General features: G+C 39.0%; 53 protein-coding genes (1 of these 53 cut by a window edge). 2 read left to right on the forward strand and 51 right to left on the reverse strand.

Annotation, left to right across the window (positions count from 1 at the left end; translation table 11 throughout):
• Nucleotides 1-98: 98 nt before the first annotated feature.
• The 11 genes from P5G61_RS22080 to P5G61_RS22130 form a co-directional block, all read right to left on the reverse strand.
• On the reverse strand, nt 99-380 hold the full coding sequence (locus P5G61_RS22080) for a hypothetical protein (RefSeq protein WP_024630932.1): 282 nt from the start codon (nt 378-380) through the stop codon (nt 99-101).
• A gap of 134 nt (nt 381-514) precedes the next feature.
• A complete protein-coding gene (locus tag P5G61_RS22085; RefSeq protein WP_024630933.1) occupies nt 515-1,780 on the reverse strand; it encodes a P-loop NTPase fold protein in 1,266 nt (421 codons plus the stop codon).
• A gap of 64 nt (nt 1,781-1,844) precedes the next feature.
• Nucleotides 1,845-2,843 carry a hypothetical protein gene (locus P5G61_RS22090; protein WP_301248459.1) on the reverse strand — a complete coding sequence of 333 codons (999 nt, stop codon included), beginning with the start codon at nt 2,841-2,843 and terminating at the stop codon, nt 1,845-1,847.
• Between the two features lie 220 nt (nt 2,844-3,063).
• Nucleotides 3,064-3,750 (reverse strand): hypothetical protein, encoded by a 687-nt coding sequence (locus P5G61_RS22095; protein WP_301248460.1) that lies wholly within the window; start codon nt 3,748-3,750, stop codon nt 3,064-3,066.
• A 40-nt stretch (nt 3,751-3,790) separates the two neighbouring features.
• Complete coding sequence (locus tag P5G61_RS22100) at nt 3,791-4,765, reverse strand: hypothetical protein (RefSeq protein WP_024634193.1); 975 nt, start codon at nt 4,763-4,765, stop codon at nt 3,791-3,793.
• Between the two features lie 75 nt (nt 4,766-4,840).
• Entirely contained in the window at nt 4,841-6,196 is a 1,356-nt protein-coding gene (locus P5G61_RS22105) for a hypothetical protein (protein WP_024634192.1), read from the reverse strand.
• Between the two features lie 123 nt (nt 6,197-6,319).
• Nucleotides 6,320-6,694, reverse strand: coding sequence for a hypothetical protein (locus P5G61_RS22110; protein WP_024634191.1), 375 nt, complete (start codon nt 6,692-6,694; stop codon nt 6,320-6,322).
• A 312-nt stretch (nt 6,695-7,006) separates the two neighbouring features.
• The gene (locus P5G61_RS22115; protein WP_024634190.1) at nt 7,007-7,420 is read right to left on the reverse strand and encodes a hypothetical protein; all 414 of its coding nucleotides are present in this window, start codon (nt 7,418-7,420) and stop codon (nt 7,007-7,009) included.
• A gap of 371 nt (nt 7,421-7,791) precedes the next feature.
• On the reverse strand, nt 7,792-8,385 hold the full coding sequence (locus P5G61_RS22120; RefSeq protein WP_024634189.1) for a helix-turn-helix domain-containing protein: 594 nt from the start codon (nt 8,383-8,385) through the stop codon (nt 7,792-7,794).
• 224 nt (nt 8,386-8,609) lie between these two features.
• Entirely contained in the window at nt 8,610-8,786 is a 177-nt protein-coding gene (locus P5G61_RS22125) for a hypothetical protein (protein WP_161634272.1), read from the reverse strand.
• 167 nt (nt 8,787-8,953) lie between these two features.
• A complete protein-coding gene (locus P5G61_RS22130) occupies nt 8,954-10,279 on the reverse strand; it encodes a hypothetical protein (RefSeq protein WP_024634188.1) in 1,326 nt (441 codons plus the stop codon).
• 358 nt (nt 10,280-10,637) lie between these two features.
• Between P5G61_RS22130 and P5G61_RS22135 the strand changes: the two genes are divergently transcribed.
• Both P5G61_RS22135 and P5G61_RS22140 read left to right on the forward strand, forming a co-directional pair.
• The gene (locus P5G61_RS22135) at nt 10,638-11,306 is read left to right on the forward strand and encodes an SOS response-associated peptidase (RefSeq protein ID WP_024634187.1); all 669 of its coding nucleotides are present in this window, start codon (nt 10,638-10,640) and stop codon (nt 11,304-11,306) included.
• A gap of 131 nt (nt 11,307-11,437) precedes the next feature.
• On the forward strand, nt 11,438-11,788 hold the full coding sequence (locus P5G61_RS22140) for a zinc ribbon domain-containing protein (RefSeq protein ID WP_024634186.1): 351 nt from the start codon (nt 11,438-11,440) through the stop codon (nt 11,786-11,788).
• A gap of 555 nt (nt 11,789-12,343) precedes the next feature.
• On the opposite strand, the gene P5G61_RS22145 is transcribed toward P5G61_RS22140, so the two are convergent.
• The 40 genes from P5G61_RS22145 to P5G61_RS22335 form a co-directional block, all read right to left on the reverse strand.
• Nucleotides 12,344-13,677, reverse strand: a protein-coding gene (locus P5G61_RS22145) for an IS3 family transposase (RefSeq protein ID WP_236642277.1) whose coding sequence is annotated in 2 segments (ribosomal slippage) — nt 12,344-13,273 and nt 13,276-13,677 — 1,332 coding nt in all. Because the reading frame shifts where the segments join, the coding sequence is not laid out codon by codon here.
• 185 nt (nt 13,678-13,862) lie between these two features.
• Nucleotides 13,863-15,008, reverse strand: coding sequence for a WG repeat-containing protein (locus P5G61_RS22150; protein ID WP_024634183.1), 1,146 nt, complete (start codon nt 15,006-15,008; stop codon nt 13,863-13,865).
• Nucleotides 15,009-15,166: 158 nt separating this feature from the next.
• Nucleotides 15,167-15,871: a hypothetical protein gene (locus P5G61_RS22155; protein WP_024634182.1), complete on the reverse strand. Its 705-nt coding sequence runs from the start codon at nt 15,869-15,871 to the stop codon at nt 15,167-15,169.
• Nucleotides 15,872-15,913: 42 nt separating this feature from the next.
• Nucleotides 15,914-16,711 carry a hypothetical protein gene (locus P5G61_RS22160; RefSeq protein ID WP_024634181.1) on the reverse strand — a complete coding sequence of 266 codons (798 nt, stop codon included), beginning with the start codon at nt 16,709-16,711 and terminating at the stop codon, nt 15,914-15,916.
• A gap of 177 nt (nt 16,712-16,888) precedes the next feature.
• On the reverse strand, nt 16,889-18,112 hold the full coding sequence (locus P5G61_RS22165; RefSeq protein WP_024634180.1) for an S-layer homology domain-containing protein: 1,224 nt from the start codon (nt 18,110-18,112) through the stop codon (nt 16,889-16,891).
• Between the two features lie 225 nt (nt 18,113-18,337).
• Entirely contained in the window at nt 18,338-19,558 is a 1,221-nt protein-coding gene (locus P5G61_RS22170; protein WP_024634179.1) for an S-layer homology domain-containing protein, read from the reverse strand.
• 435 nt (nt 19,559-19,993) lie between these two features.
• The gene (locus P5G61_RS22175) at nt 19,994-20,530 is read right to left on the reverse strand and encodes a putative metallopeptidase (protein ID WP_024634178.1); all 537 of its coding nucleotides are present in this window, start codon (nt 20,528-20,530) and stop codon (nt 19,994-19,996) included.
• A 170-nt stretch (nt 20,531-20,700) separates the two neighbouring features.
• A complete protein-coding gene (locus P5G61_RS22180; RefSeq protein WP_029881484.1) occupies nt 20,701-20,892 on the reverse strand; it encodes a hypothetical protein in 192 nt (63 codons plus the stop codon).
• Between the two features lie 13 nt (nt 20,893-20,905).
• Entirely contained in the window at nt 20,906-21,802 is an 897-nt protein-coding gene (locus P5G61_RS22185; protein ID WP_052016863.1) for a transglutaminase domain-containing protein, read from the reverse strand.
• 458 nt (nt 21,803-22,260) lie between these two features.
• Entirely contained in the window at nt 22,261-22,656 is a 396-nt protein-coding gene (locus tag P5G61_RS22190; RefSeq protein WP_024634177.1) for a hypothetical protein, read from the reverse strand.
• Between the two features lie 31 nt (nt 22,657-22,687).
• A complete protein-coding gene (locus P5G61_RS22195) occupies nt 22,688-23,698 on the reverse strand; it encodes a replication-relaxation family protein (RefSeq protein WP_024634176.1) in 1,011 nt (336 codons plus the stop codon).
• A gap of 381 nt (nt 23,699-24,079) precedes the next feature.
• Nucleotides 24,080-24,568, reverse strand: a complete 489-nt coding sequence (locus P5G61_RS22200; RefSeq protein ID WP_024634175.1) for a RusA family crossover junction endodeoxyribonuclease — start codon at nt 24,566-24,568, stop codon at nt 24,080-24,082.
• A gap of 107 nt (nt 24,569-24,675) precedes the next feature.
• Nucleotides 24,676-25,911, reverse strand: coding sequence for an FtsZ/tubulin family protein (locus tag P5G61_RS22205; RefSeq protein WP_024634174.1), 1,236 nt, complete (start codon nt 25,909-25,911; stop codon nt 24,676-24,678).
• 1 nt (nt 25,912) lies between these two features.
• Nucleotides 25,913-26,242 (reverse strand): hypothetical protein, encoded by a 330-nt coding sequence (locus P5G61_RS22210; protein ID WP_024634173.1) that lies wholly within the window; start codon nt 26,240-26,242, stop codon nt 25,913-25,915.
• A gap of 172 nt (nt 26,243-26,414) precedes the next feature.
• Nucleotides 26,415-26,732: a hypothetical protein gene (locus P5G61_RS22215; RefSeq protein ID WP_024634172.1), complete on the reverse strand. Its 318-nt coding sequence runs from the start codon at nt 26,730-26,732 to the stop codon at nt 26,415-26,417.
• A 31-nt stretch (nt 26,733-26,763) separates the two neighbouring features.
• Nucleotides 26,764-27,657, reverse strand: coding sequence for an AAA family ATPase (locus P5G61_RS22220; RefSeq protein WP_024634171.1), 894 nt, complete (start codon nt 27,655-27,657; stop codon nt 26,764-26,766).
• Between the two features lie 18 nt (nt 27,658-27,675).
• Nucleotides 27,676-27,987 (reverse strand): helix-turn-helix transcriptional regulator, encoded by a 312-nt coding sequence (locus tag P5G61_RS22225; protein ID WP_024634170.1) that lies wholly within the window; start codon nt 27,985-27,987, stop codon nt 27,676-27,678.
• Nucleotides 27,988-28,224: 237 nt separating this feature from the next.
• Nucleotides 28,225-28,617 (reverse strand): hypothetical protein, encoded by a 393-nt coding sequence (locus P5G61_RS22230; RefSeq protein ID WP_024634169.1) that lies wholly within the window; start codon nt 28,615-28,617, stop codon nt 28,225-28,227.
• Between the two features lie 89 nt (nt 28,618-28,706).
• Entirely contained in the window at nt 28,707-29,426 is a 720-nt protein-coding gene (locus tag P5G61_RS22235; protein WP_152532783.1) for a type II secretion system F family protein, read from the reverse strand.
• Between the two features lie 173 nt (nt 29,427-29,599).
• The gene (locus tag P5G61_RS22240; RefSeq protein WP_024634167.1) at nt 29,600-30,529 is read right to left on the reverse strand and encodes a type II secretion system F family protein; all 930 of its coding nucleotides are present in this window, start codon (nt 30,527-30,529) and stop codon (nt 29,600-29,602) included.
• 16 nt (nt 30,530-30,545) lie between these two features.
• Complete coding sequence (locus tag P5G61_RS22245; protein ID WP_024634166.1) at nt 30,546-32,081, reverse strand: TadA family conjugal transfer-associated ATPase; 1,536 nt, start codon at nt 32,079-32,081, stop codon at nt 30,546-30,548.
• A 104-nt stretch (nt 32,082-32,185) separates the two neighbouring features.
• Complete coding sequence (locus tag P5G61_RS22250; RefSeq protein ID WP_024634165.1) at nt 32,186-33,076, reverse strand: CpaE/TadZ family protein; 891 nt, start codon at nt 33,074-33,076, stop codon at nt 32,186-32,188.
• Nucleotides 33,076-33,990, reverse strand: a complete 915-nt coding sequence (locus P5G61_RS22255; RefSeq protein WP_024634164.1) for an SAF domain-containing protein — start codon at nt 33,988-33,990, stop codon at nt 33,076-33,078. The genes P5G61_RS22250 and P5G61_RS22255 overlap by 1 nt, the downstream gene beginning before the upstream one ends.
• 28 nt (nt 33,991-34,018) lie before the next feature.
• Nucleotides 34,019-34,444 (reverse strand): hypothetical protein, encoded by a 426-nt coding sequence (locus P5G61_RS22260; RefSeq protein WP_024634163.1) that lies wholly within the window; start codon nt 34,442-34,444, stop codon nt 34,019-34,021.
• A gap of 20 nt (nt 34,445-34,464) precedes the next feature.
• On the reverse strand, nt 34,465-35,043 hold the full coding sequence (locus tag P5G61_RS22265) for a hypothetical protein (RefSeq protein ID WP_024634162.1): 579 nt from the start codon (nt 35,041-35,043) through the stop codon (nt 34,465-34,467).
• Between the two features lie 94 nt (nt 35,044-35,137).
• Entirely contained in the window at nt 35,138-38,050 is a 2,913-nt protein-coding gene (locus tag P5G61_RS22270) for a hypothetical protein (protein ID WP_152532929.1), read from the reverse strand.
• Between the two features lie 71 nt (nt 38,051-38,121).
• The gene (locus P5G61_RS22275; RefSeq protein ID WP_024634160.1) at nt 38,122-39,126 is read right to left on the reverse strand and encodes an S-layer homology domain-containing protein; all 1,005 of its coding nucleotides are present in this window, start codon (nt 39,124-39,126) and stop codon (nt 38,122-38,124) included.
• A 1,190-nt stretch (nt 39,127-40,316) separates the two neighbouring features.
• Nucleotides 40,317-42,170, reverse strand: coding sequence for a P-loop NTPase fold protein (locus P5G61_RS22280; protein ID WP_024634159.1), 1,854 nt, complete (start codon nt 42,168-42,170; stop codon nt 40,317-40,319).
• Nucleotides 42,163-43,383, reverse strand: coding sequence for a hypothetical protein (locus P5G61_RS22285; RefSeq protein WP_024634606.1), 1,221 nt, complete (start codon nt 43,381-43,383; stop codon nt 42,163-42,165). Before P5G61_RS22285 ends, P5G61_RS22280 begins: the two co-directional genes overlap by 8 nt.
• A gap of 1,321 nt (nt 43,384-44,704) precedes the next feature.
• On the reverse strand, nt 44,705-45,019 hold the full coding sequence (locus P5G61_RS22290; RefSeq protein ID WP_024633682.1) for a hypothetical protein: 315 nt from the start codon (nt 45,017-45,019) through the stop codon (nt 44,705-44,707).
• 597 nt (nt 45,020-45,616) lie between these two features.
• Nucleotides 45,617-46,396: a stalk domain-containing protein gene (locus tag P5G61_RS22295; RefSeq protein ID WP_024633681.1), complete on the reverse strand. Its 780-nt coding sequence runs from the start codon at nt 46,394-46,396 to the stop codon at nt 45,617-45,619.
• 51 nt (nt 46,397-46,447) lie between these two features.
• The gene (locus P5G61_RS22300; RefSeq protein WP_024633680.1) at nt 46,448-48,319 is read right to left on the reverse strand and encodes a hypothetical protein; all 1,872 of its coding nucleotides are present in this window, start codon (nt 48,317-48,319) and stop codon (nt 46,448-46,450) included.
• A gap of 91 nt (nt 48,320-48,410) precedes the next feature.
• Complete coding sequence (locus tag P5G61_RS22305; RefSeq protein ID WP_024633679.1) at nt 48,411-48,821, reverse strand: hypothetical protein; 411 nt, start codon at nt 48,819-48,821, stop codon at nt 48,411-48,413.
• A gap of 67 nt (nt 48,822-48,888) precedes the next feature.
• Nucleotides 48,889-50,679 carry a peptidoglycan DD-metalloendopeptidase family protein gene (locus P5G61_RS22310; protein ID WP_024633678.1) on the reverse strand — a complete coding sequence of 597 codons (1,791 nt, stop codon included), beginning with the start codon at nt 50,677-50,679 and terminating at the stop codon, nt 48,889-48,891.
• 76 nt (nt 50,680-50,755) lie between these two features.
• Nucleotides 50,756-53,047 carry a mediator complex subunit 15 domain-containing protein gene (locus P5G61_RS22315; RefSeq protein WP_024633677.1) on the reverse strand — a complete coding sequence of 764 codons (2,292 nt, stop codon included), beginning with the start codon at nt 53,045-53,047 and terminating at the stop codon, nt 50,756-50,758.
• A gap of 8 nt (nt 53,048-53,055) precedes the next feature.
• Entirely contained in the window at nt 53,056-54,966 is a 1,911-nt protein-coding gene (locus P5G61_RS22320) for a VirB4 family type IV secretion system protein (protein ID WP_024633676.1), read from the reverse strand.
• Complete coding sequence (locus P5G61_RS22325) at nt 54,959-55,756, reverse strand: hypothetical protein (RefSeq protein ID WP_024633675.1); 798 nt, start codon at nt 55,754-55,756, stop codon at nt 54,959-54,961. The genes P5G61_RS22320 and P5G61_RS22325 overlap by 8 nt, the downstream gene beginning before the upstream one ends.
• Nucleotides 55,757-56,302: 546 nt before the next feature.
• Nucleotides 56,303-56,665 (reverse strand): hypothetical protein, encoded by a 363-nt coding sequence (locus P5G61_RS22330; protein ID WP_024633673.1) that lies wholly within the window; start codon nt 56,663-56,665, stop codon nt 56,303-56,305.
• A gap of 190 nt (nt 56,666-56,855) precedes the next feature.
• Entirely contained in the window at nt 56,856-57,353 is a 498-nt protein-coding gene (locus P5G61_RS31960; protein ID WP_363325759.1) for a metal-dependent hydrolase, read from the reverse strand.
• A gap of 33 nt (nt 57,354-57,386) precedes the next feature.
• Nucleotides 57,387-57,671 carry the 3' portion of a thioredoxin domain-containing protein gene (locus P5G61_RS22335; protein WP_024633671.1) on the reverse strand. The gene runs 174 nt beyond the window's last position, so the window shows 285 of its 459 coding nt (coding positions 175-459); its start codon lies off the right edge, out of view — the gene reads right to left on this strand; its stop codon occupies nt 57,387-57,389.

Genomic DNA, 57,671 nt, shown 5'->3' on the forward strand with positions numbered 1-57,671 from the left:
CCCTAAGTCTTTAGGGTGTTCATACCAATTACTTCATAATACCGAAGGTATCGCTTTCAAAATGATATTTGTATGTTCTTTACCTGATTGATTAGCTATCAGTAACGGTTTTTACGATTTTCATCAAAAAGTATATTTAATCGATGCATCAGCATTCTATCACCAGTTTTATCCGCCAAAGAATAAATAGTAGATTTAAACTGGTTATAGAAGTCTTCTATGTTCCAGTATCTCTCTATCCGAGTTATTAATCCATAAACAAGGTTGCACCAATTCCAATGTTCTTCAGTTATCTTACCTGTAGGTAAAGGAAAGAAGTACTGCTTTTGTTTTATGAATTCTGAGATTTCTATCTTGATCAATTCATCCGTATTAGACATAACAGCATCTTGCAGGCCATTGAGACTTTCAATATTATTGTATTCACAACTGTTAAATTGGAGGTTTACATTAGAAGCCGTCTTTCTAATATACTCAGATCTATACCTATCCTTAATTTTTGAAATTATTTTCCTTACGTCTTCACTCTTGATATATTACCGTTAACACCAAATAAAATATTTGGTTGAATTAATTCAATTATTTCATTTTCGCTGATACCAAAATTAACTGATAAAACCTCACACCACGAGAGTGCTGATGTCAGATTTGCAATAATATCAGTAATTTTTTCATTTCCCTTTAGGTTACGAATATAGGAACGGGTATTATCAATCATCACCTCTACCTGTGACTCTGAAGAATAGAAGTTATGTGGTTCCTCTTGATGATTATTTATATTAGTTATTAAGCTTGTTATATCTTCTTTAGAATAAGAACCTGTCTCGAACCAATTTTTTATATGAGGGAAAACTCCTCTACACATATCATTTTCAAGTGAATCCTTTAAGATATGGTGAGATAGATAAAGTATATCCCCGTTATCTATACTATACATTGTATTAAAAAGTTCATTCTTGGGATTAGAATCTAAAAGCACCATTTCCCCTTTGTGCTCAACTCTAAAGAATACAATGGCAAAGCACATACGATAAAGATCAGCCCTCGTAAATTTATCTGTGAACTGTTCTTCTCCAAGTATCTGAGTTACCTCATCTATAAAATTGCGTATTTTCTCAAAAGTCCTTAAATTTCTAAATTTAAGATTTCTAGAAATATTCTCAACAACTTTCCATACCTCATCTCCCAATATTGCCTTAGGTGCATCTTTAGCATATTCATCAATGGTATACTCTCTATCGATTGCTTTTTCCTTGAAATTATCAAAATCACCTTTATGATCATTACTAATATGGTTCGTAGCAGCTACTATGACTATCTTTATGTTTTCAATTTTAGAAAGACTATCAATTAATCCGAAAATCTCTTTAATATCTAGAGCATCGTGTCTCCGCTCCAGATCATCAAATACAATGATGAAAGTCTCTCTTTGTGTTAACTCCTTACTCAGAGCTTTCAGCATGTTTTGTATGACTGGTACCGACAATGATACTCCGGAAATGGAGATGTCGAGACTATTCATTTTTTGCCTGACCAAACTAAAGCTCTTTTTAAATTTTCCTTTAGGAGCACGATCTAAGATCTGAAAATAGATTTCTTGAATAACTGTATCCACATCTTTTTTTCCAAAGAGAGATACATAGCAAGTATTAGAATAATCGTTAATGAAGTCACTTATATATTTAGTCTTCCCAATTCCCCATTCTCCATTAATCAGGACTTTTTTATAGTTCGAATCCATGAATTGCTGAAGGTATTCTACAATTTCATTTGCTCTCAATTAATTTAGCCTCCCACTCCTGTTAGTTAAATCCCCAAATACCCTTCAGTCTATAATAGATCAACTACTGAAAAAAATGCATATAGTCTTCAGTGGAATTATGATCTACACCATGAACTATTGTTAGATATGTCGTAATCAAATCATTTCCTAGTTCTTCATACTGGGCCATATTCAGGGGTTGAATATCATAGTACTTGATAAATAGGCTTCTCATTGCAGCAATAAAAGCTTTTTCATCTTCTTTATCGGTTTCTAGATATACTAACTCACCCGAAGATACGTCTGCATGTGCACTTCTAGTCGCTATGGCATAGTCAAGAAGATAAAGTAATTGAATAGGAGTGTACCCCCATTCTTGACCCTTAAAACAGTTATCCATGTTCATTGCTATACCCTCTATTTTTATTTGCACATGTGTATCAAATGTATGAAAACGCTCTGATATTTTTCTGCATGCTGAATATTCGCTAAGTATTTGCCATGCTAAATTAGTCACATTATTCGCTCTTATTGATTCATATTCTTTATATCCATATTTCAAATATATACTTACACCATCTTTGGCATGTTCTAATTCATGAGCAAAAACTTCACGAAACTTACTATTCTGTTCTTCTTCATAATCTTGAATGTACCCTTCTCGGCCAATTCCCAGTATGAGTGATTGAATTCTTATTGTTATAAATAATTTTTTATCTACAACCTTGACTCCACAATCACCTGAACCATCAAGGCCACATACTATTTCAATTCTATCTATTTTTTCTCCAATACCAGATCGAGCTAATTCTTCTTCTATAGTCTGAAAATACTTATCTTTATGAAAATAGATGATTTCCCCACTGTCTACATCTTCAAATTGTTCCGGAAAAGAACGTTCTATATTGTTTTCCATAAAATATATTTTATTTTCTAATTCTGGGTACTTAATTACCTTTACTTCAGGTTGTATCTCTTCTTCTAAATAAGACTCTCTAATTTTCGTGTTACTAGTATAATTATCTACTACATCACTACCACTAATGGAGGTTTTAGCTTTCTTTCTGAACCAACTAAACATTATTATCTCTCTCCTTCTTTAGATAACTACGATGCTTGAAAATCCCTCTCTTGATAAAAATTATAATTTGACGTACTTTTTATGGAAGAATTGGCCCAACTCATATTCTCTCTTTTAAAAACATACATTTCTTTCAATCCAATCTTTATTCAATTTATATCGGTGAAATAGCTGCAAAAAAAAAGATCGAACAATAAAGTCCGATCTTTTAAGTGTGAAATTATTTGTTTTCAGATTCTTCTTCAGGGAGAATTCTTCTAAGTGTAAAGTACTGAGTACTGATGAATAGGATGATGAATGCAATGAAAACGTACAGTGAGGTAATTAGGTACTTACCAATCGATGTTGGGATACTACTTGCGTTCGTATCAATTGCAAAATAGGCAAATGTATCTCCCCTATCATCCTTCAGAGGATATAAAATCGTCGTCCAGGTTCCAAAAATGTCATTATAGAAACTGGTATATGTAATCTTACCTGTGTCTAACATTTTCTGGATTCCATTAGCAACCTCTACAGGCTGTTCATACATGGATCCCACTGTCATCCCCATTTCATTAAACGTCTTCGTCAGATTGGTGGGCATTGCAGCGATTGAAGTATCTCTACCATTCTCCAGCTCTACTCCGAATATATAGGCTTGAGCAATATTTGAATTGTTATAACCCACTTGGTCCAGGAATGAACGTAGTTCGCTCTGTAAGTGGGCATTAAAGCTTTTCTCTTTCATGGCCTCTTGTACATCTGAAATCACCAATTTTGAGGCCCACTCTTGACTGTTAATCCGTAGTTGGTCATGCAATTGGTTAACCAGTGTGCTTTTTTGGATGAGATAACCCAAAACAATGATTAGCACCCCAAAAAGCATAATATTTGCAGTGATCACGATAAGAGATTTTGTAAGCATGGAGTACTTTCCAATTAGACGATTCAATATATACACCTCATTAATGCTTCTTCTTGAAAATCACCGTACGAAAAATCCCCTCACCTGCATCGATGCGTTCAAAATGTCGAACAGCAAAACTACCTGAGCCAATTGCGCCTTCGATCTTGCTCAGTGTAGAAAGTTCTGTGGGGTAAATAATCGTTCTAAAGAGTTGATAGTATAAGAAGCTAAGTTTTGTCAAAACCTTATTCTGCTGGCTTCCATCGATAATTACCACTCCACCGGGAGACAGCTTATTATATGCAATTTCAAAGAAGGTATCTACCTTTTTACTGTTGTGCCAAAGAGCACCTTTCTTATCTAAAATAATGTCGACCTGTCCGATTTGTATCTCATCTAGGATAGCCGGCAAATTAAACGCATCTCGATCACCATCTAGATAGATAAAACGGGAGTCTTGATCGACTTCATCAATCTGATCTTTGGCATTGTTTGCATCCATACAGATCAACTTAACGTTATAATTTCCCTTGAGTCTGTGGAATAGAGAAAGCTCGTGCTGCGCTCGATTAGCACTTACGCTAACGATCACAGATGGATTCGCCTCATCTGTGCTCAACTTTAAAGCCCCAGATTCCTGAACCTTCTTAAATACGGTACTGTCCCAATCTTTAGATTGCAGATACTTGTAGGATTTATCTGACCAATTGTTTTGAAGGTAGCCTACCCTATAATCGTTTACTTCTCCCTCGGTTAGTTTATCCATCTTCAATGCTGCCACAAGATTAAGAACGGCAACTGGAAGCACCACCGTTAAGAATGCAAACAAGATATGATGAATATTCCTCGTGGTCAACTCAATTATTGTGAATAGTGAGAGTCCAGCAATGACACGAACAAAATTATTACGAAAGAATAATATCCCTTTGCTTATTTTTTGATTGTTCTTCTCCCTAAAAAAACTAAAAAATAAAATACCGTATAAGAAAATCCCCAGTGTCAAAAATAGAGTACCGCTTTCGAGTAACGACATCATTTTTCCTCCATATCATCATTTAATGTTTATCGGCCAAAGTAGTTTAATTAATTAAATACGAATAAGACCACCTTAGTGGTGGTCTCTATTCAGAGTTAATCCATATATGGTTTTTCCCTTGAAAAAGTCTGCTTCCCCATTTTCAATCGCTGTGTATAGCGACGAATCTGAGGCCACAGCCACGACGAGTTCTTGTTTCGGTTTAAACCCCTTCCCTTTCATGGGATACCATACATTACCTATGAGAGATTTCTTTCCAGAACCTGAACATTCATAGATTCTTGCCATGGTAACTGCATCTTCAAAATCTTGTTTGTCGTACATCTCTTCAATATTGGCTAAAATATAGTTTCCCACATCCTGTAGTTCCCGTACACATTGACTTCGGATTTCACTATTAGGAAAACAATGAGCTGCTAGCTCATTAGGATCGCTATGATTTATTGCGTAACCGAAACCGTTAAAAATTTCGACGTTATAAATCGGGTAAGTGGTAGGTCCAAGTATAAATTTCTGGATTGGTACCTCTCTTAGCCCTCGATCTATCACAGTTCCTCCGCATCCACGTTCCTGGAGTGCGTAAAGCACAGCTTTCGCCACACGTTCCTCGCCATCCATTGGCAGAATGAATCTCATTAAGGCACTATTTCCTAGCGCTTTAGGGTAAAGCTCAATAGTTCCAGCGTCATACTCTAAGAGCATTGAGATGCTGTCTGGATTTATAATAATGGTTGGATGTGTTATAAAGGTTACGTTATTAGAGGGAAACTTGTCTGCTTGTTCTTTTACCGCGTGATACCATTCATTTAATTTAGTGGGATCACCTTCTAAAAGAAAAGGTTCAATACAATCAAAGGTAGGCAAAGTTGTAAAACAACTTAGCAACGCCTCATACGAAATCTCGTTCAAATCCACGTTATCTATAAACTGAATTTTACTATCTCTTTTAAACACTTCAAGGGCTGCTTTCTCTCCCATCAAGAACTTCTTCTTTATTGGGCTTGAAGATTGGATGCGGGGCATAATCATTTCTTTCTTAGTAAACACCTCGATCCGCACCTTAGCTTCTTCAACGGTCACTGTCTCCATAGGAAAGCCTAAGTCAATCAATGCTGAACTTGTCGCATCCAAGCTTACATCGAAATAGAAACCATCCTCAGAGTTCATTGGATGTTCAGTAAATCCAAAATGAACAATGGCATGCGATCGTTTATAGAGGGGATCGTATACACCACAAACAATCGTGCTATCGTAGATTTCCTCGTACAAACCCTCAAGCTCCCAATTCGTTCCTAGCAGCTTGTTAATTGATTCTATGATTCGCTTTACACCAATCTCTAAATAGCTGGCCACAAGAGCCAAGCGTTCGTCATAAGCACTTTGTAGTTGTTCCAGGGAAACGTTAAGAATATCAATCTTTGAGTTCATATTGTTATTTCTCCTTTATATATGGGATTGGGGATATTGTATTAAGACAAATAATCTCTTATCATGAGAAATTTGATGATTATTACGTTTGTGCTGGATAACAACACCTGCAGCAACCGCTTTTTACTTTTCACGAACAGCTTGCGTCATGAATGAAAAATAACCGCTATAAATGTGATATTGCATATCAAACAGTGTACAGTCCGTATGCTGGATTTCTTCGATTGTCGTTAAAGTTCGTCCGGACAACACAATGTCACGGCTGATCAGGAAGTCTAAAACGTGCTTAAACTCTTCCCGGGACCATTTCGTAAGCCCTCTCTCATCGAAGTTCTTACGCTGTGCTCTTGGAGAAATCTGAAAGCCTCCCAAAGCATAACGTTGCGGATGCTGCCTCATGTTGACCGGAAAAGGAATCTCCTTTGCCGCCAATTCTTTGATTCGCTTAAACTCCTCTTTTGTAAAACCTTTCCGTGAGATAACTCTTCCTTTTGTCATGTACAACCTCTCCCTTATCCGTTTGTTGAAATAAAAAAAAACGAATTCCTCAAGATAAGAGAAATTCGTTAAGTTTATGGAAATTGCTTTAGTTACTATAAATTATTAATCAAAATCCGATATGTCATGATTTGTTTCTAATTCTGTACTAATGTTATTAGTACTCTCTTTAATTGCGGAGCCAAGAACCATTTCAATGTTTTATAGTAAAAGTACAGACTTGTGATCAGCTGTACTGCACTACTATATTAGATATCAGCTTCATTAATTTGGGTTGCTCGGTGGATAAGTTATCTTACACATTATCTTCCATCAGGTTTTAGTGTGCTGTTTGAGATACGAGGCCCCTTTATCCGTAAGCTCCAGCAATCCCTCAGCGATGGATCTAGTTAGATCGTATTCTTCAAATTTTCGTATGGCACTTTGAACTACGCTTAATTTGGCTCCAGATAATATAGAAAGGTTATTGGGGGTTAAAAACATAGTCCCCTCTTTTTCGATGCATTGAAGAATCTTCATTCGCATGGGATTCATCGACCTTTTGGGAATGTTGAACACAAAATCAACATCCTTCATTTCGAATGCATCTATAGAGTGGTCGAAAAAACGCACATGAACTGGATAAGAACACCCTATAGAAACATCAACAACGCTGCCTCGGCAGCTTAGATATGACGTTTTGGAACGACTGATTCCATTTACTTCGACATTATCTCCTATCTTCATATTATTCATCTCCCCTCTTTATCTGGTTTAATGAAAAAAAGCGAATTCCACTATTAAAAGGAATTCGCTATTCGTATGTAAACCAGTGATTATTTGTTTTTTTAGAATTAGCAGGCTACTTTTTGAATCAAAACCCATAAATATGAGTTTAGATCCTTGCGTCTTTACACGAAACTTGTGTATACACGCCTACCTCATTAATCCATGAAAAAAAGTCATGTCCATAAATCTGTCGGTAAAATATCTTCCTAAAACAATTAAAGCTGAATAGGTACATATTCTAACAGATGAATAATGAAGTTTAATACTTGATGAATGACTTTATCTTACATGAATATTAAGTAAATAGTCAATGAGTCTTACTCATCGCGTTATTGAAGAAGACGCCTCCTGGATGGGCGAAATTCCTTGGCCGTAAATTGAATATCGCGGAATAAGGCTTCGTTATATAGGATATGGGGAGGCAGTCTAAAGAATGTACAAACCTTGTCCTGGATATCCTGCGGGGGAATTCTACCTTCGTGGATATGGGGGCGAAATAAGCTCCGGTTGTGGCCCAGATATTCAGCAAGGTCCGGATGGTTAATCTCATGAACAAACATCATACCTAATAACAAAGGATTGACAATTCGTTCACCTAAAACACCCTGGTGCACCTTTGTTTGAAAAGGGATCTGAACTCCTTCTACACCCACATGTTCAAAGAATAGGATTTGAGCAGGAATCCCCAGCACATTTGCAATTTTTTCTTGATTAGAACTGTTCGGCTCCCCGATGTAGATCCAATTGTGTACTGTTCTTTTCGAAACTCCAATGCTTCTCGCTAAATCTGATAATTTGATGTTCTGACTAAACAAGCTGGCCATCAAAATCCGATTCTTGATCGTGTTCTTAGTGGCCTTCCGGAAGCGCGGCTTTGATATCCCTTTTCCTAAAGGAAACGCTGTTCTATTATTGAGTTCCATACTCTTCCCCCTTAGGCTCCAGTCACATATGCTGCTCGAGCTAACTCTTTACGACCTTTTTCATACCATCCAATTGCAAGCTCCATTGCCTCCAGCTTATCTTTCATCTCTAGTATTTCTTTTTCTAAATGCTGAATTATCCTGGCTTCATCTCCGGAATGCACTGCATGTAAATCTTGCCTGGACTGAGGTACCCTGTTTGTTATCCAATCCCATATTTCAGATCAAACTCTGGCGTCAGGGGTTACTCTCGCATATGTGAAGAGTGCGGCTAATGCAGCTTGATCTTCTAGAGGGTTCATTACGAGAACATTACCATCTGCTTCCTCGCCGGTAGCAGTATGAAACACCCGATACTGATTGAACTTATCACTAATGTTGTTTCTGTGTACATTACCCATTCCAGATCCTCCAATTATGTACTGAGTCGATTCCCACATATCCTAACATGCGATGAAGAAATGACAACTTTGCCTACATATACTACGGATAGACTAAGCAAAAAACCGATGTGCTTATTACAAACACATCGGCTGAAAATTCTATCTATTTACTTTTAGATATTTAATTAGAATACGGACTCTGGAGATAGTGGCTCTGCCGGCTTTTTAATCTCTTGCAGTTCCAATGCAATCGATATTTTGGGTTTATACGTTTTCACTTCTTTTTCAGCTACCAAATCCAACCCGCGCTTTATATCAAACAAAGCATAATTGACGTATTCCACGCCTTCTTCAGACTGATGGACACCTAAATACTTTATTCCATCGTAACCAATATCGCTACAACATGCGCCGATATAATTTGGGAGTAGATAGGCTGATTTCACGGTGTTATTTTCCTCATTAACCTCATTAAAAAAACCTTGGAAAGTAGGATCGAAGGAACCTAAATCAAATAATTTAAGTCTCTTCTTACAAATGTCGAATGTAACAACATCAATGAGTTGGTCATGCGTTGGATTCAGCTCAAGGGGAATTGCCCTTTCTTGATCCGTAACGTAAAGCACAGATACCCCAATGAAATTGTAACGCCCATGAGAAGTCTTTCCTAGGGGGGCTGCCCACATGTCTTCAACTTCGAACTGCTTCCCTGAATCTCTTGGACGAGTTCTTCCCCGGTACAACTTTACTTCATTAGATTGCAGGACAGCATGGTTTTCGTTATCAAAGTGGGATTTAAGTACATTGTAGATCGCTACACCAGTAGCATCTTTATAAGCAAGCAATGGCTTTGTTCTGAGGATTTCTTTGAAAGAATAAAGGTCTTCATCACTAATCTTTTCACCATATCTCTCAGCAAATTCCAAGAATTCTTTCGTTTCAAACTCCCCGAATCCAAAAGTGTAGTCTACTTCGCTATAGGTGTAAATATCGTCTTCCTCTTTAAAGATTCCACCACCTGGATTGTTCCCATCTTCGTGTTCTCGACCATAACCACAATTACATCGTATTAATTGAACAAACACAGGGATCAGTACTTCAGGCACACCATGCCAATCTATGAAACTACCCGCAGTATGTGCACTTCCTCCTAAATCAATGTGCGAATCTTCAGGCTCACCTTTGTTGAAGGCGTATTCAAAGCCCCTACGTTCGTTCCCATGACAACGTTCACAGCCACCGATATCTTCCGAAAGATAATCAGCGATAGAAATTACCATACTGTGAGGAACGTTAACTGTATGGTACTCTTTTCCGCTTTCTAACACTTCATTACATACATCACAGTGTACTGCCTCAGTTTCTTCTTCTGGATCTTCAGGTACAATATGATCTTTGACAAAACGCTCATATGGAGCAATGGGATGCCCCATTTTCTCAAAGAATTCAAAGATATCTGCTGCGCATGATGAACATATTACACACTCGGTTAAATCTAATGTATTAGACATACTCTATTACCTCCATTGTTCCTTTCATCATAATTCGACAGATAGAACGGTCGTTCCTTTATTATACGATCCTACTACTCGGTTATAGGTTATGCTCAATTTTACAACCAGTGGCTAAATCCAGCTAGCCTCTCCAAGTACATTACCAACAGGCTACTTAGACGTTTTAAATATATAAACTTTACCTCTGGTCCAAAAATGCTTATTTTAATCGATAGGGAAACCATTTAAATCGCGAGGTCAAGTATATCGATAAGACGATGGATTCATGATGAATGTACATGCCCTACAACCATGTTTAATCCATCTACCGTGTGATTATATTTATAAAAACAATACACTGCAGGAGGTGTTTTCAATGTGTGGCAGATTTACGATTACTGACCCTTTAAATGCAATTTTAGACCGGTATACTGCCTCCATAACGGACGGATTTGAGTATAAGCCGAATTACAATGCCGCTCCCATGCAATTCATCCCTACAGTTATCGAAAGCAAGCATGGTAACCGATTAGGGGCCCTCCGATGGGGACTTGTACCATCTTGGGCCAAAGACGATAAGATCGGGAATAAGATGATTAATGCCAGAGCAGAGACGTTGTCGGAGAAGCCCGCCTTTAAACGGCTGATAAGTTCCAAGCGATGCATTATCCCAACGAATGGATTCTATGAGTGGAAGAAAGAAGGAGCTGCTAAACAGCCAATGCGAATCCTTATGAAGGATGAGAGTATCTTCTCTCTAGCTGGTTTGTACGATACATGGACAGATTCGGACGGCAACAAGCTAAGCACATGTACAATTATTACAACCGAACCGAACAGTTTAATGGAAAAGATCCATAATCGTATGCCGGTGATCTTGCGGTGCGAAGATGAGGCAGATTGGCTTGGAAGAGAAAATGACAATATTCAATCATTACTTGGTCTTCTCAAACCATATCAAGCCTCAAAAATGCGTGCTTATGAGGTGCCCAAAGAGGTCGGCAATGTCCGGAATAACAATAAGGATTTATTGAAGCAAGTATAGTAATTTTCAAAGGAATAATGGTGCCCAGTGGCTGCACCACTCTTTCGCTTGATTTAAAAAGAAATATATGGAAGTAATATCATGTCTCTGATAGACTAATCTTGTTTGATTACATAAGTCGGAGGCTTGGAATGTTAGAAGGGATAAAAGATATTGTAGGGACGATCTTTGGAGTAGGCTTGCTTTTAATTGCGTTCGGATTAGCAATTTTGTTCTTTTATATGACGGTTATTAATTTTAAGGATAAGGTAGTTAAGCGTAAGTCTTCAAACAATCGAACAAGAATGTTCTGTAAAGGCTGTAGGAAAATAATATCAATAGACGCTGAGAGATGCCCCCATTGCGGCGAATCATACGGAAAATCAAATCCCGTCTTGAGTTCTATCATTTTTTGCTTCATAGCAGGATGCGGCTTTTTGTATATTGGATTAGAGGGGGTAATTCTGTTTTTAGAAGACGGCATCTCTCAGTTGATACCTTAACAAGAAGATGTCAGAGAGTTTAGGAGCCGCCACGTTGGCTCCTATTTTTGTCTCCTGGAATCTCATTGTACCCTTTCGGATTATGCTGTTACTAATAAGGGACACTAGTAAGAGTTGATAATGGCCATCATAGGTAACCAACAAGCATAAGGACCTGAGTACAGGCTTGGAACATCATCCACTGCATATTGCTCCAAATATTAATCAGTGGGATAGCAAAGGGGAACTGTACTTTGCCTAACCACCATATCGTTAAATCGATCCTTCAGATGCTGGAGCGTAAGTTTTCACTTTCCCATACTCAAATTCAAACTTTTTAATCCACCACAATTCCAGGTTACTCAGATATTCTATATTTTGATCTTCATTCAGTGAGGGAGCTCTCCTAACTTCACAAATCACGGAGAAAGAAAGATCCCAGATATCGCCTTTCTAGCCCGCCTTAATATGTTACTGCCAGCGAAATACGGGAATATATCTGACTTAATGCTAAAATAAAAAAGAACCCCTATAAATTAAACTGTACCCTATGTAAAGGACATTTCTAAAAAAGACCTATGTTGCTTCAAGAAGATGATCTCTGTATTGTACAGGGGTCATCCTTTTTAGATTCCACTGGTATCTGTAGTGGTTGTAGTAGGTCATATATGCTTTAATTTCTCGTTTGACTTCGTCCAGTGTGGTGCAGTTCTTCAAGGAAACTTCATCCTTAAAATGACCAAAGAACGACTCCTGCGGTGCGTTATCCCAGCAATTTCCTCGTCTGGACATGGATTGCCCCAAACCCATACGTTTCACTTTCTCCTGAAAATCCGGATGCGTGTAGTGGGTTCCTTGATCGGAATGAATGAAGGCATCTTGACTCCGCTTGAATCTGCGATTTTTCTGTAAGTGGAGCAATGTGTTAGTCGCCAGATCCATGGTCATTCGTCCTGATACGTGATAAGCCAAAATCTCATTGGTCGAACTATCTTTAATGGTGGACAAATAAGCTCTCTTGCTTTTGCCATAATTGAGGTAGGTAATATCGGTTAAAAGCACCTTTCCAGGCACGCTCTGTTTAAAGTTGCGTTGTAACAAATTAGGTACCGCCCGATGTTCGTGGGTTGCCTTCATCATTCGTTTGTATGGATTGGCTTTTCGATGGGGACATACGATATTATATTTTTTCATGATCCTTCGAATTCGCTTGAGATTCCAAACGATCTGAAATTGCCCTTCTAGCGTCATTTTGATGGAGCGAGCCCCCTTGTTACGTTTTTTAAATTGGAAGGCTCGGCGGACGTGAACACTTATTTCCTCATCCACCCGTTCCTTCTGCGTACGCACGCGAATGCCTGAAGCGCTCCAATATCGGTAGTATCCGCTTGTAGAAACACCTGTACTTTCACAAAGATAACTTACCATTCGCTGTAGATGGTATTTCTCGATCACGGCTTTGATCAACCTGTATCGAAGACTAGGTGTTAGCTTTACTCGTGGTTCCACCCCCGTTCGGCCAGACGAATCTTTTTTAAGAGTTCATTCTCAGCTTGGAGCAAATGAATTTGCGCTTCGAGCCTCGCATTCTTCTCTTCCAAGGTGAGTTCTCGCTTTAGAGGTCTTCCTGAATGTTTGCCTCGTGCATCGTGTAAACCTAAATCTCCTTGCTCTTTATAACTTGCTCTCCACCGACCAGCAGCAGCCTTAATTCGGGTCATACCGAGGATTTGAACGTCGAACCCACATGCCTCAAAAATGTCTCTAGGTAGCTTTCCTTGTTGACTCGATATAATAAAGAGTTGTTTAAACGCTTCAGTATATGTGATTCCCTTCGTCGATACAGACTTCACATAGGGGTTAGTAGAAAGATGTCTCACTTCATTGGATGTAAATTTTTTTTTGCTCATTAGTAATCTCCGTCCTCATCTCGTTCGTAGCATACAACAAAAATACCCCATAGATAGACTTTTTTAAAGTGTCTACTCTATAGGGTACAGTTTAAATAGGGATTCTTCTAACTCACATTTTTGAGGAGAGAATGATACTTTTTTATCTTCTAAGCAAAATCTGTACTACCTTAATCCATTAAACATTATTTTAATGGATTATGAATAAATCCATATTTGAGTGTACTACTGTCTTGTACGAGAGCTAATCCACTATTAAAACTTCCTGCATTAGCGTACTGGGGTTTTATCACTTCTTTTCCTGTCTTATCAATAAAGCCATACAATATAGTGCCATTAATTTTTTTTCCGACAACAGCCAAACCTTCATGGAAATCCTTCATATCACTATACTTAGGTTTTATAACGAGTTTGCCCGTTTTATCGATAGATCCATATAGACTTCCGTAGTTATAAGCGGTTTGTACAACAGCCATACCCTCACTAAATGGAGATATGGTTTCATACTCTTTTCTATGAGTCGGCTTAACTATTTTCTTTCCTTTTTTATTGATGACTCCCCAATAGCCTGAAGGATCCACTATGATAGCTAGTCCATCATGGAAATCTGTGACCTCTGTGAACTTTACTGAGGTAACATTAGTCAAAACTATTTTTCCAGTTTTGTTAATGTATCTATTACTACTACTAGTATTTTCATCAAGATAAACACGAGCAATACCCTCATTAAAGTTATCTGCTATGTAATATTGAAATTTAATTACGGTTTTTCCGCTTTTATCAATGTATCCCCATTTCCCATTTTTCTTAACTGCAATTAATCCCTCATTAAAACCTCCAGACCCATCCCCCAAATAGCCTAGAATTCCACCAATATCTTGGTATTGAGGTTTGATAACTTCTTTACCATTATGGTCAATGAATCCCCATAAATTATTCTTTTTAACAGCAGCCAGTCCCTCACTAAAATCTTTGACTGATTGATAATTTGTTTCGATGACTACTTCACCTTTTGTATTAATAAATTTCCATTTTTTATCATATACTCTTGAAAGTCCTTCACTGAATCGATAAGAGCCAAGACGATAAATATCAAATTCATATTTAGGTTCAACTATCCAATCACCAGATGTATTAATTACACCAGCTTTGTAGTCAACGACTACCCATGCAAGCCCTTCACTGAAAGTAAGTGTACCGTCATATATTGTTGCGTTGTCGTATACCGATTCAATAACTGGAGCTGTATTAAGATTCTTTGCATGTGATATAGGAACTACTAACAAAAATAATATTGATATAGACAGAAATATACTAGTTACTTTTTTCATTAAGCAGGTCTCCAATTCAATCATTTTAATTTATCTAAGATGACGTTTAAGTAAAACATCTACATCTACATCTACATCTACATATACGCATCCGTACACGTAGATGTTATTGATAAAATCAATCCTAGTTGTCGAACTGTATTCCCATTCACAAGTGGCTATAACTTTAAGAACTTATTAATAATCTTATCATTTGACCACCCTGCATCAATCATGTTTATTACATATAAACCCTCCAGATGAGTAGCATTGCTAGGTTTTTGCTTTAGTTGTGAAAAATATTTAATTCTATTTTTATCAAATGTTGATTTACTCACTTTTTTTCCTTTAAAAGTGAACTCATCATCAACTTCTTCGGAATAGTTGGCAACGCTGATCTCTTGACTAACTATTTTTGATCCTTGTAGGTTAATTGCATATTCACCCACAACCGCACCAATTGCGCTGCTTGCCCCATCTCTAACTATCACTGTTTGTTTATTTGTTTTCTTATTCACGAAAATTTTAACTTGGCCTTTATTGAACCCTTCCATGCCAAGATTAAAACCTATTCCACTTTCATCCTCTGAAAGTCCAGGACCAGATTGTTTGAGTGGAACTGCTTTACCATTTTTAAATGTGTATGCTAAGTCCACATGATTTACTGTTCGATATGCTTGACCCGCAAACAACTCAGGGATTCCATCTTGATCAATATCAACTAAAGTAATGACATTATCCTGTCCGAAATCTTCGGACTTCAAATAATTATTAAGTATTTTTTTGTACGAACTCTTCCATGTCGAGGAAGGCTGAGCAGCATAAGCTGAGGTTGAACTAGACACCATAAGAAATATTAAGAATAATGTAACAAAACGCTTCATATTAGAAAGCTCCTTTTGATCTCATACTAGAGAGATGTTCTGCTATTTTTTTTGTAATTCTTTTATTTGTTGATCTGTTAATCCGTTACTATCTCCATTAAATCTGACTAACCTCCAACTGAAAGTCTTCCCGGACACCACTTTCTCTACAACCGCAAATCCACCTTTCTCTTCATAACTCATAGCTTTAACTTTACTGCTCCAAGTATGCTTTGGATTAAATGCTAACTTATAACTCAACCCGCTTTCCTCAAAGGTATCGTAAGCAAAAGAGTACTTTTTAAATTTTACATAAAATCTGTTGTTTCCTATTGAGTAAAGATAATCAGGCTGTGCTACGGTAAATTCCTCTCCTCCACCGTAATTAGGTTCAAGAATATAATAGCTATTGTTTTTATACAAAATTAGCAAGAATTTATCTGAAGAGTAGTAGTTTCTTTTTTCTAATTGAAATCCGAGTGTACGTTTAAGAAATGCATTTACTTTGCTTGCCGGGTATGGAGTGTAATAAAAGTCTCCATCTTTTGTGAATGACTTCTTATTCTTCTCCTTTACAAGTTCAGGAGCAAATTTTAAGTTCGAAGAATGTATACCGTCATATAACCAACGTACAATATCTTCATCGTTATCTTTCTCAATTTTTAATTCTTCGTAAATATTGGTGAATTGATATAGAAACTGTATAAGCTTGGTTTGATCGTTTTTCCCCATGGAATGATAAACATTAGTGTTCTGGGATTTTTTTTCAGTTGCGATTGCAGCCCCTGAAAACTGCAACGAAGCAGATAAGATTAGTGTTAATACTGCGAACATTTTAAAAGAATTTTGAAATCTACTCAAAAAATCACTCCTCAGCTGTTTATAATGCTAATTTCTATGTAACCTTCCTGAGACTCAAGTATATTTGAATCCCCCCTTTAGATCTAATTATTTTAGGATAATTGTACCATTCTTCTATACTGGTCAAAAGACCTATAATTTTATTTCTTCATTTACGGATACGAAGATTTCTTTTTTCTAAATTGATTGAATATTACCGATTACCTTTGAGACGGAGCAAAATATTTTCACTGAAGAACCCCCTGTTGGTGTTTGAAGTCTAATTACCAAATCGCTATTTTGTACAGTTCCCATTTTGGGGATAATTTCGGCAGGCGTGTCAGTTTGATCATTGCGATAAACTCTAGCAGATGCATTCAGCACACCTTTTTGGAAAAAGGCATTGCGATCAAGACTATCAAATCCATCTACACGGTACCGTAGAAGCTGTGACGGATTATATTTTTTTGTATCTTTGTTATAGACTGTTCCGCCTTTAAAATAGAGGACGTAACTATTTTTTTGTTCTTTGACCATCAGGTTAGTGATAGAAGGCCGGTTATTGTACCACTTGAGTGTATTAATCGGAGTGATCAACCCAAGGTTCGGGTCATTCGGATCAGCCAAGTCAATAGCGACAAGAGCGTCCAGCTTACCTTGATACAGTCCGTCTTTTGACAGGATGGTCATACCTTCCTCGTTCCACATATCTTCGACCGACGATTTTCCGGCTTGTTTCCAATCGGATTCTGGAGTGACCCACATTTCCGGCATCACAGTAAAGATATTCGTACCGTGCCAGGCAATTTCAGCACTACCCACCACATACTTATCGACGTCAAGGGAAGCACCGGTGTTCTTGGATAGGATACGTTCAATTACAACGATCGCCTGCGCACGTGTGGTCAGTCCTTTTGGAGCAATCTCTCCTATACCGACGCCTTTAATTAGACCGGATTTCGTAGCGAGGTACATCCATTTGTCCTCTTCCTTGGTCGTTTCACCGATCGCACGAGCTGCAACCCGAGCCATTTCTTCGCGTGTCATGACTTTCGTCCAAGCCGCTTCGCTATTATTGAAATCGGCAGATGCGTACAGGCCTGCTGTGCTTGCGGCATCAACATACTCGGTGTACCATTTACCGCTTGATGGCGTGGTTTCCAGTTCTATAGCAGAGACGACCATCTTCACGAATTCCGCGCGTGTGACGCTGGCGTCAGGCTTAAATGTACCATTCGTGTATCCATCGACATATCCTTTAGAGACACCATTGGTAATGGCGCTAGCGCCCCAATGGTTTGATTCCACGTCAGAAAATTGAGTGGTAGCGGCTTGCACGCCAGGTGTCGTGATGTTCATCGTACCTAGCACAAGCGCTGCTGCCAGTGCAATTCCTGCAATTTTGATAAACTGTTTCTTCATCAACTCTCTCCTTTTAATGGGTGCTCTTGGATTTAGGAGAACACCCCTCTATATACATTGTCGTCATCATCCGCTTAGCACATTTTTCTCATTCCTGAAAGCTAAAACCCGAAGTTTGTCCGCACCCTAACCTTTGAGATTGCTCAATTCAAAAGAGATGCCATGTAATTAACATGTCCGTTTTTATGTACCCCAACATACTACTCGTTAATAAACAAGAAAGAATTAGACGTCGTCGCGATTTCCTCGCAGACTAAGAGGAACGATTTGACTAAACCACCATCCACCTGCAGGGGTTTGCAGTCTGATCTCCAAATTGCTGTAATTTTGAATAGTTCCCGTTTTGGGGATTATAACGCCAGGGACGTCGAAATAGCTACTGCGATAAAGACTAGCTGTTCCATTTAGCACACCTTTATCGAAAAAGGCATCGCGATCAGGACTACCAAATCCATCTACCCGGAATTGAATTGTTGTATTAGGGTTATATCTTTTAGTATCTTTGTTAAATACCGTTCCGCCCTTGAAATAGAGAACATAACTGTTTTTCTGATCTTTGACCATTAGATTCTTATTAGTGGTGTTATTGAACCATTTGAGTGTATTCATCGGTTTAATCAACCCAAGGTTGGGATCGTTGGGGTCGGCAAGGTCGATGGCGATAAGTGCGTCAAGCCTAGCTTGATACAGTCCATCTTTTGACGTGATCGTCATACGTTCTTCGTTCCACATCTCTTCGACAGAGTTCTTTCTAGCTTGTCTCAGATCCTTTTCCGTTGTTACCCACATTTCGGGCATCACGGTAAAAATATTCGTACCATGCCAGGCGATTTCAGCACTTCCCACCGCATACTTATCGACTTCAAGAGAAGCACCGGTGTTCTTGGATAGAATACGTTCGATTACAACGATTGCCTGCGCACGCGTGGTCAGTCCTTTGGGAGCAATCTGCCCTATACCGACGCCTTTAATTAGACCAGCTTTCGTAGCGAGGTACATCCATTTGTCCTCTTCCTTACTCGTTTCCCCAATTGCACGAGCTGCAACCCGAGCCATTTCGTCGCGTGTCATCACTTTCGTCCAAGCCGCTTCGCTATTGTTAAAATCAGCAGATGCGTACAGGCCGGCATGGCTTGCGGCTTCCACATACTCGGTGTACCATTTACCGCTTGATGGCACGGTTTCAAGTTCCATGGCCGAAACAACCATCTTCACGAATTCGGCTCGTGTGACGCTGGCATCTGGCTTAAATGTACCGTTTGTATACCCATCGACATAGCCTTTGGAGACGCCATTGGTAATGGCGCTGGCGCCCCAGTGGGTCGATTCCACGTCGGAAAATTGAGTTGTAGCGGCTTGCACTCTAGATGCCGTGATGTTCATCGTACCTACCACAAGCGCTGCTACCAGTGCTATTCCTGCGATTTTGATAAACTGTTTCTTCATGAACTCTCTCCTTTTAATTGGTGCTCTAACACCCCTCTATATACATTATCGTCTCCATGGGCTTAGCGGTTAAATGTTACGTGCGAAAATCAAGGTTATTTTTGCACCTAATACTTCGGTTGAACTATCCCTAAAGCTATATGCTTTGAAAACAATCGTGGACTTTAGAAATGCTGCTTTCTGCTTCTTCCCCTTTCGAATCGGAATACTTCTAGCAAACAAAAAACGCCCAAGTGAAAACACCACCTGAGCGCCTATGAATTAATAACTTACAAAGTGCTTGATAACAACAGGAGCTATTTGAATTATTGCCTGCCGTCCCTCTTTGGATTTGAGATACCCCAGGAGGGGCAACAGTAGACATCATGCCATGCTTGTCTCTTTGCATGGGGGGTTTATCCTCAAAATGGAGCGTACATTGGTTGAACATTTTTCTCAATTGGCCCTTAGATGAATAACCTTTCCTGCAGGCCGTTTGTTATCCGATTGAACGAGGTCCATGGTTAGTTGTTCACCTTTCTTCGCGGAATCCATGAATTCCTGTGCATCAGGCCGCCAAAGACCATACTTTTCCACGACTAATTTAAACTCCTCCAGGTCGTGGCTCTGTAGTCGATATATCGGTCGGCCATCTTTGGGGGAGTTCTTAGGCGCTCCATGCTTATCTACAGAGGCTTCGATATGACATAGCTCATGATAGATCAGTGCTTCTTTCTGCGAGTCATTGAGATGCTCCCATACCTGCTTATTGACCATAATGAGTATTTCAGAGTCGAGCTCAAAGCGCTCATAACTGGATAATACTTTCGTTTTCGCATAAATCAATTTTCCTTTAGTGTACCATGTGCCCGTTCGAAAGCGTGTTAGGATGTGAGCGACACTCAATATCTTAAACTCTTCTTCACGTTCAATTACTTGTTGAACGATACGATCGATTTCTTCCGAAGTTGTAAATGTTGCGCCCGCTGCCATCTTTCATCCTCTCCTTTTTAACTTTTAATAGAGTAAAGTTCGTTCAACTTATACAAAAAAAGACAGCCCCACTATGCATTACTGCAAGTGAGACTGTCTCATGATTAGCTGTATTTAAGATAAAGAGTTCGCTTCGACTATATAATTGTCCGGGTAACCCAACACCATGACTAAATTACATTGGCCATTGCTGGCACAGAATCGAAGGTTAAATCTATTAGTTGCATATTTTCTTCAATGAGATCCTTAATAGCTTTCCTTCTGAGTTCATCATCTTGAGCATCACTGAAGAGAAATTCATCAATGATACTCAAGTTCCGGTTAATTATATCTTGTTTCTCTAGTTTCTCTTGCTTCGTCATACCTGTTCCTCCATTAATCATTAACTGATTGTTTATAGATACTTCGATATAGTTGGCCAAGACGTAAGAAATCCAGTCCATTCTTCCCGGCCTTATGCTTCTTTTTAAGCTCTTCCCGATATTCGCTGCTAGCAGCAGGATAATATTCAGGATTCCAAGTCCGACTCAGTTTTATCTGTTCGTCGGTTAAATTGTAATAAGTATAGCTATTGCTTGTATCGTCCCACGTCAAATCTACGTGGTACCATAAGTCATCTAATTGTACCAAATTCCAACTATGTGTCGTTTTCTCGTTATTTTTTAGATATCCAAAGATAATCTTGTTCTTAATGCCTGCATAATCAAACATCTTACTAGCCAGTAAGCTGTACCCCTGGCAAACTGTTTTGTAGGGATCAACTAGCCCGGCATACGCGGAATATTGATTCAAGTCGTAGTCATATTCCAGCTTACTAACGATCCAGTCATGGATCACTTTTACTTTTTGGTGCTCATCCATCTGAGGAGTAGTAATCTCACTTACGGTTTTTCTTGCTACTTGATCTACATACGCAGCCTGTTCTGCAGTTTCAAAATATGTAATGGAAAAAGTAATGGAAAAATGCTCTGAGCTAAATTTGTCCCACTCCCACGAAATGTATTTATGAGTAAAGGCGCTGTAATCACCAAAGTGGTATAGTTTTGCTCTAATGTCCCCGATACTCTTATTAATATCGGTCGCTGGAGCAAATACTTCCATCTGAATTTGTTCAGTGTGATTAGTCATTGCATCATGCAGGCGGGAATCAACTTCATCATAGGAATGAACTTGAATGGGTGCGGCACTGGCTAAAGCGATGGTATTTACCATCAGAGTTAAAGCCCCAGCAGCAAAAAATACAGATAAGAGTTGTGTTATCCTTTTTAGCATGTGATCTCTCCTTCAATTCAAATAGGTAACTTTATAAAAAAAAGAACCGAATCCCATTGGAATTCGATTCTCTGAATCCATATATTATTTTTGTGAGTAAACTAAGAAAATTGTTTTATAGCCAGCTAAGCCAGGTAATCATTCATATCCTGTACTTAAACGGAGGTATCTTCACCGATGGTGTACATACCTGATCGACAAATTCGTAGATTACTACGTCCTTGCAAATGCATTAGTTCGTCTTCGTAATCAAATACGTTCACGAGTGCATTTGTATTGTCGTAACGCGTGTGTATTTCTTGAAATACATACTACCATAGTTGTTCCTTGTTGTATATGTTTGACTTGCCCGAAGGATATACCAAACATAATCTCAAGAATCGTAAACTCTCACTAGTCACGATAGACGTAGCAGTTCTATCTATTGCTTTTATGTTCAGGGGGACATAAATTAATTTTCAGTCATTTGAGGTCCCCTCTTCGATTATAATCCCTTCCAAATCTCGGAGGGAGATCCAGAATCCAAATGGTCCCTCATTTATACGCACACCATATACCCCATGACTTTGATGCTGGACGAGCCACGACAGAAGCTCAGTTGTTGGTACAGAAACATAGTACAACTGTGTACCGTCTTCAAATATGAGAGGTGCATTACTCTCCAATTGTTGATAACTTGTATAGATGTACATCCAGTTGTAGTTATCCTCTTGCCCTACGAATGGAGCCTCATTGTTATTTGGACTCATTAATAAATACATGTCCTTTAGATCACGCATTTTTTGAATCAATTTGATAAAAGCCTCTTCACTGTGATTCAAGTTAGCTTCCTCTACCCATACATTGAATTCCATAGCATAAACCTCTCTCTTATAGTGATTATTTTCACAATGTTGCGTTTTCCCACTTTTCGATTTTCTCTACGAGATCCTTTTTGAGGATGACAGCAAATTGAACGTGGGGGTAGTGCCTAAACTCTTGTTCGAGATCCTGTAGAAACCCTTTCCGGATCAGCATCAATACCTTTTTCCCATCTCGTTTGTATTCGTGGGGGGTATATAAGGACAATCTTCGTCTGACCCCTGTACTGTTGTGCAAATTTTCACAAACATACTTCATTTCGCCGTTGTGTTGAACGGTATATGGGAACGCTCCACGTTCCACTTTTTCAACCCTGCCAAACTCTTGGAATAACTGTATCCGCTGATTCTCATTTCCAACGGTTTTGAGTGCAAGTAGAGCATCCTCATATGGCAACAAGCTTACACTTGATCTGATCCGTGTTTCTTCCTTTTTTAGCATACTTTCAAATTCCGTAAAGGCTTTAGCAGATGTACACACTACAAGGTAGTACTTTATAGAGAAGTTCTTCTTAATCTCAGATATCACCTTGGCCAAAGTCTTTTCTTCAGGATCCGTGGTGAATAGGTACAGTCCGTACTTTCTCTCGTCCGGTGAGATAAGCATACCTTGTATGAGACTATTCCGATCAAGTTCAAAAGTACTTTTTACAAGTCTGCTATCCCACAAGTCATACCCGTAAGCTTTCAACTGTACAAGGAATTCATTAACCTGTTGGGCATGGAGCATTCGAAATCCCGATAGCTGCAGATCTTTAGCAAATGTAGTTTTGTCGATTAGCCCTCTTTGCTTTAACTCTTCCACTCCCTTTGTAGTTAGAAAATACGAATTTGTTTCCTTTCTCCCGTTATTGACTACGGGTTTAGATATGATATATCCATCTCTTTTTAGGTAAGACATTCTTAGCCAGCAATAATCTCTTTTTTTGTTACTTTCAAAGAATAGTCGATGTACCTGGGGTGTAGTAAATGTCCGATACCGAAATAGAGCATGAAGGATTCTGACGTCCCTCTCCGTTAGATTCTTAATCTTCACACAAAAAGACCTCCTCATGATCTGCTTAAAACATGGATTTGGTTTGTTCTCTCAGCAATATTGGAATTCAGGCACCTGTCGTTTTTCTCTCATCATTCCTAAATGCAAGGAGGGATAGCATCCCTGCTTTCAGCAGGAATACTCCCCTCCTTTTTCCTTTCCCTGTTCACCTTATACCAAGGGAGAAATCCCTTGATGTGCCTACAAAAACATGTTGAATCTGATATCAGTCTTCATTCACCTCTAGATGCAAAAGAATGACAGATCAAAAACACTGATATAACAACGATTTTTTTCACCAGTTGACCTATTTTCCGTATCAGTACGAGAATATCAGTACTATCCCCCTAATTGATTGACATAGTACTGATATGTAACTCGTCAACCGGGACTGATACAGAATTGGTGAACGTAGGTGAACATCTCGACGGCTTTTTGGTGACTTGATATAAATATTTCAGTATGGGGATTTCCAGAATCATATTCACCAGATTCACATACTGAGATGTTTCGCCAGTTATCATCCCCTATGACCGAAGCATAACGAAGGGCATCTAGAACATATTTACGTTCTCGATTATCAAAATCTCGAATAACAAAATCGGGGAAAAACTGAATGATGTAAATGAGTGCATGATCGTATTTAATTCTGAAGGGCAACCTTTCGACCAATGCTAAAGTAGCATCACTATAGAATGCTTTTGAATTCCTAATATGCTGTCTTATTTCTCTTTTTTCTCGATGCTCTACTTGGTAATGAGGTAACACTCCCGGGAATGAAAAATGAAGAATAGATTCGCATTGATCTAAAGATGGAATAATTTTTAATTCTCCGGAATTAGCCGGTACATTTCCGTGAAGTATTTTCATGTGTCCTCCTATTGCCGCAGTAACTGCTGCAGTACACAGATTCTAGTCAAGCCTTTAAATCAATACTGCCTCAGTAACAGAGACAGTTACTGAGGCAGTATTGAGGTTTAGTTAAAATCGAATGGATCACGTACATTCGTTAGCTTTTCAGTATCCCTTTTAGCAGTAGATGTTCCTAATAGAGTTTCCAAGTCATCATTCGTCTTCTTGGTTACCACACTATAGTTTTGAAGGACTGCCCACGCTTCATCTACCACTTCATTTTTTCTTTCGAGTTTTTTAGAACTCTCAATTATTTGTAATACTCTATTGGGAAGAGACAAACCCGCGAATACAGAATAGATATGAAGTTGCTTAATATTTTGATCCCCGTAAGTTGCTACAGGTCTTTCGTTCGCATATGGAGCATATGTGATCAGCAGCTGTTCTAATGTATTCATCATACCAATAGTAAATATGCGCTTCGCACCGCTTGGACTAGCAAGTAAGCTCAGGGCACATCTTTCGGCATTTTCAAGATTATAACCTCCACTAAGAACCCCTTCCTCAATGGATTGTTTAAGCTTTGGTAGGAACGTTCCTTCGTTCTCTGCATCAACAGAACGCTCATCTAAAGTCGTTCTGCCGACAAGCATGATTCCTGGTGTCTGAAGTATCTTCAGCCATTCAGAAGTATCAAAATGAAACGGGCCCGTAGGATTATAACTACTTGTGACCGTATTCATTTCATGCAGCATAACAGCAATGTATTCATTACATGACTTCAGGAACTCCTCGACACTTCCATTCGAGTTATGCTGGAGGTAATTCTCAAACAATTGTTGATTGTCCACTAGAATAATTGAACCAAGCCCTTTCATTGCCCTAGCAATTAATTGCAATCGCTGGATTGCATTATCCAAAACGACCTTTCCTTCCTGGTCTCGCGGAAGAGTCAAAACAAGACTAAACCGCCGTTGGAAACCATTCGCATGCAATAGTTTAGCTGCTTCAATCACGGCCCCAGTGCCGGTGCCTCCCCCCATTCCTACCATCAAAAAGACATAATCACGATCCGAAAAATAACTTTGGATCTTCTCAATAAGGGTTTCTTTATGAGTCAAAAATGCCTCCTCACCCAAGTCAATGTCACGACCGGCACCCTTTTCATATCCCTTTAAAAGGAACTTTGTTACATTTGATGCATCCGGAATCTTATTCATATCCACTTCATTTGTATTGACCAAAAAAGCACTATATGGCTGCATATTGTTTTTTACACTCGTCCGTATACTTGCGCAGGCACTTGCAATAGATGTGCCTCCTAAACCTACACCCAAAAATCCATATTTAAGACCAACCATTTTAGTTCACTCCGTTTCTCATAATTTCGCGAAATTTAATAATTTCATTACCAAGTGCAGTTAATTGATAAAGCCTTGTTTGACCTACGCGTTCCACCTTAATGAGAGCAGCTCCTTCAAGTTTTGCAATAGTGATATCTAAGATGTATCTTGAGGGAATTAATATTTTTTCTTCTGGCTGCATTTTTGTTTCAATATAACGTTTATTTGTAATTTCTCTAAGATAATTTTTTGCGACCGGCTTATTTGCCACTCTCAAAGTGGCCAACATCCATAATCCCGTCTCATCTATAGTACAGAGCAAAGCACTTAGAATTTCTTCTCGATTCATCGCATCGTAGAGCTCCCTTCTCATGGAATCAAAAACAGATGTATGTTCTCTATCTATCTCAATAAAAAAAAGCAGGAGGTATTCACCTCCTGCTTAACTTATCAGTCTTATGTATCATATAGGCGAGCAAGCAAAGTAAACGTTTAATGGCCCGCCTAGACGTTCGACAAACTTATTCTGCTACTAGGTCCCGTGTCTTGGCTTTCTCTTCAACCTTTAAGTCTCTACAGAATTTCAAGAAACTATCTGAAGTCTCTGGTTTTACATTGATCGTTAGAGTTATTTCTCCTCCTTCTTTTCCTATAGTTAAGTAATTGTACATCCTGGAGATGTTGATAATAAATTGATCTGCTTTTTCTAAAGCTGATACATCGTATCGCTTTGTCATCTCAATTGAACGAATTTCACCGTCGTGAGTCTTTAGTTTATAATCACTGTCCCAACTAGACAAAAGTGTTTCTAAATTCTGTTCCGAAAAATTCTTTCCCATAGTTAGTTACATCCTCCTATCATATTTTGAATTACACATCATTATTCAGAATTGATTCCATGATCTCTTGTAATTTATCTATTTCAGCCGGTTTATTCCAGAGAACATGTTTCAGGATCTGTAGATCTTTTTTTTCAACATTGATACGTTGCTCCAACAATGCTGAAGCCTGAATAAGTTTCAAACTAGACTTCAATCTCCTATCCGAGGGATAAATTTTGTTTTCAAATAGCTTAAATCTCAAACTCAAAATTATCTCCATAATTTCAGAAGGGATTTGAACCCTTGCTGCAGCTATTTTTAATTGCGTAATATCGTGAAGTGACAACGAAGCATATATTTCAGGTGACACCTCATTTAGTAACATGGTTTTCAAACTCTCTCTGGAAGACAGATAATCTACATTAATTCGAATAAGAAAGCGATCATAAAGTGCCGTGTTTTCATGGTTCTCATGAAGGTCGTTTGTGGCACCAAAGAGACTAATGAGAGGAACTGCTTGTCTTTCATTCATCTGGATGATCGATCTCTCATTTAAAATGTCCAAAAGCGAATTTAAGGCATATCCTCGTGCACGCAAAATTTCATCAAGAATTGCCATATGTGCTTCAGGAAGCTTTCCTCCCGTTTTCCGCTTTATTTTCCCATGAGTATAGAGCCCTTCTTCATAAGGACCCAGAAGCTCATCGGGAGTTGTATCGTCATTCATCGTCCATTTAAAAACATTTAGATCCCGGAAGTGCTGGAAAATCATTTCGAGAACTGAGCTCTTCGCTGTTCCAGGAGGTCCGATTAGTAGCATATGTTCACCAGCGATGATACTGACAAAAGCACTATGAATGATCTCGTCTCTTTCGAAGTACATGGTATGAAGGTAATCATTAATTTTATCTAATTCTGAATGACTGTACTTAATGTTCTTCACAATGCTCACCCACAATATTTAATTTGAATTAGCGTTCTGAAAGTCACGAAAAAATTCTTCCTTGGTCATTGGTTGCGGGTCAGTAATTGAAGATGAGACCTGTTCCAAGACCCATTTGCTCAGCTGCGCCTTCCCTTTGATTCCTAACTTCCTATATATAATTCTCTGATGTTTTTTTATAGCTTCCTCACTCATGTGCAATGACTGAGATATTTCCTTTTGTTCTTTCCCTACTAGAAGCATCCAAAGAACCAAACGTTGTTTCTCTCTCAAGTCACAGCGAAACATGGTATATTCCAACGTTTGTTTAATTGATGTCAAACTCGCCAATTTTATCGCCTCCTCATACGTATCAGAAAAAAAGACAGCAGCCTGAAACTTCAGGTTACTGTCCAAATTGGGGGTTCAATTAATGAAAAATAAAACAGAAGAGTGATTTCACTCTTCTGCCAAGGAAAAAAATAATTGGAGATCTTGCACTTCCACACCGGGGGGTTGGTTACCCGATGAGTTCATTATACAACAACAGTGTAAATCATGCAATACACTATGATAAAAAATTTTGGTCTAGTAGATCTGTGAACTTTTCTCTTGATTGGCCCTTAAAGTGAGTACGGTTGAATCACCCATTGCAGCCTGCATTTTCTCACCCATAATAGCAAATGCTCTTAAGTGGTACTTGCTTGAAATTTGAAATCCTACATTGCCCGGAGCCTTAACTACACCTTCGGTATGGTAGATCACCCATTTATCCTTATTTATCCCCATGTCCTCCATTTTTTCGAACACTTCTTGTTCAACCGTATCCGTCCAACCACCACTAGCTGCCATTCTTTCCACTGCATAATCAGTTATCTGATGTGCCTTCCATTGCCATTGACCATACGTAATCATATCTGGCATAAAAATAAGAAAAAATGCAAGTATGGGCAACCAAATCAATTTTTCAGGAGTCTGCATATATCCTACCCTTCTTTCAGTTTTTGTTTTGCTATCTACAATAAATAAAAAAAATCGATCCAATGTATGTGGACCGATTTGTTTGGAACCTATTTAATTCCGTTCATTTGAGAGATAAAGTTGATTGCTATAACTGCTACTGGCACTGCAAGAACAAAAACATACATGCCAGTACTGATCATTTGCAGCTTGGCCGGACGTTCTTTAATAATCTTTCTGTTATTTTGTTTCCGGATATTTCTCATCAGCTTTGTCTGAGATTTGAAAATATGTTGAGCCTCTTCTTTACTTGTTTGGATGGCTTGTTTCATGGCCAATACAAACCGTTTTACTGATGGTGTACCTACGTTTTCAGCGAAGATCTCCAAAGCCCTTGCTTCACTCATCGATTCGAGATCCTTAGACAATCTCTTGCAGTCGAGCTGCAAACCCTCTGGTGCATGGTCGCAAGCAACCTTAATGGCTGCATAAGGTGTTAATCCTGCAGAGAATAGCAGGATAAGGTGATCGATGAAATCCGGAAGTTGTTCTTGTGCGATACGTTCTTTCTCACTTAGCCCCTTCTTTAGACGAGATACAGGGTAGCGATAAAAATAAAAACCAATAAAAATCGCAAGAATGAACATGACGGATGATGCTGTGAAAATTGCAAATAAGGAGAAACCAACCAGGGCTAAGCCTCCAAACATCAATTGTTGACCAGCGATATCTTCAGGGCGTTCTTTCCATCCTAAACGATACAATTGCTTCTCCAAGACAGAATGTTGTTCAGAAGATAACTTAATACGACTTCGAGCCGCCATTTCCATAGAACCAGCAACCCTCTTCCACAGTGCTTCGTTACTTCCAGGAACATACGCCATTGACCGATAGGTCTTTCCTGTCGATAAGATCGTAGACAGACTAACGTAAAGTATTAAAAAGAAGATTGCTCCTATTATGAGGTAAATCATTGAATGATCCGCTCCATTTCATTAATTTTCTACAACTGAGTCATTTTATTTACTTTTTGGAATGACCACAGGATGTACAAGATCATAAGTGTAATTAATAATTGTCCTAACGGTAAAACCATTAGCTGCTTATATTGATCCGCTTGAGCAAATCGGAAGAAAAGGACAATTCCGATGGCTATCGTAACATTCATTCGATGCGATTGTCTTTGCTGTGTAAGTTCAGCCTTTGCTTCTTCTTTTAGAATTCTATTGCTTTGAATAACATCAGCAATCTGCTTCATAGTTGGACTCGCATCTCCACCTGATCTCTCAACAATGACTAGAAGATCCGAGAACATTTTAAATTCTTTCACGGGAATTGACTTTTGCATCTCAGTAAGAAGATTTGAAAGTTTATCCCCGGCATAATAATCAGTGACGAGCTTAGACCACATCGATCTAATCGGTTCTTCCAGGCTGCTTTCTGCTTTTTTCATGGAGTCTGTCAAATTCTGTGTGATGGAATAACCAGCACTAACCTCCTGAATCAAGACTTCAATCTGTTCTTCAATGAAATCCTCATATTTCTGTTTTTTGTTATTAAGGATAAACCAAGGCGCCCATATACCTGCATACGCACCGCAAATAATTGCGATCGGCGAATTCATAAGGAATCCAAAACCAATCCCAAGAAGGAGCCCCCCATATAGATAAAGTGGAGCTTTGGTACCTACATCCCAGTTTGTGATCCTAGCTTCATTTTCAAAATGATTGGGGGAAAGATATTTAGCGAACGTAAACCGTTTTTTTCGTTCTGCTTCTTCCGTTTTTTTGTGAATCTGCTCTTCTTCTGTCTCAGACATCACCATTGTCCAGGAACGATACTTCTTCTTCGGGAGGAGATACTGCAAGAGAAAAAACAATGCAATAAACATAACTGCAAACAACGATATATATAGGATCTTGGAAATTTCCATATTTGTTCCCCTTTCTTTACGCGCTTAGAGGCGCTTTAACCCATTTTGATACTTCGTTTCTGCGAACACCTTTTTTGTAGACTTTTGCCAAAAGTTCCGATGAGATTGTACAATCCTCACCTTCTTCATGATGTCCAATAAATTTGAATCTTCCGTTCTCCAGGAACTCAGTATCTGTAATCTGATACTTATAAAGTGTATTTGCAACGGGTAAGCCATTCTCAAAGCCCAGCAGCTCAATAATTTCTGTAATTCTTCTACTTCCATCTTCAAGTTTCTCTTGGAATACAATAATATCGATTGCTCTACTCACCATTTGGCCGATTGTCTCTGTAGATAACGGTAAGCCATTTTTAAGAATCATCTGAACAAGTCTTGTCACAGCGTCTCTTGCTGAGTTAGCATGCAAGGAGCTCAATCCGCCATCGTGTCCAGTGTTAAAAATTTCGATGAGATCGATCGCTTCCAAGGAACGAACCTCACCAACAATGATTCTACTTGGCCGCATACGCAGTGAGGATTTCAATAATTTTGCAATATCCACCGTTGTTTCCTCTTTACCTGTAAAACGACATTCTAGAGAAACGATATGTTTTGATGGGTACATTAATTTCAATCGAAGCTCTTCAGTATCTTCAATGGTAAGTGTTCTCTCATGCTCTGGGATCTCACCACACAAAAGTTTAATCGTCGTTGTTTTACCTGCTCCAGTGCTACCTACAACCAAGATGTTCGCACCACCCTTAACTAAAGTGCTAGTTAAGCGGAACATGTCTCTAGTCATTAAGCCACTTTGAATAATGTTTTCTGTAGACAGATTAATTGGTGGATATTTACGAATCGTTATCGTTGTACCGATACGCGAGATAGGCGGAATAACCACATTGAGACGAACATCTGAAAGCCTTGCGTCACAAATCGGTTTGGCCTCGGTCACACTTTCATTTGCAAAATTCAACATTTTTCTAGCAATGGATAGAACATGTTCATCATCATGAAACTTAATGTTGGTTAAGCGCATTCCCTCATGGTCTTCTACGTATACTTCTTTGGGACCATTCACCATGACTTCTATAATGCTATCATCATGCATAAGTGAATCGATTGGGCCAAGACCGACTATTTCCTCTACCATTTCTTTAGCTTGTTCTTTAACCGCTTTATTTCCGTTATCCTTTAGATTGTCGTTTTCATGAATGTATCTTCTAACGGACCCCTCCAATTTATCTCGGATCGCTATGTCGTAAAACGCACGTGATAAATCATTACCGTGCTCGAGTGAAAGCTTGTCACGAACAAACTTTATGGCATCTTCGGATACAAGACTATCAATTGGTTTTAATGCACTAGTGTCTGTAATACCCGTAGGGTTATGAACGCCTTCCAGGAACTCTTCTGATGACAGGAAAAGTCCCTCTCCACCATTTCCTCCATCCATTTCAACTTGTGGCATTGAGGGCAGAACAATATGGGATGAATCAGATGTAGCGTTTAAAGTAGTGAGAACTGTATTATAAACTTGACCAACAGAGCTGACCTTTTCTTTCAACATGATATCTATTCTCCTTTGTTTAATAAAAATTTATCGTTTTATCTCTCATCTAAAACGAAAAAACCTACGAGTAATCGTAGGTTTTCTGCATAATGGCATTTGGATTATGATTTTGAAAACAACTTTAAGAATCCCTTTCTGCTTCCTGCAGGCTCAGTAGCCTGCTTCTTCTTTTTCTTGTACCCCATAGCGTCACAAAAATCATTAACTACAGCATTGTATTTGTCACTACCACCCGGCACAAGATCTAGAGATTTCTCCGAAAGAGTTGGGTCATCCGGAATCGTTTTCCAAATCGGTTGTCCTAACAATTTCTCAATTCCCGGACCTAAAGTGCCGGCCCGGTTCAACATAACTTTAAGACCACGGTGATCGCCAATGATACGTTTTATCGTTTGGTTGGTATAAATGCTATGGGCAACATGCCCATCCACGAAGACTAACAAGTCGGTAGCAAGCTTCATGCTTGTCCCAGTAACCGGCATGAGGATTTCACTTGGAATATCCATATATATAGCCTCAAAACCTAAATCCACCAATTGTTCAATAATAAAATATGGTGTGTCTTTCGTCATTGAGTGTGCATGTGCCTGGAAACGATCAAGAAACTGGGACGGTGCCAAAAGATATAAATCTTGAGGTAACTCTGACACAGCCGCTTCCAATCCTGGATTAGTTGCAGCCATATCTTGCATCCATATTTTTGAGTTTACAAGATAGTCACGGATCGCACGATTTTCTCCGGACTCTTTGCTTTTAGTAATCCAGGACTCTAAATTTCGTGTATGATGGCTCATCCCAAGTGAAATCGAAGTAGAGGCATGCAACAGGTCCAATTCAACCAGTACAGTTTTTACACCTCTCCTAGCCGACTCTACAGCTGCCGCATTTAGGAAACTATTCACTCCCATACCGCTTTCACATGACCAACCAACAATAACTTTTCGATTTTTGTATGTTTGAATCTCGTTGATGTTCTCTTCAAGCGTTGTCATTAGTTTTCTTCTCCTTTAGTTTGGTTTGTATTTTTAGGCAGAATATCCGCCAGTGTTTCAGTAGAAGTTATCGTTACACCAGTACCACTTGCTGCAGATTCTTTATTTTTAGCAATAAAGTCGCTGAGATTGAGTTGTTTTGACTTGATATACGGCTTAATATCGAATTCACCAGTAACACCCAGCTCAGGAATGCCAGCTTTTGCATCCTTGTTATGTGGGACAAGAATAATATTTCCATCTTTAAATGCATTAGATAGAGAAGCTGTCAGCATTTGATATTGCTCATCCTCTACTGCCAGTTGTACGACGGTAGGATACAATTCCTTTTTAGGAGCCGTGGTTTCACCATTGGAATTAACCGTGTTGGTTGTGTTTTTGGTTACGATATCCTCTGCTTTTTTATTCTTGGCTGACACAACGCGGACCCCTTCGTACATCTTACCGATGACCCATTTTGAATCCATTCCTTCCGTCTCGACCGCACTGAACCAAACGTCCACATCTGTATCTGGAAGAACGTTACCTGCTGAAGCTTCAACTAGATTTACGCTACCTGTCCATAGTACTTGTCCGTCATGTAACTTTAGTCGGGCGGCGTCCATCAACTCATCCTGAGTAACAATTTTAGATTGGAAGAAGTAGCTGTTTTGAGCCAATCCGTACTGAACCTGAGTATATTTCCCCACGATATCTTTCTTGTTGTAAATGATCCCCGGAGGCAATCCTTTTAGTGGCAAATCAATGGCCTCAAGCATACTTTCAGTGATCTCAGTGTGTGCTGGAATATCCTGCTTCGCAAAATACACCACAGTGGATTTTAACTCTGTACGTACACGGTACTCACTGATTCCAACAAATCCAATTACGACAATGGCTGACATCATCACGGCCAGCAACCTACGCTTATTCATGTAATTTTCGAACCTCCAGAAAGTTTAGTTAGTTTTTTTGATCCCAAATAAAGACCACTCGATGACGTGGATAATGCCAAGTGGTGACCTTATCACTGTTTAGCATTTTCATAGAATATGCTTCAACTGGCGTGCCCATTTGGACCGCAGCATATGGTTTTAACCGATCAATCTGATAAATTCCGGTATACGAACTCATCATTGCTTTTGTTCCTGCATTAAGCTCTCCATAGATACCGAATTGTTGGTCAAATTCTTTAATATCAATTCGGGGTAAATGTTTTGTCCGTATTCCGCCCTCCTCCACGGAACGCATCATGGCAGTTTGCGTTGTATTTCTTGTTGAAGATTGCATTTTTATTTTCTGACTACCGATGCTTACAAAATCAATGGCAAAGTAAGCAAATAGTACAAAAACGATTAACAAGGGCAACATTTTGGGTGTTGTAGACATCTAGGCTCCTCCTTTCTCCATTAGTATGGATATAGAACCAGGACGGTTAGGGAGACAGCAGCTGTGATCATCACAGCACCTGGTAGAATACGCATTGAAGCGTTGCTCATCTCAGGTTCCACAGCAAAGTGTCCAAAACCCACTCTTCTCAAGATAAATCCGAAAGCATGACCAAATATCGTTTTCAGGACTTTAGCAATTCCATACCTCCTACCGAAGCGATACACATCAATAAGAAATAAAATGAGAATTAATGATCCCAAAAACATTAGTAAGGTGTTCCGATAATGTCCGCCTACAAAACCCTCACTACCAATGAGCCCAAATAGAGAAACTCCAAGTCCATTGGTCATCATCATCTTGGTGTCTCCGGGGGCTGTGGAACCCATCTGTTCCATCAATAGTCCAATTAGGAGAAAAGCACAGAATCCACACAACAACACCCATACAATTGTTGTAGGATATTGCCAAATGATTAACCCGAAGAACAAAACCATAAATGACAGGTGCCATAAGTTTTTTGTAATACGCCATCGAATATCACAATACATGTTGAATGCATTATAAATTCCGATCAAAAGAGTCGTTAATACCAGCATTATGAACCTCCTTGTTATGTTTTCCTCTCATCCTTATAAGAAAAAAGCCCCCACATATATGTGGGGGCTTCATAGCAGTTCATTATCTTTTTACTTAGTTAGGCCAATTAATTGTTTCTTCGGAGAAATTAACCCAATCAGACAGTTGCTTAAGGATGCTCTCGGATCCAGCCCAAGGTAGTGTCGCCCCTGAAGGGAATAGCTCCGATGGAAACGGATCTTCTGGCATGACTTGACGAACATAAAAGTCATCCATAAGGTTCCCCGAGACTGTAAACTGAACGTTTAGACATTGTGTAAGACTGTTTACACCAGTTGCATACATATCGATGCCAACGTTATACGTACCTGCAGGCATATTCAATGAAGAATAATACGCCCGGCCGCCTGGATAGTAGTAATTGTCATCTTCAGGATCATTTGACCCCGGATTTCCGGATTCGCGGTAGATGACTTCATCACCGTGTTTCGCCACCCAAGCAAGCGGGAGTCCCCACTGAACCTGATTGGTAGAAGATGATAGTTTAACAAGCTCAATGTCCTCTATTGTGCCGTCCGCTTTCGGAAAATGTGCTACTGCACGATAGATATTCCCTGTTAAACCGCGGTCTTCAGTATATCTGGAGTCGATAACAAAGTTAAATCCTTGTCCTGCCTTTATGGTTGAGCTTCCGCTGCGAACTAAAGGCACATCCCTACCGTTTATTTCATCTGCATTTTCTTGCACAAAGGTACCCGATACTGTCTTGTTAAAGTTGGAATTGAAATATTCGTAATAGTACCCCGTTTCATATCTTACACAATAAGTTGTCGGGTTTCCGTCTTCGTCATAGCTGGTATTATAACGAGCACAATAGGTGTACGTGCCAGAAATATCTGATGTATGGTTGGTGACCTTACATGTTCCGTTTGTAGGGCTCCCGTAAATCGTAAATCCTGAACTTAACTGGTTATCTTGATATGTTTTTTCCCCTTGAGTGGGTGGTAAATTGATCGTTGCAACCAGATTGTAGTTTCCTAGATCACGATTCCCTGTATTCCATGCCATCATAATCGTTTTGTTTTCACCCGGCTTGGAGAACGTCACTTGCTGTGTACCTACCAGTGTATCTTGCCCATTTGCATCCACAAGGAAAAGCTTCACATCAAAGCTCTTGGCGTCTAGTGAATCTCCTGGTAAGTTCTCTCTTCCAACTTCGATCCGTGTAGTTACATTCTGTGACTGAGTAGCCGTTCCTGAACTAATGCTTTTTACAAATAGGTTCAGTGTTCTATTTGTAAGGTCATATTCCTTTTGAATGACATTATCCAGCCAAGGGTTTTGTACACCTTCTTTATATTCATTTGCCGGCCGATCATGCCCTTTATTCACCTCCGCTTTAATGGTGAGCTTACTTCCCTCAGGAACCTTATCCACTTTCAGATCGGATATCCACTTTTGCTCTCTTGGAGCAAGCGTAATTGAATCAATTCGTGCTTTAGCTACACCATTGACGGACCAATCCAGTGTTGTATTGGTAACCGTTTCAGTGTAACTCTCATTAACAACAAGCACTTGGAACTTTGCTGACTGCCCTTCTTGCGGTTTAGAAGGAGTAACCCGTATATCCTTAGCTACCAAGTTCACGCTGCCGGTGCCTACCTTATAGACGGCTCGGTTATTATCCCAGTCCGATTCATTCGGAGGACTGTCTTTATAGCCATTAATGTTGAATACCAGTAGATCCGGATGACTTGGAAATTTTACTTCAATTTGAAGCGTTCTCCGTTCTCCCGCTTTAAAATTGGCAATCGGTATTTTCTGAGCTGCCGTTGTCGAATTCCACCGCCATAGCAGATACGTACTTTCCACGTCCTTTGTGCTGTTATTCAGCACATCAATGGAGACTGTGGCCGTACTACCTGCAGGTTGAGGTGCAGCCGGTGTAATCGTAATGCTGTCTGGATCAACTGCCAAATCTGGATCATACAAGCCAAGTTTGAAGTCTTTTACCGCAATCCGGTCATACCCGTCACTTACCACTAGGGTATAATCTCGAACGGTTCCGTCTGCCTTGGTTATTTTCTTGATTTCCGATACCGGGATTGTCGTGTTGTAGTTAAATGTTTGTTTACTGTTCGTACTGATTTCTTTATAGACATTCTTTGCAAAAGAATCGAAACGCGTTGCATCGCTTTTTCCTGAAGCAGCAGTCGTTTTGTTGATCTCCTTCAAAATTTCCTCTTGAGTAAATTTCCCCTCAAGAAACCAAAGTTTATGCTTATTCCCCGAGTAGGAGGAAGTAGTTGTGCTAATTCTCAATTTACCGTTCGTTGAATTAACAATTTGTCTCTCTTCTGTACCATCTGTGCCGAACATAGCAAAGATTTTGGGCCAAGGTGTGGTTGAATACGTCGTTTTGAAGGAAGGAAATGTCACTCCTCGATTCGTACTTGTTGTCGGCGTCTGAGCCACCATATCCGTCGCCATGTTCAGACCTCCACCAGATAATGATATGAGTGAAGGAAGTCGATACCAGGTATTGCTTGTAGACACGGAACCAATAAAATAACGATTACTTGCTTTGAGATAGTAATTGGATTCATCTGATCCGGCCTTCAGTTTGTTTATAATGTAATCTGGATTACCGTTAGCCCACTCAGCCACCATTTTTACCGGTCCGTACTCTACACCATTTTCTTTGAGCGGTATGAGGTTATAGCCTTCTCTTTTATTGAAATCATCTTGAGCTTCAGATTCAATGATGTTAAAAGTGATTACACCTTTGTATTCGCCTGCTGGTGTTGCCTTTCCCCACTCTCGAGTTGCAAGATCTCTAAAGCGGATGTCTGACCATAAAGCGTATGCATCTCTGTGTGCATATTCAAGCTCAGGTCTTCCAGGGCCACTTGGGGTCAAATCCCCAGTAACAGTAACAACTTTTTCTCTTGTGTATGGATAAAATTGAGTTCCATATGATGGAGGAGTTGCTGCTGCCCATACTCTGTAACCAATAAAAGCTAGCATTGGGACAACCAAAAGAAGCGTGACCATAATGGCCCGCTTCATTATCTTTGATCTATTTGAGTTTTTTACAATCACGAATGTTTAGCCCCCCAAATAACTTCGCCTTTCGAAGAAATTGTTGTAGATTGCTTTGCAGTCGTTCCTACAAACATTGAAATTGAGAATGCATCATCTACTTTAAAGGTGAAAGTCTCACCTCCTGTTACCTTATGACTATATGCAGTCCCGTCTACTCCACTAAGAGAAACTTTGTAACCAGAAGGAATGTTCTTCGGCACTACAACAGTGACGCTGCCACCTTTAAAATTAACATTATTTAAAAACTCTTTTACGTACTTCTCACTCGCCTTATCCTGAGGCATATAACCGATTGCTCTAGCAACATCCGGAGAAGCATCAGCTTTTTTAAGCTCTTTTAGAATGACTTCACCGCTAGCTGGAGTTTCATCACCAGGAAGAGCTGGTATATCACTTGGATCTGAAGGAGTCGTTGGACGATCTTTAACGTCTGTGACGCCCTTATCAATCAAGTTCTTAATAAATTGAACTGCTTCCGATCTCTTCAACAATGAAGAACCCTGAAAACCGGATACAGATGGTGTAGAACCTCGACCTTCAGCCAAACCTTGAGTTAGCATATAGCGAATTGCATCTTCCCCTGAATAATTCACCCCGACTGCACCAGTAACAATCTCAGCAACTCGTGTACGGTTAATCTTAGTACTTGCAGCTTTTTTATCATTGTAGCCATTCACTGCCCAGTTATGTTTCTTCGCGAATTCATAGTAACCTGAAGCCCAGTATGTATTCGTCGTTTCCTGCACACCTTCAAATGCATTAATAAACATAGTAATAAACTCAGCTTCCGTTACATTCTGATCTGGTTTAAATGTGTTGTCCTGGTAACCTTGAATGATATTCTGATCAACACCCCAAGCAATCGTATCTTTCGCCCAGTAATTCGATGGTACGTCTGAAAACTTAAGCTCTGTAGCAAATGATGTAGCTACCACAGTCAAAACCGTAAGTCCTACAATCATTTTTTTGTACATTTTAGATTTAAACTTTGGTTTCATCGAAAAGCCCTCCTTTTATAAAAAGTCTACCAAGTTACTAGTACAAGAACAATTTACCATGGAACTCATGAATTACAAATACGATTCTTACTCTACCACTAACTGTCCTACTAAGTTTGTGGGTCCACAAATTCAAAAAAAATAAAGTATAATCTCGAGGCTATCAAGATTACACTTTACTAAGAACGCACACATCAACGAACATAAGGGCATTACCGGAGCACATATCAAATTATATAGTATAATTGTAATTCTTGCAATACATTATTGTAATTCATGTTATACATTTTTTCCGTCTCTAGGTTAACTTCATTTTGTTATGAGAATTATCATTTCTAATCTATTGCAATACCAAAACAACAAGGTAAATTCATTCCGCATGCCATATATTCAATGAATAGTGTCGATCATGTTGTTGGATACTCTTTTCACCATGCTCCCTGTTTCATCTCTGACCCGTAGTATACTTGTTGTCAATCGAGTGATTACTGAGATTCAACTGTTCCATAAATGTTGTGAGATAACAAAAGAAGAGTATCTCTCACTCAATGAGATGATACTCTTCTTAACACATTCGTTCAATCACTCGGTAATTAAAATTATAATTCATAAATGTAAATCTTGCAATACATATTTGTTAATAAAGTCTTTCCTCTTAAAAATGAAACTTCATCTTCTATTTGTTCACTTTTGATCAGTTTAAAATTTTGGAATAAAAATTTACTGTCTCTTCTTCCCCGATACTTTTAGCCTCAGTACCTGGTGTCGTTCCCGTGCACATGTACCTATCTCCCCCTTAGGAATTTTTGGACACATCCAAAATCCTTAGTTTGAGGGTATCGGGTGGATGTCAGTTTGTTTGATGCTGTGGGTAGCCTTTTCTTCGCGATCATGGTCGTTCTGCAAAGATGTGCAATGCAACTCTCGAATGGAGGAGCTTATCAGATCAGGATGGTACATCCCGCACACATTGCAACGCAGAGTGATCCGCTTTAAGAGATCGGTGATCCGAAGATCTCGTTCGGACAGAGCGCCTTATACGTGAGTTGCTGCCCCCATTCGATTATTACAATATCTGAAATATTTTTAGCGAACCTAGGATTCCGGGCATTTTTGCCACGCTCAGATACTCGAGGCTAATCAAGCAAACAAGCTAGAGCTTTTTGTATATATTGTAAGATTAATAATCACTATCTCGTTGCTTCTAGATGCTCTGCACAACTATAAAGAGTAGAAATTAAGTCTTGCAGAATTTTTTGTTTTAAAGGTTTCACACTAACTTTTGTCATAGCACAGTCTATTTCATCTGCAAGAGATATTAGTTTCGCTTTCTCACTATAATAATGTGCTCCAGCATTGGATACACTTTCAAACGTATCTCTATAGATTGAAATAAGAGATTGTAAATTATAGTTACTTGAAACAATTATACTTTGCGAGAATAATTCCTTTGGAATACGGGTGAAAAAGAATTTGTCTTGATATACTTTCTTAAAAATATCGGAGGAATACAAGGGAACCTTTGTATCTCGCATTGCTGACAGAAAAGCATTAATATTCTCATTTTTTTTCAGTGACTTACTCTCATTTTGTTTTTCCTCGATGATTAATCTCAATTCAGAATAATCAGATATTTCATTTGTAAATACAGAATTACTAACTATAAATTCTGTTTTATTTGAAAGAACCAATTGTAATCCTTTTTTTAGTGATTCTTGATAATTCAAATCTACCTCAATGTAGCCAGATTCAATTAGTTTTCTTAGGTATACTTCCAATATTATGTAGTCATAGGGCTTGTACAATCCTTTCGTAGCATAAAATATGCATTCTTTAGCTATTTCGTTTAGTTGTTCATCTTCTTGGTAATAGTAATCAATTAATTTGTTTAAAAAAGTTAAGTGAATCTTGTTCTTCTCCATTAGTATGTCTATCTCCATTTTTAGAGCTTCTTCATTAAGTGCTCCATACAGAATATAATCGTAAATTGATGGAAAAGATCTCCAACCTTCATTTTTTTCTACATACTTATCATAGAATCTATCCATAAAAGATGGTTCTTCAGTAGTTCCGCTGCTCTGTTTGTTTCTTGCTTTAGCTAGTTTAATCACTCGATAGGTTTGAATCTCCAGCAAATTTTCCTTTTCATCTATGAGCAACTTGATGTTACCGTTTTTATACTCAACAGAAATGGCCAGAATAAAACGAAAAATCATCAAACCGTACTCATTGTTAAACTCATGAGGATCAATAACACGTAGTACTCTCTCAAATTTACTTAGTATAAATCGTAAAGTACGAAGATTTGTACATTCTGCTACCTCCAATTGCCTTAAAATTTCAAACTCATTCTCTTCAACGAACCCAATAAGCATCTTTTGGCTATCAGATAGGCCAGAGAAAAAGGTTTTTGCATAGGCCATTAAGTTGCCTTTAAGATTAGATTTATATTCAATTACACGATCTATGAATTTTTCTTGTATGACTGCATAATCCGAAGTATCTTCAAATAACTTATCTGTGTTTGCTACTAAAATTACTTTGATCTTTTGATGTTCAATAAAATTGGAGTTAATATAACCTAATACAGATTGAATACTCACGTTCTTATCAATTCTCTCAAGATCATCAAAAACAATCACACTTGTACTAAAATCAAGAACTCTTCCCAAGTTATCCATTAGACCATCCAATCCTGATTGCGAGAATGATTGAACTAGTTTGGAATAATCGCCTGGGATATTACCAATAATGTTTATAGCAGATTTTGCAATTCCATAACTCATTTTTGTTACTTTGTTCTGTGGCATTCGTGCCAAAATAACTTGTTCACTAATACTATCTAATTTATTTAATCCATTAAGTGATATATATATAACGGAAAAAGAACTATTATTATAGCCCTTTTTTGCTTCTATAAAGGGCTTTAATTCATTTAGAATAAAGTAGGTTTTTCCCGAACCCCATTTCCCATTTATCATGATTGAATAATCTGTATTGGGTGTTTCAATATACTCATTAATAGTAGTTAAAATATTATTCATAATTCTCCTCAGTCCCCTTTAGTTGGTCTGTCATAAGAACTTGTATCGATCTTCTGCCAACACTAGAACTATCTAAAATAACATCTAAAATTCTATATATCCATTCGCTGTCCCTTTCAAGTGGGGATCTTCTCATTTTCAAATAACCAAGCAAAGTCTCAAATTCAATACTGCTGTTATCCTTTAAATGACTAACGATGAAATCAATATTCACTTTGTCGTATTCACAAACCTTATCTTTCGTACATTTAATAAACTTGGTAATTATAGACTCAAATCGGCTATCTACTTCTTTTTGAGCTAAAAGTATAGTAAATACGGCTATTACTTTAATATCATCAATAAGTTCTTTTCCCTTTAAAAAACGACTACTTAAAAAAGGAGACTCTGTAGAGTAGACCTCATGGTCCTTATTAAAGCTCGCAAGTCTTTTTATTTTTGGTACACGATCATGTTCTTGGTAATAACTATCTAGTAATGATCTGTTTAAAGGAGTTAGATCCAAGGTTACTGATATAATTCTTAAAGAATCAACTTTATGTAAATCAGAAAATTCTACTTGATTATTTGAACACTCTTTAAGTTCTTGAATGAGTTCAGTTAGATAATATTCAAATGGTATCGCTCCTATGTTATTATAGACAGTTTTGAGAAATTCCAAATCGTTTCCGTGTAATGATAGCTTCTTGACATTAAAGAGTTCTTTTATTCCGATTGAAGTTTCACTCGCTGTTTGGTATATTGAATCGCCGAATCTGGCTTTGTTCCACGGAAAGTAAGTTAATCCATACTCTAGAACAACTGAATTAAGATCAAGTTTCGATATTGCCATAACCGGATCAGAATTCTCTTTGCTTATATATTTAATAAGAGGAACTACCAAACATTTACTATAACTAAACTGCTTATTCGCATCTCCTGAGGTTTTATTGTTCAGCGTCTCTCGCACTGTTTTAAAAAGAGCAGTAACAGTGCTGCTAAGGCTTCTGTCGTAGAGTTCGATTGGTTCTATCTCCCGTCTTCCTCTATAGAATTGATCTACATTTGCTAGTGTTTTCCTCTCTATGGGTGATAATGCTCTAAAACAAGTTACCGCAGTAGCGTCATCTATTGAATCGATTAAGGTAAAGATCAAAGTGCATTTTTCACATATTTTGGAGCTAACTTTGTTCAGACTGTAATCAAAATCGCATAGACAAAAATCACTATTCATTATCATCTCTCCTGAAAATATCTTCTGTTGAGACATTTGTGTAAGCAGTTACTCCCCTGATGTGTATATTATCACTGCCTTATAAACGAAATCTAAACATTAAGACCACATATATTTACTAACATCTACCTTATTATAGCTTAACTACTTTGTTAAATGACAAAGTAAAATCATAATTTGACTTTACTATAGTTACAGTATTGGCCTTGGAGAAACTTCAATCAATACCTGTCCTACAACAAGAAAGGACCCCTTTTCGGAGTCCTCTGCATAACGGTTCAAAACAAGTTTTTTAATCGGTCAACTTTGGGGGGACAGGTTAGTGTGAAATATAAGTTCTAACTTACTCTAAACCGTTTTTCTTGCATAATTTCTAAATATAAGTTACACCTCAGATGGAAGTTAAGAAATTGACTATCAGGTTGATTCCTGGTGCTGCAGTGAACAAAATCGTTACGCTTTCTCATAGGAACCTGTACATTAAAGTACACTTTGTTCGTTTGGAGCCTTAAGGCTCTTCCATCAGCAACACTCTAAACATTCGTCTATAAGTCGGGTTCAATGATTTTAGATACTAGGTAGTCAAAAAGAGGATACATCTTAGAGCATTGATTTTGTAGCCAAATCTAGTATCTGCACCATGAAGAATCACATGTCTACTTAAAGGAGAGCGAATAACTTAACGAATCCAGTACACAACCGATGTAAAACATTAAAACTGCGTCATCCAATGAAAAATCACTTGTTTCGTTAAGTAACTCCTCCCCTAAACGTTTTAACCGGTTTTGAGTAATATAATATATCCTGAGCATTACCTCTTTCTATAATTAGACCTTCAATCCTAGGTAACAGAGTTGATATTGCACTGTAGTATCTTCCATCTTGGAAACTAAGTATAGATTCTCCTAGGATAGGAACACGAGACTTAAGCCAATCAATTTCACTCCAATGTTCAAAAAATGAGTGTATTATTTCATCATTAAAAGTTCTTTCTATAATATCGTATATGTTCACTTTTAATCTGATCAATGTCTATATGCTTAAATTCGGAAAAATTCATTGAATGATGCGGAGGGAAATTGAGAGCAATCATATGCTCTTTGCCTTTCTGGATGTTATCTCTTGCTTCCTTGAGTAAACCAGGAATTTTATTTATTTCTCCATAACTGGAATGCATCATTATTATTCCAAACGTTGCTAATCTGAGAAAAAGTATCATTAATATTTCGTTGAACCTCGGACCATACTTTTTGAGCATTTGCAATTGCTTCAAATATATCATTATTGGTTTTTTTGTATGCAGCTCCAGCAATTGCTTCCTTTATCGAGTCGGATATACTATTGTTTCGCGAATTGCATCAAACCCTTTAAATGTTTCTCTTATGGCATCGTGCCCTTTGAGCGATTCTCTTATGGCGTCAAATTCTCTATTCGCTTCAAATGCTACATTTAATCCGTCGTCCTCTCTACTAATTTCTGTTAACCCTGTACTTTCTCTTATTACTCCGAAATTATTACCGCTCAAGAGAGGTTGAATTAAAGATTTGATATCTTCTTGTAATCTAAATATTTGAATTATATATTGGGAGAAGGCACCTTCAGTACAACGAAAATTTATATCATAATTTTTTTCCATATCGACTCATCAATCCCTTCATATTAGCCAAGTTAAATTGTAGCCTTATTTTCTTTTTCAGAAACTAAAAATTTTTATTAATTGTCTTGTTTATTTTCATACAAGTTTCTGTCTGCTCCAACGCAATTGTGTAAGGTGCTCTTAGATTGAAAATTCTCATTAATCCAAGTATCAATTCTAAATACAAATTCGACAACTCAACATTATAATCAGTGAGATCCAGTTGTCTACTTTCATCATTAACTGAAGAAGCATCTCGAATGATCCACATAGTAACCCAACATTCAAATTATGTAAATATGGCTCCCAGATCTTCTCACCTGCTTTTGAACGTCTCGGATTTATTGCTTCAGCTTTACGAGTCCAAACCCACCATGCACTAGCTCAATGAACGTAAATTGACTCTGATACTTTTTCTTTGTTCGCTTGCTTTACGGTCCATAAGGAATTCCAAGCCATCTAATCTTCTTTCTTTAAGAAAAGTAATTCGATATTCTTTATGTAGCACATCTCTCTATTGTGTCACACAATTGTGTTTCACAAATAGAGAGATGTGAATATTATCATGACTCTGAAAAATCAAAAGTCTACTAACCTCTACTGGAAAATGGGATCACCAAGAATCAATTGAGTATCCGTCAAATCGCTTGTTAAAACGATTCGAATTTTCTTCTTACCCCTTAGGTCTAATGTGAATTTCTTTGCTCCGTCAGTAGGTCGGATACTTGTTGTATAAAAGGCAATTTCTTTCTTGCCGTCAATGTCTAAGAACCTTACTTCAACTGGTTCATTGACGTTCGTACTTGTGTTAGTCTTCGTAGTAGCGGGTGCTTCTTTTTTTACAGCCATATATAGAGACAGGTTGTCGTATTCCTCGGTGGCGAAATCAATTGTCGTCCTTGCTGATTTACCTTTTAATATCCCTCCTTGTGAGAATGAGACAGTTCCCACCTGTAGATCACTTGCGATAGTAGTTAAGAGTAGTTTGCTATCGAGAATCCCAGGGAATTCTACCAAAGTCACCGGTTTACTAACCTCATTAACAGGAGTCGTCGTTTGATTTGGATCAATACCAGTATCTGGCTCAACAAGTGTGACCGCTTTGGATCCCTTGTCCCATTCGATCCCCCAACCTAGCGTTTCAGAAATGGACCGGATAGGAAGATAAACACTCCCTTCAATGATAACCGGATCAATCTTTTTCCCCTCCGCATTTCTTAACGTTAGCTGCTGACCATCTTTAAAGATTTTCAAATTACTTTCAATAAGTGCTTGAATTGCGTTGCTTGATTGAGCCAATGAAGTTCCAGTTACCAATAGAGAGACTAAACTCATAAATATAATTGTTTTCCCAAAACGCTTTGATGCTTTTTTCATCTGAATCCTCCTCGATATCATTGATTTACAAGCCTGTATTTTCGCAAAAAGTTAGACAATGGAACGTAAACCCAAATGTTCAGCTACATGATCTTGAAGCTGTCTCTTCCAATCTTTGTTGGAAATACTAGAACCAAGTTTTCCAATCACAGGTACACCTAAAGCATCCTCCCAAGGGATCTTCCCCTCTCCTTCTCCCTGGATAATAAGACCGATTTTCTTCCACTCATCTCCCATTCTTTTTAGATGAGACATTTGAATGTCAGCCATACCCAGATGATCATCAGAGTTTTGAACAACCCAAATTGATTTTGTGCACCATTCATGTGAAGCCATAAGCAGTAAAGGTGAACTCTGACTCTGAAGATCTGCTAGAATTGTTTTCCCCACAAAGGCTCTCTCAGCTCGTACCAACCACTCTCTCAGCAAAGTATCATTGAAAGGTTTTTTACTTGAGTAAATCCATGGGGCACAAAGATATTTATTCTTACATAGAGCCAATTCTTCGAGACCATCAGGAGTATCCGCAATGGTATGAGAAGGATGTAGCCCTAATTTCCCTGCAATCTGTCCATAGCTATACGATATTTCGGCTACACCAAGTGCTTTGTCTTCTGCACCTTCTGATAAAGATAAAATCATGGACGTTGCTCCCGCCCCTCCCTTTGGAGAGTAAAAGATAATTCGATGTGGCATTGGATAGGAAAAAGGTGAATATCCCTTTGCATGAGTGGTACTCTCGTGAACATCACCATCCTGCTTGCTTGTATCTTTTGACCTTCTAAATATTTGAAAAATGGGATTCTTTAATATGGTCCCTTTCGTTCCCTTTGGAGTCTCATCAACTTCCAGTGGTTTTTGTTCCTCACTAGGCCTAGATGGCTCCTCAACTCCTTCAGCCGGTGAAGCATGGGTTACTGTCGGTGTTTTCACTTCAACGTCCATATGTGGTATTTCGGCAGGTTTTATAGCCACCTCAATCTTTGGTGGATTGACCGAAGGACGAGAAGACAGAAACGAAGGCTCTGAAGGGTGATCTGTATTCTCCGGGTCTGTAACCTCAACTTTTTCCTCCACCTTCGTAACCACTTCATTCTGGGATATATTTACTTGATTCCCCACTGGGTCCATTGCTTGAGGAGAATCTTGATATTCTGTTACGTCTTGTAGAGTGTTGGGAACTTTTACGAGACGTTCAATATCTGCAGATGACACATTATTTCTGGCTAAAAAGTGATAGTAACCTTTTGACACTAAGCGCTGGTATAGTTTGTTGTTTTTCCGCTCAAATAACATCATCGCAAGACGAGTATTTTCTGAAGATTGAAAATTGCTTACTACCTGAAGAATTTTCAAATCTCTCAAGGTGGGTTCGTCCTTAGGCATCACACCTTCTTCAAGGAAGATAACATCAGGGTTATTTAACTTCTCCAAATCCATCACATCATTGAACTTATTGCTTTTCGCTACAACCTGGATACCTCCAAAAGATTCAATTAGCTCAATTAAACTGGTATTCTTTGCAACAATGGCGACCTTTGCTCCTGTTTTATCTGTTGGGATATTTTGCAGACTATCCTCACTCTTACTTTCGTCATCATTTCCAGCATCTTGGGAGTGATATGTTTGGCGACTGGTACTTTCAATCTCCAAACCAAGAGATTGAATCCAATCCTTAGCCGCATTTCTAAAATCACGCGTACCTGAATACACCAGACTGGGCAACGGGAGTGAACTAACCTGGATAAAGAAAGGAAGACTTTCTTCAATCACTAAACCATCAATTTTTTGTTTCTGAACATAATCGAGAGCCGAATTCCAAGAAGTAAGGGCTGAGGAAATTTTTATACTTGGGTTTAACCCATTAATGGCTACGGAAATGCGCTCGTAGCTGGTTGGCTTACAAATAACAGCAACATGCATGATTATTCCTCCTGTTCGTCAAAGACGTCTTACCTGTAGATAAAAAAAGAGCGACGGAACTTCCGTCGCTCTTCAAGTCAAAAAGTATGTCTTAAAAATAGTTGCGAATGGTCGTGGCTACGTAATCCATGTAATCTACTGCTTTCCGGAGATCACCTAATACAAACATAATCCCAAAGCCAATGACAAGCGCCAATCCACCTAATGCTAAAAGCTTTTTTGAAAAGATCCCACACACCATAAGGATGATTCCGACAATCAAACAGAAGAAAAACAATGGATAAGCCATCTTTCCTCCTACTGTTTCTGCATCCTTGGTTAAGGCATCCATGCCTTTTGAGAATCTTCCTTTATCCACGGTAGATAGATCAAGGCTAGTATTACTATTGGTACTTGGAATGTCCAATCCTGAATTGCTATTGCTGCTTGATGCAAAAGAAGGTACAGAAAAAACAAGCATAAGCACCATCATTAGTGAAAACATGAAACCTTTTTTTCTCATATTCTTACCTCTTTCATCCTAATTTGAACTGGGAAATGTTCAGCATCCCCCCTTTCACAAATAATCATTAGAACGTCATATACGTTTTTGGATCTATTTTCATACCATTCTCAATAATTTCAAAATGAAGGTGGTTCCCGGTTGATTTACCAGTAGAGCCTACCCCTGCGATTTGCTCACCTGCGGTTACCTGTTGGCCATTTTTGACTAACGTGCTGCTGTCTAATAAGTGGCCATATAGCGTCTGGAAACCTCCCCCATGATCTATAATAATTGTGTTTCCGTATCCGCTCTTTGTCCCTACAAAGGTAACAACACCGTCTAATGGTGCTTTTACAGGGGTGCCCGCGGGTGCAGCCAGATCAATACCTGAGTGCATCGTTTTCACATTTGTAATCGGATGAATCCTATAACCAAATAGACTGGACACACGGTATTTATCTTTATCTACTGGATGGATTGCTGATGCCCAAAGTGGTGCAGGCTTCTCATAGAGTTCAATAAGAGCTAATACTTTGTCTACGTACCAGTCCGCATGGTTATATAGCCTAATAGCAGCTGCGGGGTTCTTGTTATAACCATTCTTGGATAGATAATTTGCCGCTGAAAATATTGCATCTTCAATGTCCCACGGATCCGCCTTACCATCGCCATTAGCATCAACGCCGTAGCCTCCTCCAGCTTTGATAACATTCAGATCCGTAATATCTAGCGAATCAGATACCAATCCGCCACCAATCTCGTATTTCCAACCTACCCACGTAGCAGGCATAAACTGCATATGCCCGACAGCGCCTACACTAGATACCATAGTAGGGTCTGTTGAAAATGTCGTTTCTACATTGTGTATGGCCGCGAGCGCATACCATGGAATTCCGTACTTCTTTGCAGCAGCTTTATAAATTGGAATGAATTCTGGAGGAATTTGTCCATTAACATAGCTTCCTCCTTGTCCATTCCCATCCCCACTACCAGGGAATCCAACATATAAAGGGTCGTATACCTTCGCGAGCTCAACGACAAATTCAGCATCGTCTTCAATCAATCCATGGTCTATTAAAAAGGTAACTAGCCGATCTGGCACACGAGGCGTAGAAACAATAGAACTCTGGACTTCAGCTGTCACCTTCGTATAGTTATCACTATCTCCTGTTTGAACCGTTTCGGTACGGTAATCTACGTTTACCGTTTGATCGTACTGGTCAACTGTGGTAATGAGTTTAGTTTTGTATTTCTGTGTATCCACATTTACGACTCTTTCTTGAGTTTCGTTACCCTCATCGTCCGTCACTGTACGATATGTTGTAGTTTTTGTCTCCACAATTACCACCGTGTCTTTCCACGTAAAACGAGGCCCTATCGCTTTGTACGTTCGCTCTGGATCTGGTTTTCTGGTACTTCCATCACCAACAATTGGGTCACCTATAACACGGTCAGCAGCGGCTATTAACGCCCAGGATATTTGGTATGTTGTAGCTTGTTCAAATGGACTTTCTTGATAAGGAACTCCCTTCTTGGATCCAAAGCTGTACTCATCACTTTCGCCTAATCCGTTCTCAGATAATTGAATATACTTTTCCTGTAATTCTTTGTCTTTTTGTAAGTTCCACTCCGGATCATGTTCGTCGGTAGTAAAGATAGCCATCTGTCCAGATTCCTTTTTGAAATCATCAGGAGCACCAAAGAATAGAGAGTAAATACTCAAAAAAGCAATTAGTACGGCAGCCACAATTAAGATGTACGGTAATAGTTTAATGATTAGTTTTTTAGCGATTTTTTTCCCGAGTTTCGCCAGTTTCCGAGCCATGTACTTTTTAGCAGCACTTTTTCCTGCTTGGAAAAGCCCTTCTAAACTCAATCTTGATCACCTTCCTCAATCTATGAAAAAATGCCTTTCCTGTCGTTGGACAGAAAAGACATTTTCAAAGAATTCTCTATTCATTTTTCCGTATGGAAGGAGGTATATCAATAATTACCTGTTTCGGCTTACTGTTTTCTCTTGGGTCAGAAAATCCATATGACTGATCCATAGCTGGTGGTGGAATTGGTCCAGGATCTCCATTATGTCCAGGAGCGGATAATGGCGGTTGTGCTTGAGTTAATGATACTCCTTGAATTGGACTCTCGGGTTTAGAACCAGATTGATTATGATTAGGACGACCCTGATGGAACTGTCGTTCTAGATAGTTCATATTATTCCGGTTTCTTTGATTCTGCGTTGCTTGTTGGCCAATAGGACTTCTCATGTTCGGTGGAACTATAGTCGAAGGATTATTCATTGGACCAGACGGCCTTTGTGGTGGTCTAGCCTGTACTGTTTGCCCTTGTTTACCTGCAACACTCCCTGCCTGCTTTGAGAGACTCTGAGAAGGGATAGAAACCGAAGAATGACCTGGATAGCCTGGTTTTGAAGAAACCATAACTCCTCCTTGTTCAGCCAGGGGTGTATGAACTGGACCCGGTAGTTCTGCCGGTCTACTGTTACCTCCTCCCGGTTGTACACCTGGACCAGCGGGAAGTGCCATGATAGGACCACTACCCATTGGCAATGCTAACGGGGCAGAGGCCAACTGAGTTTCAGTTATAGGCTTTTCTGATCGGTATGATTGAAATGCTCTACCAGCCTCTCGCGCTCCTTTTGCTAGGGATCCAACGCCTTGTTCGATTTTCCCAACTGCTTGAGCTCCTAATGCAGCTCCAACAAACCCACCAGATAGGTTACCCGACAATGCACTACCCGCGATAAATCCTGCACTGGCCCCAGCTACCCTAGCTGTTTGTTTCGCCACTTTACCTGCAGCTTTAGTACTGGCAATAGCAGCCGATTGCATTAACCCCATCGTTCCACCTTTAGAATCTACATAACTTTTAATTGGTGATGAAGCTTGTGTAGTAGTTGAGGTGCCACTACTTGAAGGTCCCCCCCTCATTCCGGAAGATACCTTGTTCGCAGCTCCACCTGGAGCGTTCTTAGCAAGGGCCCCTTTTGTAGGTGCAACAGGCGCCAAGTTTGAACTGCCCATCATAGAACCAAAGCTTGGAGCACTTACTGGACTAATACCATATGAACCTGCCGTTGCCATTGCTGGTGAAGCACCTCCTGAACCCGAAGGAAGAATCCCCTTGGTATCAGAGCTTGTTGTATTGGATTTTCCCCCTCCATTCCCTTTTAAGCCTCTGACGATACCTTGAACGGCCATGACTGTTCCCATACCAAAACCACCACTTACGGTACCCCCACCATGCGCCCCGATAGGGAGTCGGATCAAACTTGTAATCGTAGGCATACCCACTAAGAATACAAGTAGAATAAAGAAGTTAGGAGTTTTGGCGAGTAAGGAGATAAAGATGGCATAACCAATTGCATGACCCGCCTGAGTAAATATCTGTGCTGCAAATTCCCTAAACCAGTCATCAAGCACTTTTTGAGCCCCTGGTGTCGTACAACGGAATAAAACCCAAGGAAAAATAACCATTAAGAAGATTAAGGTTACCAATCGCAAAGCATATTGATAGTTAAGCATACCTACACAGAAAACTATCAGAATCACCAGGGCCGCTTGGCCGAGGCTTTTAGTTTCAGAAGTGAGGATTTCAAGGATGTTGACCTGCATAACATCCCAGCCCGTTGCCATTTTCATTCCATCTATAGCCCAAAGAACGACCATGTAGTTTATATCAAAAAGAAGCTTATACATGTATCCAGCCATGTTCAATCCAACAAAATAAATCACAAGTCCTTGTGCCATGTTAGTGATACTGATTTGACCTTGTTGAGTGCCACCTTTAAACATAATCATAAAAGCCCAAACAAATAGACTGAAGACTGCTAACCAAGCACTTACTGTTAAAAATGAATTGAAAAAATCAACAATGACACTAAAAATAGACGATTCGAAAGTGTTAAAAACAAGGTTTTCAGTTCCTTGGAGAAAAATAAGCTCGTTAAAATCCTTGAGTCCAAGTGTCTTCCGGATAAAATCAGCAAAGTTAACTACCAAAGAAGCTAACTGCCTCTCCAAGTACCCAGGATCTCCATCATCATCCAAGCGATCGCCAAATACACCGTTCCTTATTTGGTCGGTGGGGCTGTTTGCAGCCTCATTCGATGTTTCTGTTTGAGTTTCAGCTGATGCTATACCACTAACCGTTGGAAGTATAAAGCCCAAAATGAGCAATGCCAAACAAAGTCTCAGGATGAGACCCTTGAATTTTATATTTGCCATCTCTCACATCACGCTCCAATACCTTGTTCATAATCATTAGGATTGGTGGTATACAACCAGTATTCATTTGCCGTTGGTTGGATGGAGACAATCGTTGATTCTTCATTAACTCTCAATATACCTACGCCAGCACTTGCAGTAAGTAAGAAGCGAGCTTCACCTTCTGCCAAGTTGAATTTCCCTTGTACTGCATCGATGTCAATACTCTCTTGGCGAAGTAATAATTTTGTCGGAGCATTTTTTAGAATTCCCATTCCCTCTGGAACCCTTAGAAAGACTTCAAATCCTTGGGTTACCGCACACATGGAAACATTCAATTTTCTTCCCCGCCGGTATGCATTCTCCAACCATTTTGCCTGTTCTGGATCTTCCATCTGTAGCTGAGCCTCATCGGATATAATTCTTTTTTTGCGGAAACGATCCTTCTTCCCAAACCTCTCCCATGTCCACTTATTCGCAATAAATGAACCAATAGGTTTCATCCATTCTTCGTCCAAGTCGGCTGTGGAGATTCCAAAAACACGGCCCTCCCCAATCTTAAACGTTGACTGGCCATCAAAGATAGCTTTGGAGTCGTCCCCGCCCTCTCGTGTGAACAACTTGATGAGTGGAGTAACACCCGATAGTCTCTCATCTTGCAGCATAAGCTGGTAGTGATCATAGAGAGTTGGCATTTCCTTAATAACATATTCATTGTTTACTAGCTCATACAAACTCTCAGGACTACTATTGATGTTAAATTGTTTATACAGCTTAATCGTTGTATCATGTACGGCCACTTTGACTGCCCCTGTAAGAGCACTCTCATCAACGGTACGGATCATTTTGAATATTACTGCTTGAACACCTTGATATGCTTCCTCAATATCGACGAAAACTCGTCCCCGCTCGTCTTCCTCTTCTCGAACATCATAATAATTTAATCGTTGGTAATCAGCATGTTTAGGAGACAATTCCGCATAAGGTCCGTTCATCGCCAAAACAAGATTTTTATATTCCCTCTCAGGATCAATAATTCCTGTGCTGATACCAAGGGCTGCGGACCTTCTCGTTAAGACTTTAATAGCAAATGATTTTCCTGAACCAGCTCGTCCGAACACAACCATATTGCTGTTATTAAGTCGTCGATCCCATCCATCATAAAAAACAGGTCTGCGAAAATGGTCAAAACCCAAAAGCACACCCTTACGGTGAGATAGTCCTCCATACCCGAACAAGAAAAAATCGGCTACGTTACTACTCTCCATTTCTTTAATATGAGGCTTTGCGATGACTTTTGGCCCGATGCCCACAGTATGTCTCCATGCTTCAAGCTGTCTAGTATCAGCAGCATTGAAGCGTATCCCCATACCACTAAGACGTTTAATAATCGTTCGACTAAGACGCCTTAGCTTGTCAGGAGTGTTTGAAGAAACATTGAGTGCTACAGATGTGTTAAACAACTTTTCAGCATTGACCCTGAGTCGACCTAATTGCTCTTCTAAATCAGATAGTTCTTGCATCATTGCGCCGACTTTTCCAGGGTTATGCTCTTGCGTTAACTCTGCCCGTAAAACCGCTATCCGATTGGATATTACATTGATTTCATGACTTATTTCTGCAGGCTCAATGGACACGGTTATGTCTACTGCCCCATCACCTTCACTTAACATGATCGGGTCGAACATTCCGACGAAAGTGGTTCGCCCTGTAAATTTCAGAAACCATGTGCGGAGGTATGATGCCCCTCCCGTATTATCGCCGAACTCAACCCAGTAGTCGGTTGCATTGTTTTCACCTGGCATACGTTCAATAATTGAGGGTGGGGCAATAATATCGGCTTCTTGTTCGGTTAAACCTTGAAGCTTGAATTCTTCCTCTGAACTCTCTGTTTCGTCAATTTCTTTTTTCCGATTAAACAATTTTGGGATTTTAAGCATGAGCATCCTCCTGTGTATATATAGATTTGCCAAAGGAATGAGGAACCTGCCCGTCTTCATTTACCATACCAATAAATTCTTCTAAACTAACCAAGCCGGCGATCTCCCGATTTTGTGTACGATATAAGTATTGCAACACTTTTTGCCGATCCATTTCCGTAGTCACGATGCCAACATCAGAAAATTTAGATTGCATAATCCTCATACTGTTAGTAAGCTCCTGTTTTACCGTATCTATATCGTGCTCTATGCCTTTCCTGGAAGCATTTTTTCTAAGAAGATCGTTAATGATAGGATTGGATGTTTCAGTAGTCAGGTCTAGCAAGTATCTTGAATCTGTTTCGAGAAAAACAAAATATTTGCGGTCTTGAATTTTATTTGCTTCGACAATTCCAAAGAAGGTTTCTTGCATTTCATCCACATATTCCAAATCCATTGGATCATTTGTTTCATAAGCTTGTGATTTCAAATCCTGGAAATAACTTTCCAAGTCATAAGGATGACTTTCAGACTTGAAACGAAGTGGATGTGGGATGGTATTAATCGTTTCGCGGAATGCTAACCAGATTGCTTCTTGCTCTTTCGGAGACTTTAAAGCAAACGATATTGGTTGAACTTCAAGCATGTACATATACCGGTCGTCCGGGGTAGTGATTAAGCCATCAGTCGTTATTTCTTGAACTTGAAACCAGTCTTTAGCTGATTCCTTCTTCTCCTTTTTCTTTGTCTTTCCACCGAATTGTAAAAAAATGAGCACACCAACAATAGCTACAACTAAAATAATATCCATGTATCTTTTTTCACCTCACAGAAAAGTAACTCACACCATATAAAAGAAAAATGCCCTAATATATTAGGGCATCTTTATAGAAATTATTTTGCTTTTTTTGTAGCATTTTTCTGTGCTTTTTTCGTTTTTCTTCCTTGGAAATGTATAAACAATGCGGCCCCTACTAATACCAAGCCCAAAACGATATCCATAGTTATTCACCTCACAAAAATAGTTTTTTTTATTCTATAGAAATGTTCTTTTGCGGTAACGACACGAGACATACCCCATCAGAAAACGATGAAGATCTTGCCCAGTGGAAGGATGCTTTATATGAGCAAAAGCCAAGCAAATGACGAATGGTATTAAATGCGGAATATAACCCACTGTACCAATCCCAGGTATTTTAGGAATGTAGTTAATCACTTGTAATGATAAATAACCACCCAATATCCACCAACCCACTTGAAAAAATGACAGTCCGTATATTACTTTGGTTTTTTCGTTACTCTTATAAGTCAATAGATGCTGCCTGCCGTACATTACGAGTCACTCCTTTATTGCATGTTAGGTTAAGTTGCCGCCAAAGATACCGTAGAAGAGACCCACAATTTTATCAGCCATGATAACAACGGCAAGTGCAATGAGAGTATACTTGAATTTATCCTTAGCACCCTGAATTTTATTAGAATCCCCACCGGCTGTAAGGAACATAAATGCACCCCACATTAAGAAAATAGCAGCAATCCAGCCAAAGACCTCTCTTACCGCGCCTGCTCCACGATCGGCAGAATCTTTTGTCCATGTTTTAAAGCTATCAACATTGGTCGGATCTAACTTTGTTGCGGATGTAACTGTAGCGAAAGTTAAGCATAATACCGCCACAAGGCCCAACATGATCCAAAATTTCTTCGATTTCAATGCTTTCATTTCCATTCCTCCATTTTTCTAAAGCTGTAAAACCATAATATTTATATTTATCTGATGAGAATCTTTATATATTCGTTCGCCTCCCCTCGTCATATACAAAAAAACCTCCTTCAATGGAACTCAGAAGGAGGTTTGTATTGATTGCTGGCTATGAAAAGAAACGTATATCATCCGAAAGCCATTCCTAAAGTTAAAATAATTTATTCTTCAATAGGTTGTTAATGACGTCACCAAAAATAAGGTTGTTAATGATCAAATACACTAGTGCTAAACGAAACAACATATCGATTACCCGATAGAGCCAAAACGGTACCTTGATTCCTATCTTCTTTCTGTATAGTGGCCATAACAAACTCACTCTCCCAGTGACCATATCACCAAGAATATGTGAAAGGATACCCCCAAATACAACATAACTTAGAGTGAAAATTGGCGTGGCATCAGTGAAAATCGATATTATCAATGCACTTATAACAAATAGACAAGAAAATAGAATCGAAAAGAATAAAGAATGTGTAACAGTCCTGTGCTTCATCGTCCAGTTTAAAGGGATTGAAATAAGAAATACACGTCTACCTATGAAGCTCTTAGGTTCGTCGATATCAGATATTAGAGCGGATCCTATACCGCCCAATACACCGAGCCATGTGGGGGAAATTAAATAACCTACTACTCCCCCCATAAGCATATGAGTCTTAGCGTACAAAAAGGTACCTCCACTCTATATTTTTTCAGGATGTATTGGTAATAAGCTAATAGGTAGATCGCCTAGTGCTCTCCACGATTCAATGCCTCGAGTGATCCGAATTAATGTAGGTGTCTCATTGATATTCAGATTCTTGAGTATAGTTTTGGCATCTGGATCAAGAACATCCACACCATATACGTTTAGTGCATCTTCACTAGACCTGTACTTTTCCAATGTTGGTTTATATGAGTTACATACATGACATTCATCCGAGTAAAAATAAACAAGATAGTCACTGTCTTGCTGCTTATCATAGAC

This window comes from Paenibacillus vandeheii (assembly GCF_030433635.1).
Lineage (GTDB): Bacteria > Bacillota > Bacilli > Paenibacillales > Paenibacillaceae > Paenibacillus > Paenibacillus vandeheii.

What these genes read in the sequence shown, in the direction of transcription:
- P5G61_RS22080 (WP_024630932.1), bottom strand. Translation starts at nt 380, where the DNA reads ATGTCTAATACGGATGAATTGATCAAGATAGAAATCTCAGAATTCATA.
- P5G61_RS22090 (WP_301248459.1), bottom strand. Translation starts at nt 2,843, where the DNA reads ATGTTTAGTTGGTTCAGAAAGAAAGCTAAAACCTCCATTAGTGGTAGT.
- P5G61_RS22095 (WP_301248460.1), bottom strand. Translation starts at nt 3,750, where the DNA reads ATGCTTACAAAATCTCTTATCGTGATCACTGCAAATATTATGCTTTTT.
- P5G61_RS22100 (WP_024634193.1), bottom strand. Translation starts at nt 4,765, where the DNA reads ATGTCGTTACTCGAAAGCGGTACTCTATTTTTGACACTGGGGATTTTC.
- P5G61_RS22105 (WP_024634192.1), bottom strand. Translation starts at nt 6,196, where the DNA reads ATGAACTCAAAGATTGATATTCTTAACGTTTCCCTGGAACAACTACAA.
- P5G61_RS22110 (WP_024634191.1), bottom strand. Translation starts at nt 6,694, where the DNA reads ATGACAAAAGGAAGAGTTATCTCACGGAAAGGTTTTACAAAAGAGGAG.
- P5G61_RS22115 (WP_024634190.1), bottom strand. Translation starts at nt 7,420, where the DNA reads ATGAAGATAGGAGATAATGTCGAAGTAAATGGAATCAGTCGTTCCAAA.
- P5G61_RS22120 (WP_024634189.1), bottom strand. Translation starts at nt 8,385, where the DNA reads ATGGAACTCAATAATAGAACAGCGTTTCCTTTAGGAAAAGGGATATCA.
- P5G61_RS22125 (WP_161634272.1), bottom strand. Translation starts at nt 8,786, where the DNA reads ATGGGTAATGTACACAGAAACAACATTAGTGATAAGTTCAATCAGTAT.
- P5G61_RS22130 (WP_024634188.1), bottom strand. Translation starts at nt 10,279, where the DNA reads ATGTCTAATACATTAGATTTAACCGAGTGTGTAATATGTTCATCATGC.
- P5G61_RS22135 (WP_024634187.1), top strand. Translation starts at nt 10,638, where the DNA reads ATGTGTGGCAGATTTACGATTACTGACCCTTTAAATGCAATTTTAGAC.
- P5G61_RS22140 (WP_024634186.1), top strand. Translation starts at nt 11,438, where the DNA reads ATGTTAGAAGGGATAAAAGATATTGTAGGGACGATCTTTGGAGTAGGC.
- P5G61_RS22150 (WP_024634183.1), bottom strand. Translation starts at nt 15,008, where the DNA reads ATGAAAAAAGTAACTAGTATATTTCTGTCTATATCAATATTATTTTTG.
- P5G61_RS22155 (WP_024634182.1), bottom strand. Translation starts at nt 15,871, where the DNA reads ATGAAGCGTTTTGTTACATTATTCTTAATATTTCTTATGGTGTCTAGT.
- P5G61_RS22165 (WP_024634180.1), bottom strand. Translation starts at nt 18,112, where the DNA reads ATGAAGAAACAGTTTATCAAAATTGCAGGAATTGCACTGGCAGCAGCG.
- P5G61_RS22170 (WP_024634179.1), bottom strand. Translation starts at nt 19,558, where the DNA reads ATGAAGAAACAGTTTATCAAAATCGCAGGAATAGCACTGGTAGCAGCG.
- P5G61_RS22175 (WP_024634178.1), bottom strand. Translation starts at nt 20,530, where the DNA reads ATGGCAGCGGGCGCAACATTTACAACTTCGGAAGAAATCGATCGTATC.
- P5G61_RS22180 (WP_029881484.1), bottom strand. Translation starts at nt 20,892, where the DNA reads ATGACGAAGCAAGAGAAACTAGAGAAACAAGATATAATTAACCGGAAC.
- P5G61_RS22185 (WP_052016863.1), bottom strand. Translation starts at nt 21,802, where the DNA reads ATGCTAAAAAGGATAACACAACTCTTATCTGTATTTTTTGCTGCTGGG.
- P5G61_RS22190 (WP_024634177.1), bottom strand. Translation starts at nt 22,656, where the DNA reads ATGGAATTCAATGTATGGGTAGAGGAAGCTAACTTGAATCACAGTGAA.
- P5G61_RS22200 (WP_024634175.1), bottom strand. Translation starts at nt 24,568, where the DNA reads ATGAAAATACTTCACGGAAATGTACCGGCTAATTCCGGAGAATTAAAA.
- P5G61_RS22205 (WP_024634174.1), bottom strand. Translation starts at nt 25,911, where the DNA reads ATGGTTGGTCTTAAATATGGATTTTTGGGTGTAGGTTTAGGAGGCACA.
- P5G61_RS22210 (WP_024634173.1), bottom strand. Translation starts at nt 26,242, where the DNA reads ATGAATCGAGAAGAAATTCTAAGTGCTTTGCTCTGTACTATAGATGAG.
- P5G61_RS22215 (WP_024634172.1), bottom strand. Translation starts at nt 26,732, where the DNA reads ATGGGAAAGAATTTTTCGGAACAGAATTTAGAAACACTTTTGTCTAGT.
- P5G61_RS22230 (WP_024634169.1), bottom strand. Translation starts at nt 28,617, where the DNA reads ATGCAGACTCCTGAAAAATTGATTTGGTTGCCCATACTTGCATTTTTT.
- P5G61_RS22235 (WP_152532783.1), bottom strand. Translation starts at nt 29,426, where the DNA reads ATGGAAATGGCGGCTCGAAGTCGTATTAAGTTATCTTCTGAACAACAT.
- P5G61_RS22240 (WP_024634167.1), bottom strand. Translation starts at nt 30,529, where the DNA reads ATGGAAATTTCCAAGATCCTATATATATCGTTGTTTGCAGTTATGTTT.
- P5G61_RS22245 (WP_024634166.1), bottom strand. Translation starts at nt 32,081, where the DNA reads ATGTTGAAAGAAAAGGTCAGCTCTGTTGGTCAAGTTTATAATACAGTT.
- P5G61_RS22250 (WP_024634165.1), bottom strand. Translation starts at nt 33,076, where the DNA reads ATGACAACGCTTGAAGAGAACATCAACGAGATTCAAACATACAAAAAT.
- P5G61_RS22255 (WP_024634164.1), bottom strand. Translation starts at nt 33,990, where the DNA reads ATGAATAAGCGTAGGTTGCTGGCCGTGATGATGTCAGCCATTGTCGTA.
- P5G61_RS22260 (WP_024634163.1), bottom strand. Translation starts at nt 34,444, where the DNA reads ATGTCTACAACACCCAAAATGTTGCCCTTGTTAATCGTTTTTGTACTA.
- P5G61_RS22265 (WP_024634162.1), bottom strand. Translation starts at nt 35,043, where the DNA reads ATGCTGGTATTAACGACTCTTTTGATCGGAATTTATAATGCATTCAAC.
- P5G61_RS22270 (WP_152532929.1), bottom strand. Translation starts at nt 38,050, where the DNA reads ATGCTAGCTTTTATTGGTTACAGAGTATGGGCAGCAGCAACTCCTCCA.
- P5G61_RS22275 (WP_024634160.1), bottom strand. Translation starts at nt 39,126, where the DNA reads ATGAAACCAAAGTTTAAATCTAAAATGTACAAAAAAATGATTGTAGGA.
- P5G61_RS22280 (WP_024634159.1), bottom strand. Translation starts at nt 42,170, where the DNA reads ATGAATAATATTTTAACTACTATTAATGAGTATATTGAAACACCCAAT.
- P5G61_RS22285 (WP_024634606.1), bottom strand. Translation starts at nt 43,383, where the DNA reads ATGAATAGTGATTTTTGTCTATGCGATTTTGATTACAGTCTGAACAAA.
- P5G61_RS22290 (WP_024633682.1), bottom strand. Translation starts at nt 45,019, where the DNA reads ATGGAAAAAAATTATGATATAAATTTTCGTTGTACTGAAGGTGCCTTC.
- P5G61_RS22295 (WP_024633681.1), bottom strand. Translation starts at nt 46,396, where the DNA reads ATGAAAAAAGCATCAAAGCGTTTTGGGAAAACAATTATATTTATGAGT.
- P5G61_RS22300 (WP_024633680.1), bottom strand. Translation starts at nt 48,319, where the DNA reads ATGCATGTTGCTGTTATTTGTAAGCCAACCAGCTACGAGCGCATTTCC.
- P5G61_RS22305 (WP_024633679.1), bottom strand. Translation starts at nt 48,821, where the DNA reads ATGAGAAAAAAAGGTTTCATGTTTTCACTAATGATGGTGCTTATGCTT.
- P5G61_RS22315 (WP_024633677.1), bottom strand. Translation starts at nt 53,047, where the DNA reads ATGGCAAATATAAAATTCAAGGGTCTCATCCTGAGACTTTGTTTGGCA.
- P5G61_RS22320 (WP_024633676.1), bottom strand. Translation starts at nt 54,966, where the DNA reads ATGCTTAAAATCCCAAAATTGTTTAATCGGAAAAAAGAAATTGACGAA.
- P5G61_RS22325 (WP_024633675.1), bottom strand. Translation starts at nt 55,756, where the DNA reads ATGGATATTATTTTAGTTGTAGCTATTGTTGGTGTGCTCATTTTTTTA.
- P5G61_RS22330 (WP_024633673.1), bottom strand. Translation starts at nt 56,665, where the DNA reads ATGAAAGCATTGAAATCGAAGAAATTTTGGATCATGTTGGGCCTTGTG.
- P5G61_RS31960 (WP_363325759.1), bottom strand. Translation starts at nt 57,353, where the DNA reads ATGCTTATGGGGGGAGTAGTAGGTTATTTAATTTCCCCCACATGGCTC.